This is a genomic window from Dickeya chrysanthemi NCPPB 402, from assembly GCF_000406105.1.
GTDB lineage: Bacteria > Pseudomonadota > Gammaproteobacteria > Enterobacterales > Enterobacteriaceae > Dickeya > Dickeya chrysanthemi.
Genome location: NZ_CM001974.1, coordinates 922,835 through 980,211, shown reverse-complemented (window position 1 = coordinate 980,211; position 57,377 = coordinate 922,835). Strand labels below are relative to the sequence as shown.

General features: G+C 56.9%; 51 protein-coding genes, 2 tRNA genes, 1 rRNA gene and 2 pseudogenes. 27 read left to right on the top strand and 29 right to left on the bottom strand.

What is annotated here, in order from left to right:
* Nucleotides 1-180: 180 nt before the first annotated feature.
* Nucleotides 181-264, top strand: a pseudogene (locus DCH402_RS23350) (transposase); the annotation flags it as partial.
* A 239-nt stretch (nt 265-503) separates the two neighbouring features.
* On the opposite strand, the gene DCH402_RS04400 reads toward DCH402_RS23350, so the two are convergent.
* The 6 genes from DCH402_RS04400 to gpt form a co-directional block, all read right to left on the bottom strand.
* Nucleotides 504-579, bottom strand: a tRNA-Thr gene (locus DCH402_RS04400).
* A gap of 153 nt (nt 580-732) precedes the next feature.
* Complete coding sequence (proA, locus tag DCH402_RS04395; protein ID WP_039999961.1) at nt 733-1,986, bottom strand: glutamate-5-semialdehyde dehydrogenase; 1,254 nt, start codon at nt 1,984-1,986, stop codon at nt 733-735.
* 10 nt (nt 1,987-1,996) lie between these two features.
* A complete protein-coding gene (gene proB / locus DCH402_RS04390; RefSeq protein ID WP_039999959.1) occupies nt 1,997-3,100 on the bottom strand; it encodes a glutamate 5-kinase in 1,104 nt (367 codons plus the stop codon).
* 124 nt (nt 3,101-3,224) lie between these two features.
* Complete coding sequence (gene crl / locus DCH402_RS04385) at nt 3,225-3,584, bottom strand: sigma factor-binding protein Crl (protein WP_039999957.1); 360 nt, start codon at nt 3,582-3,584, stop codon at nt 3,225-3,227.
* 358 nt (nt 3,585-3,942) lie between these two features.
* On the bottom strand, nt 3,943-5,193 hold the full coding sequence (gene frsA, locus DCH402_RS04380) for an esterase FrsA (protein ID WP_039999954.1): 1,251 nt from the start codon (nt 5,191-5,193) through the stop codon (nt 3,943-3,945).
* 163 nt (nt 5,194-5,356) lie between these two features.
* Nucleotides 5,357-5,815 (bottom strand): xanthine phosphoribosyltransferase, encoded by a 459-nt coding sequence (gene gpt, locus DCH402_RS04375; protein WP_019845250.1) that lies wholly within the window; start codon nt 5,813-5,815, stop codon nt 5,357-5,359.
* 231 nt (nt 5,816-6,046) lie between these two features.
* Between gpt and DCH402_RS04370 the strand changes: the two genes are divergently transcribed.
* On the top strand, nt 6,047-6,241 hold the full coding sequence (locus DCH402_RS04370; RefSeq protein ID WP_039999952.1) for a hypothetical protein: 195 nt from the start codon (nt 6,047-6,049) through the stop codon (nt 6,239-6,241).
* A gap of 249 nt (nt 6,242-6,490) precedes the next feature.
* Complete coding sequence (pepD, locus tag DCH402_RS04365) at nt 6,491-7,951, top strand: beta-Ala-His dipeptidase (protein WP_039999951.1); 1,461 nt, start codon at nt 6,491-6,493, stop codon at nt 7,949-7,951.
* A gap of 91 nt (nt 7,952-8,042) precedes the next feature.
* Here the strand turns inward: pepD and dinB are convergent.
* Nucleotides 8,043-9,101: pseudogene (gene dinB, locus DCH402_RS04360) on the bottom strand (DNA polymerase IV).
* Nucleotides 9,102-9,502: 401 nt separating this feature from the next.
* On the opposite strand from dinB, the gene dpaA reads away from it, so the two are divergent.
* Nucleotides 9,503-10,228 (top strand): peptidoglycan meso-diaminopimelic acid protein amidase, encoded by a 726-nt coding sequence (dpaA, locus tag DCH402_RS04355; RefSeq protein ID WP_039999950.1) that lies wholly within the window; start codon nt 9,503-9,505, stop codon nt 10,226-10,228.
* On the opposite strand, the gene DCH402_RS04350 is transcribed toward dpaA, so the two are convergent.
* Both DCH402_RS04350 and lpcA read right to left on the bottom strand, forming a co-directional pair.
* Nucleotides 10,199-10,966 carry a class II glutamine amidotransferase gene (locus tag DCH402_RS04350; RefSeq protein WP_012768650.1) on the bottom strand — a complete coding sequence of 256 codons (768 nt, stop codon included), beginning with the start codon at nt 10,964-10,966 and terminating at the stop codon, nt 10,199-10,201. The two genes, dpaA and DCH402_RS04350, sit on opposite strands and share 30 nt — an antisense overlap.
* A gap of 57 nt (nt 10,967-11,023) precedes the next feature.
* The gene (lpcA, locus tag DCH402_RS04345) at nt 11,024-11,605 is read right to left on the bottom strand and encodes a D-sedoheptulose 7-phosphate isomerase (protein ID WP_022634611.1); all 582 of its coding nucleotides are present in this window, start codon (nt 11,603-11,605) and stop codon (nt 11,024-11,026) included.
* 333 nt (nt 11,606-11,938) lie between these two features.
* Between lpcA and fadE the strand changes: the two genes are divergently transcribed.
* Entirely contained in the window at nt 11,939-14,383 is a 2,445-nt protein-coding gene (fadE, locus tag DCH402_RS04340; RefSeq protein WP_039999947.1) for an acyl-CoA dehydrogenase FadE, read from the top strand.
* Between the two features lie 54 nt (nt 14,384-14,437).
* Here the strand turns inward: fadE and mtnK are convergent, their stop codons facing one another.
* Nucleotides 14,438-15,640: an S-methyl-5-thioribose kinase gene (gene mtnK, locus DCH402_RS04335; RefSeq protein ID WP_039999946.1), complete on the bottom strand. Its 1,203-nt coding sequence runs from the start codon at nt 15,638-15,640 to the stop codon at nt 14,438-14,440.
* Nucleotides 15,641-15,805: 165 nt separating this feature from the next.
* On the opposite strand from mtnK, the gene mtnA reads away from it, so the two are divergent.
* Complete coding sequence (gene mtnA / locus DCH402_RS04330; protein WP_039999944.1) at nt 15,806-16,837, top strand: S-methyl-5-thioribose-1-phosphate isomerase; 1,032 nt, start codon at nt 15,806-15,808, stop codon at nt 16,835-16,837.
* A 77-nt stretch (nt 16,838-16,914) separates the two neighbouring features.
* Here mtnA and DCH402_RS04325 read toward each other — a convergent pair whose 3' ends face one another.
* The 3 genes from DCH402_RS04325 to DCH402_RS04315 are packed head-to-tail and all read right to left on the bottom strand — an operon-like array spanning nt 16,915 to nt 18,775.
* Nucleotides 16,915-17,457, bottom strand: a complete 543-nt coding sequence (locus tag DCH402_RS04325) for a 1,2-dihydroxy-3-keto-5-methylthiopentene dioxygenase (RefSeq protein ID WP_039999942.1) — start codon at nt 17,455-17,457, stop codon at nt 16,915-16,917.
* Nucleotides 17,454-18,164 (bottom strand): acireductone synthase, encoded by a 711-nt coding sequence (gene mtnC / locus DCH402_RS04320; protein WP_039999940.1) that lies wholly within the window; start codon nt 18,162-18,164, stop codon nt 17,454-17,456. Before mtnC ends, DCH402_RS04325 begins: the two co-directional genes overlap by 4 nt.
* Nucleotides 18,161-18,775 carry a methylthioribulose 1-phosphate dehydratase gene (locus DCH402_RS04315; protein WP_039999938.1) on the bottom strand — a complete coding sequence of 205 codons (615 nt, stop codon included), beginning with the start codon at nt 18,773-18,775 and terminating at the stop codon, nt 18,161-18,163. The genes mtnC and DCH402_RS04315 overlap by 4 nt, the downstream gene beginning before the upstream one ends.
* 202 nt (nt 18,776-18,977) lie before the next feature.
* Between DCH402_RS04315 and DCH402_RS04310 the strand changes: the two genes are divergently transcribed.
* Both DCH402_RS04310 and DCH402_RS04305 read left to right on the top strand, forming a co-directional pair.
* A complete protein-coding gene (locus DCH402_RS04310; RefSeq protein WP_039999937.1) occupies nt 18,978-20,135 on the top strand; it encodes a pyridoxal phosphate-dependent aminotransferase in 1,158 nt (385 codons plus the stop codon).
* On the top strand, nt 20,123-20,890 hold the full coding sequence (locus DCH402_RS04305; protein ID WP_039999936.1) for an amidohydrolase: 768 nt from the start codon (nt 20,123-20,125) through the stop codon (nt 20,888-20,890). Before DCH402_RS04310 ends, DCH402_RS04305 begins: the two co-directional genes overlap by 13 nt.
* A gap of 471 nt (nt 20,891-21,361) precedes the next feature.
* Here DCH402_RS04305 and hpxK read toward each other — a convergent pair whose 3' ends face one another.
* From hpxK to DCH402_RS04270, 7 genes are all read right to left on the bottom strand, one after another.
* On the bottom strand, nt 21,362-22,627 hold the full coding sequence (hpxK, locus tag DCH402_RS04300) for an allantoate amidohydrolase (protein WP_039999934.1): 1,266 nt from the start codon (nt 22,625-22,627) through the stop codon (nt 21,362-21,364).
* A complete protein-coding gene (locus DCH402_RS04295) occupies nt 22,624-23,868 on the bottom strand; it encodes a pyridoxal-phosphate-dependent aminotransferase family protein (RefSeq protein ID WP_039999933.1) in 1,245 nt (414 codons plus the stop codon). Before DCH402_RS04295 ends, hpxK begins: the two co-directional genes overlap by 4 nt.
* 61 nt (nt 23,869-23,929) lie before the next feature.
* On the bottom strand, nt 23,930-24,661 hold the full coding sequence (locus DCH402_RS04290; protein WP_039999932.1) for an amino acid ABC transporter ATP-binding protein: 732 nt from the start codon (nt 24,659-24,661) through the stop codon (nt 23,930-23,932).
* On the bottom strand, nt 24,642-25,295 hold the full coding sequence (locus DCH402_RS04285) for an amino acid ABC transporter permease (protein WP_200864877.1): 654 nt from the start codon (nt 25,293-25,295) through the stop codon (nt 24,642-24,644). Before DCH402_RS04285 ends, DCH402_RS04290 begins: the two co-directional genes overlap by 20 nt.
* 2 nt (nt 25,296-25,297) lie before the next feature.
* On the bottom strand, nt 25,298-25,963 hold the full coding sequence (locus DCH402_RS04280; protein ID WP_039999930.1) for an amino acid ABC transporter permease: 666 nt from the start codon (nt 25,961-25,963) through the stop codon (nt 25,298-25,300).
* A 9-nt stretch (nt 25,964-25,972) separates the two neighbouring features.
* A complete protein-coding gene (locus DCH402_RS04275) occupies nt 25,973-26,764 on the bottom strand; it encodes a transporter substrate-binding domain-containing protein (RefSeq protein WP_081642125.1) in 792 nt (263 codons plus the stop codon).
* A gap of 275 nt (nt 26,765-27,039) precedes the next feature.
* A complete protein-coding gene (locus tag DCH402_RS04270; RefSeq protein ID WP_039999929.1) occupies nt 27,040-27,879 on the bottom strand; it encodes a MurR/RpiR family transcriptional regulator in 840 nt (279 codons plus the stop codon).
* Nucleotides 27,880-28,113: 234 nt separating this feature from the next.
* On the opposite strand from DCH402_RS04270, the gene DCH402_RS04265 reads away from it, so the two are divergent.
* The 4 genes from DCH402_RS04265 to hpxZ are packed head-to-tail and all read left to right on the top strand — an operon-like array spanning nt 28,114 to nt 31,726.
* Entirely contained in the window at nt 28,114-29,703 is a 1,590-nt protein-coding gene (locus tag DCH402_RS04265) for a gamma-glutamyltransferase family protein (protein ID WP_039999927.1), read from the top strand.
* A 24-nt stretch (nt 29,704-29,727) separates the two neighbouring features.
* Nucleotides 29,728-29,925 (top strand): oxalurate catabolism protein HpxX, encoded by a 198-nt coding sequence (gene hpxX / locus DCH402_RS04260; RefSeq protein ID WP_039999925.1) that lies wholly within the window; start codon nt 29,728-29,730, stop codon nt 29,923-29,925.
* Entirely contained in the window at nt 29,922-31,334 is a 1,413-nt protein-coding gene (locus DCH402_RS04255) for an AtzE family amidohydrolase (protein ID WP_039999923.1), read from the top strand. Before hpxX ends, DCH402_RS04255 begins: the two co-directional genes overlap by 4 nt.
* A complete protein-coding gene (hpxZ, locus tag DCH402_RS04250; RefSeq protein ID WP_039999921.1) occupies nt 31,331-31,726 on the top strand; it encodes an oxalurate catabolism protein HpxZ in 396 nt (131 codons plus the stop codon). The genes DCH402_RS04255 and hpxZ overlap by 4 nt, the downstream gene beginning before the upstream one ends.
* Nucleotides 31,727-31,779: 53 nt before the next feature.
* On the opposite strand, the gene DCH402_RS04245 is transcribed toward hpxZ, so the two are convergent.
* The 5 genes from DCH402_RS04245 to DCH402_RS04225 form a co-directional block, all read right to left on the bottom strand.
* Nucleotides 31,780-32,292, bottom strand: a complete 513-nt coding sequence (locus tag DCH402_RS04245; protein ID WP_050583257.1) for a helix-turn-helix transcriptional regulator — start codon at nt 32,290-32,292, stop codon at nt 31,780-31,782.
* The gene (locus DCH402_RS04240) at nt 32,289-33,635 is read right to left on the bottom strand and encodes a type II toxin-antitoxin system HipA family toxin (RefSeq protein ID WP_039999919.1); all 1,347 of its coding nucleotides are present in this window, start codon (nt 33,633-33,635) and stop codon (nt 32,289-32,291) included. Before DCH402_RS04240 ends, DCH402_RS04245 begins: the two co-directional genes overlap by 4 nt.
* A gap of 248 nt (nt 33,636-33,883) precedes the next feature.
* Complete coding sequence (gene puuE / locus DCH402_RS04235; RefSeq protein ID WP_039999917.1) at nt 33,884-34,831, bottom strand: allantoinase PuuE; 948 nt, start codon at nt 34,829-34,831, stop codon at nt 33,884-33,886.
* A 43-nt stretch (nt 34,832-34,874) separates the two neighbouring features.
* A complete protein-coding gene (locus tag DCH402_RS04230; protein ID WP_039999915.1) occupies nt 34,875-35,612 on the bottom strand; it encodes an aspartate/glutamate racemase family protein in 738 nt (245 codons plus the stop codon).
* Nucleotides 35,609-36,352 carry a GntR family transcriptional regulator gene (locus DCH402_RS04225; RefSeq protein ID WP_039999913.1) on the bottom strand — a complete coding sequence of 248 codons (744 nt, stop codon included), beginning with the start codon at nt 36,350-36,352 and terminating at the stop codon, nt 35,609-35,611. Before DCH402_RS04225 ends, DCH402_RS04230 begins: the two co-directional genes overlap by 4 nt.
* Before the next feature lie 154 nt (nt 36,353-36,506).
* Here DCH402_RS04225 and DCH402_RS04220 point away from each other — a divergent pair, with 154 nt between their 5' ends.
* The 10 genes from DCH402_RS04220 (at nt 36,507) to emrB (ending at nt 48,276) form a co-directional block, all read left to right on the top strand.
* Nucleotides 36,507-37,991 carry an NCS1 family nucleobase:cation symporter-1 gene (locus tag DCH402_RS04220; RefSeq protein WP_039999912.1) on the top strand — a complete coding sequence of 495 codons (1,485 nt, stop codon included), beginning with the start codon at nt 36,507-36,509 and terminating at the stop codon, nt 37,989-37,991.
* 668 nt (nt 37,992-38,659) lie between these two features.
* Nucleotides 38,660-39,862, top strand: a complete 1,203-nt coding sequence (proV, locus tag DCH402_RS04215) for a glycine betaine/L-proline ABC transporter ATP-binding protein ProV (RefSeq protein WP_039999910.1) — start codon at nt 38,660-38,662, stop codon at nt 39,860-39,862.
* Nucleotides 39,855-41,048, top strand: coding sequence for a glycine betaine/L-proline ABC transporter permease ProW (gene proW / locus DCH402_RS04210; protein ID WP_039999909.1), 1,194 nt, complete (start codon nt 39,855-39,857; stop codon nt 41,046-41,048). Before proV ends, proW begins: the two co-directional genes overlap by 8 nt.
* A gap of 112 nt (nt 41,049-41,160) precedes the next feature.
* Complete coding sequence (gene proX, locus DCH402_RS04205; protein ID WP_039999907.1) at nt 41,161-42,159, top strand: glycine betaine/L-proline ABC transporter substrate-binding protein ProX; 999 nt, start codon at nt 41,161-41,163, stop codon at nt 42,157-42,159.
* Between the two features lie 280 nt (nt 42,160-42,439).
* On the top strand, nt 42,440-43,639 hold the full coding sequence (locus tag DCH402_RS04200; RefSeq protein ID WP_039999905.1) for an MFS transporter: 1,200 nt from the start codon (nt 42,440-42,442) through the stop codon (nt 43,637-43,639).
* A 45-nt stretch (nt 43,640-43,684) separates the two neighbouring features.
* Nucleotides 43,685-44,353, top strand: a complete 669-nt coding sequence (locus tag DCH402_RS04195; RefSeq protein WP_050583352.1) for an AzlC family ABC transporter permease — start codon at nt 43,685-43,687, stop codon at nt 44,351-44,353.
* Nucleotides 44,350-44,691: an L-valine transporter subunit YgaH gene (gene ygaH / locus DCH402_RS04190; RefSeq protein WP_039999901.1), complete on the top strand. Its 342-nt coding sequence runs from the start codon at nt 44,350-44,352 to the stop codon at nt 44,689-44,691. The genes DCH402_RS04195 and ygaH overlap by 4 nt, the downstream gene beginning before the upstream one ends.
* A 175-nt stretch (nt 44,692-44,866) precedes the next feature.
* Nucleotides 44,867-45,379 (top strand): transcriptional repressor MprA, encoded by a 513-nt coding sequence (gene mprA, locus DCH402_RS04185; protein WP_039999900.1) that lies wholly within the window; start codon nt 44,867-44,869, stop codon nt 45,377-45,379.
* A gap of 170 nt (nt 45,380-45,549) precedes the next feature.
* Nucleotides 45,550-46,725 (top strand): multidrug efflux MFS transporter periplasmic adaptor subunit EmrA, encoded by a 1,176-nt coding sequence (emrA, locus tag DCH402_RS04180; RefSeq protein ID WP_039999899.1) that lies wholly within the window; start codon nt 45,550-45,552, stop codon nt 46,723-46,725.
* Nucleotides 46,726-46,743: 18 nt separating this feature from the next.
* Complete coding sequence (gene emrB / locus DCH402_RS04175; RefSeq protein WP_027711082.1) at nt 46,744-48,276, top strand: multidrug efflux MFS transporter permease subunit EmrB; 1,533 nt, start codon at nt 46,744-46,746, stop codon at nt 48,274-48,276.
* A 90-nt stretch (nt 48,277-48,366) separates the two neighbouring features.
* Here emrB and DCH402_RS04170 read toward each other — a convergent pair whose 3' ends face one another.
* A complete protein-coding gene (locus tag DCH402_RS04170; protein WP_039999898.1) occupies nt 48,367-49,485 on the bottom strand; it encodes a tRNA/rRNA methyltransferase in 1,119 nt (372 codons plus the stop codon).
* Between the two features lie 242 nt (nt 49,486-49,727).
* Between DCH402_RS04170 and trxC the strand changes: the two genes are divergently transcribed.
* The 5 genes from trxC to DCH402_RS04145 all read left to right on the top strand — a co-directional run bounded on the left by trxC (nt 49,728) and on the right by DCH402_RS04145 (nt 55,617).
* Nucleotides 49,728-50,153 carry a thioredoxin TrxC gene (gene trxC / locus DCH402_RS04165; protein WP_039999897.1) on the top strand — a complete coding sequence of 142 codons (426 nt, stop codon included), beginning with the start codon at nt 49,728-49,730 and terminating at the stop codon, nt 50,151-50,153.
* Between the two features lie 104 nt (nt 50,154-50,257).
* Nucleotides 50,258-50,974 carry a tRNA-uridine aminocarboxypropyltransferase gene (locus DCH402_RS04160; protein ID WP_039999896.1) on the top strand — a complete coding sequence of 239 codons (717 nt, stop codon included), beginning with the start codon at nt 50,258-50,260 and terminating at the stop codon, nt 50,972-50,974.
* A gap of 33 nt (nt 50,975-51,007) precedes the next feature.
* On the top strand, nt 51,008-53,674 hold the full coding sequence (locus DCH402_RS04155) for a bifunctional acetate--CoA ligase family protein/GNAT family N-acetyltransferase (RefSeq protein WP_039999895.1): 2,667 nt from the start codon (nt 51,008-51,010) through the stop codon (nt 53,672-53,674).
* A gap of 164 nt (nt 53,675-53,838) precedes the next feature.
* Nucleotides 53,839-55,194 (top strand): CDP-diacylglycerol--serine O-phosphatidyltransferase, encoded by a 1,356-nt coding sequence (gene pssA, locus DCH402_RS04150; RefSeq protein WP_039999894.1) that lies wholly within the window; start codon nt 53,839-53,841, stop codon nt 55,192-55,194.
* Nucleotides 55,195-55,293: 99 nt separating this feature from the next.
* Entirely contained in the window at nt 55,294-55,617 is a 324-nt protein-coding gene (locus tag DCH402_RS04145) for a YfiM family lipoprotein (RefSeq protein ID WP_039999893.1), read from the top strand.
* Here the strand turns inward: DCH402_RS04145 and DCH402_RS04140 are convergent.
* The 3 genes from DCH402_RS04140 to DCH402_RS04130 all read right to left on the bottom strand — a co-directional run bounded on the left by DCH402_RS04140 (nt 55,614) and on the right by DCH402_RS04130 (nt 57,369).
* Entirely contained in the window at nt 55,614-56,915 is a 1,302-nt protein-coding gene (locus tag DCH402_RS04140; RefSeq protein ID WP_039999892.1) for an MFS transporter, read from the bottom strand. The two genes, DCH402_RS04145 and DCH402_RS04140, sit on opposite strands and share 4 nt — an antisense overlap.
* 220 nt (nt 56,916-57,135) lie before the next feature.
* Nucleotides 57,136-57,251: ribosomal RNA gene (gene rrf, locus DCH402_RS04135) — 5S ribosomal RNA — on the bottom strand.
* A 42-nt stretch (nt 57,252-57,293) separates the two neighbouring features.
* Nucleotides 57,294-57,369: transfer RNA gene (locus DCH402_RS04130), tRNA-Thr, on the bottom strand.
* Between the last annotated feature and the right edge of the window lie 8 nt (nt 57,370-57,377).

Genomic DNA, 57,377 nt, shown 5'->3' with positions numbered 1-57,377 from the left:
ACTAAAAATTTCTGATATAAGCAGAGGTTCTTCATTACAAATCCCTAACACGCGCTTATAAAGAATTTAAATTTATAGATATTACAAGGAGTTGTAAATATAAAAATTTTGACCTGCTCTCCGTTGATTAATACGCAGTGATGTTAGTAATGTCTTCATCAGCAACTTGATGGCATTCCCATAAAGAAGCGTTTTTCTGACGAACAGATCATCAGTATTCTCCGCGAGGCCAAAGCCGAGGTTTCTGCACGGGAGCTTTGCCGCAACCGATGCGACCTTCTACATCTATGGACTACCTCCGTTTTGCAAGTACTGAATCTGGTTTTAGGTTGTTGCTTACATCTATCCGGCATCAGTAAAACTTGTGCCCAAATGGGTGATGGGAATTTTGTAAAAAAACAACAGAGATAACCTATACATTGTAATTTGTGTACCCGAGAGTGTACCCGAGAGCAAGAAAAGGAGATTTCAGAGAGGGGTAATATCGTAACTTACTGATTTTATGGTGCCGATAATAGGAGTCGAACCTACGACCTTCGCATTACGAATGCGCTGCTCTACCAACTGAGCTATATCGGCCCTGAGAGCGTCCCGCGAGTGCGTGACGATGAACTACGGGGTGACAAACTAGTCAAATCATTACGGTAAGTCAATACTTGTGCGTATCGTCTGATGGTTTTCTAAGCGCCCTGCCCGGCAGGCGATCACTCGCGGCTGCCGGACATGATGGGTTCACGCACGAACCAGATCGTCGCCGTAACCAATCCATTTATAGGTAGTGAGCGCTTCCAGCCCCATTGGGCCGCGGGCGTGCAGCTTCTGGGTGCTGACCGCCACTTCCGCCCCCAGGCCAAACTGGCCGCCGTCGGTAAAGCGGGTGCTGGCGTTGACGTATACTGCCGCGGAATCCACTTCACGCACGAAACGTTCAGCGTTGCTGATGGATCGCGTCAGAATCGCATCGGAATGCTGGGTGCCGTGCTGGCGGATGTGGGCAATCGCCGCCGCCATGTCCTCAACCAGCGTGACGTTGAGATCGTTGGCGAGCCATTCGTCATCGTAATCCTTCTCGTTGACGGCGACGACCGTGGCCGGCCCGTTCGCCAGATACGGCATGGCGCTGTCGCTGGCGTGCAGCGTGACGTTGGCTCGAGCCATTTTTTCACTGAGCAGCGGCAGAAAACGTGCGGCAATCGTCTGATGCACCAACAGGGTTTCCAGGCTGTTGCAAGCGCTGGGGCGCTGTATTTTGGCGCTTTCGATAACAGTCAGCGCTTTTTCAAAATCAATGCTGTCGTCGGCAAACATATGGCACACGCCGATGCCGCCGGTAATCACCGGAATGGTGGACTGCTCGCGGCACAGTTTGTGCAGCCCGGCACCGCCGCGTGGGATCAGCATATCCACGTAGCGATCGAGCTTCAGCAATTGGTTGACCAGCTCACGATCCGGGCTTTCAATCGCCTGAATCGCGGCGGCGGGTAAGCCGCATTCGGTGAGCGCCTGCTGAATCACTTTTACCGTGGCGGCGTTGGTGCGATACGTCTCTTTACCGCCGCGCAATATCACCGCATTACCGGTTTTCAGGCACAGGCTGGCGACATCCACCGTCACGTTCGGCCGGGCTTCATAAATCACCCCCACCACGCCGAGCGGCACACGGCGGCGCTCCAGTTTCAGGCCATTGTCCAGCATCCGGCCATCCATCACTTCGCCGACCGGGTCATTCAGACGGCACACCTGACGCACATCGTCGGCAATCGCTTTCAGGCGCGCCGGAGTCAGTTGCAACCGATCCAACAACGCCTCGCTCATGCCATTTTCTCTGGCCTGCGCCAGATCCTGCTCGTTGGCGGAAAGAATGGCGTCGCGCTGGGCTTCCAGCAGATCCGCTATCGTCATCAACGCCTTATTTTTCTGGCTGGTGCTTAGCGCCGCCAGTTGATAAGAGGCTGCTCTGGCTGCCTGCCCCATTTGCTCAAGCATGATGTGTTCCTCAAATAATAATCATGTCATCGCGATGAACCGCGACCGGGCCGTATTCATACCCCAGGATTTCGGCAATCTCCTGGGAGTGGTGCCCGGCTATCATGCGCAGCGCGTCGCTGTTGTAACGGGTCACGGCATGGGCCAGATCACGCCCGTTCAGGCTGCGGATACGAATGACTTCGCCACGGGAGAAATTGCCCGCCACCTCACGGATGCCTTTCGGCAACAGGGAGCTACCGCGCTCCAGCATGGCGGCCAGCGCGCCGTCATCTACAGTTATCTCACCGGCTGGCGGCGCCCCGAAGATCCAGCGTTTGCGGCTTTCCAGCGGGGTTTCCAGCGCGTGGAAGCGGGTGCCGACCGAGACATCGTTAATCACATCGGCAATCACACCGGCGCGGTTGCCTGCGGCAATCACCACCTCGATACCGGAACGGCACGCCACGTCGGCGGCCTGCAATTTGGTAGACATGCCGCCCGTGCCCAGGCCGGAGACGCTGCCGCCGGCAATCTGACGCAGTTCGTCGGTCACGCCTTGCACTTCACGGATAAGCTCCGCATCGGGATTGGTGCGCGGGTCGGCGGTGAACAGCCCGGTCTGATCGGTCAACAGCAGCAGTTTATCGGCATCCGCCAGCATGGCGGCCAGCGCCGACAGGTTATCGTTATCACCGACTTTGATTTCCGCCGTCGCCACCGCATCGTTCTCGTTAATCACCGGAACAATGTGGTTGTCGAGCAGGGCGCGCATGGTATCGCGGGCATTGAGGAAACGTTCCCGGTCTTCCAGGTCGGCACGGGTCAGCAGCATCTGGCCAATATGGATGCCATAGATGGAGAACAGTTGTTCCCACAGTTGAATCAACCGGCTCTGCCCCACCGCCGCCAGCAACTGCTTGGTAGCGATGGTCGGTGGCAGTTCCGGATATCCCAGATGCTCGCGGCCGGCGGCAATCGCCCCGGAAGTCACAATCACAATGCGATGCCCTGCGGCATGCTGCTGGGCGCACTGGCGCACCAGTTCAACAATATGGGCGCGATTGAGGCGGCGTGAACCGCCGGTCAGCACGCTGGTGCCCAGTTTTACAACCAAAGTCTGGCTGCCACTCATAATATTTCTGCCGTTGCGTTGAACTATAAACAATAAGGATGAAAAAACGTTGTAACAGGAGAGACGCGCTATGCCAACCAGCACAACGCGAAAACCCCAGGCTCCGGCGCGATGCCGGACAGCATCATGGTCGTGCGGAGAGGGAAAAAGGTGGGTCGAGTTGTTCTACCAGCGCCTGCAGGCGGGTATGGAAATCTTCACGGGTAGCCAGCACTTTCTCATGTACCTCAATATCTTTGATGGTTTCTTCGCGCCAGTTGCCGGCCTTATCGAACAGGCCGATGCGATAGGTATAAAACAGGGTTTGCTCCTGCCATTCCAGATTAAGCCACCAGCCCCAAAACTCTCGCTTTTCCGGCGCGGGTTTTACATTGACACAAACCGCCAGGCAATCAAAGAAAAAACGCTTTTCTTCGCACTGATCTTCACGCAAATACGGCCCCAATGAGGCAAATTTCTTGATGAGCCTGCTTTTCACTGCCATGACACCCTCCTTTAAACCAGAAGACTTCCAAGCATTCGCAGCGACGGAAATGTGTCAACCCTGCCGGACTTCCGGCGAGGGTTCAAGTTTTTTTGTCTCCGCCGTTTCAGGGCGCGAGCCATGTCACACGATGCGCAAATTGATAAGAAAAACTACTTATTTACAGTTATTTATTTATCAATCTACAGTTACACACGTCAACACTAAAATCCGTAATATGTGTGTCAGCCTGCAACAGAGCGCTGATGTTCATCTGCCGAAAGATACATGGCGGTAAAAAAAGGCGCGATTCATTCATAAGTAATGGCGTGGTATTGGTTGGCATGCCGGCAGCTACCGCACACCCAACATGCCGGGATTATCGCAACTGCCGGCGCAACCAGTCGGTCATCTGTTGCAACGCCAGATGAAACGTCTGATATACCGGTGAAAAGTTCAGTGCCAGCAATTTCCCCTGCTGTGACGAATTGACGATCAATTGCGATTCTTCCGGCGGGCTAATCAGGTCATCTTTCCAGTAGCCGGAAAGCATCGGCGTGGGGCAGCGCCGCCCCAGCAATCCTTGTGTTTTGAGGGAGTAACGCCCCATCTCCATCAACAATGCCGTATCCGAGGAGTAAGTCATGCCAAGACGGCTGGCCAGCACATCCATGAACATATCCGGCACCTGGCGCTGGCGCTGGGCATCCGAAAGCAGGTGATGCACAATCGGCCCAAGACAGGCCACCGCCCGCAATCGACCGGCTTCCAGATACGCCAGCCGCACTGCGATATTCGCCCCAAAACGGAACCCAAAAGCGCCGACGCGGGTATGATCAATCCAGGGCACATCCGGTAACGCACGGACAACCTGTTGATGCAGAAAACTGGAATCCTGATCCAGTTTCCAGCGTGACGAAAATCCTACCGACGGCATATCTACCGTCAGCATCGCGAACCCCGCCGGAGCCAGATAATCCTGAAACAAACGGTGATAATCGCACTGCAGCATGTCCAGGCTGCCGCAGATCAGTACGGTCGGAAACGGTGCCGTTCCCTGAGCAGGCAGATGCAGGAAAGCGGTCAGTTGCCCTCCGCCTTCTATCGGAAAAGTCAGGGTCTTCAGTTCGTAGGAGAGATAATTAGCGGCCTCTTCATAAGCGCGATTAGCCAGCGTCTGGGCCTGCTCCGCCAGTCCATCCCCCTTGAGATGAGGATAAGCGGCGATACTGTAAAGATTGGCGGCGTTCAACCAGCACTGGCCTGCCTGCTCACTCTGCGAATGGTGCCCGGCCTGCTGCTGCCAGTGCATACCTTGCGATACCCATTCGTAGATCCAGTTGCCGCCCCGATAGCCTATTACCGTATCCAGCCGCTGGTCGTCACTACGTTCCGCCTGACTGGCGGCAATGCGCGACAGCACTTCTTCAATCTCCCACGGGTGTACACCGCGCCAGATCCACAGCAAGCGGTTGATCATCCGATACCAGTTGCGGGTATTTTCGCCCTCCAGAGCCGAGTGCATCACCGCCGCACCGCTCGCATTGCGGGAGCGCTGAATCAGCGTGGAGGTTTCCTGATGGTTTATCGATGGTTTAAACAGCGTTTCGGACAGGTTGGCCTGAATCACAGCAGCCTCCGTGGACGAATCAAAGAGAGAAAGAATGGTGATGATGTAAAGAAACAGCTTACCGGAGCGTGGCGGCGAAAAACACCGATACCGCGTAATTATGCCGACGAAAACAAACGCGCCCGGCATAACCGGGCGCGTTGGCAATCAATGCGGCGATGGATTAACGCCCAACCAAAGGCGGCACAAATACCACGCCCATATCCCACGGCTGCTCAATCCAGGTATCCTGCGGGATATCGACTTCGTAGTCGTCCACCAGCGGTTTACCGGCCGGTTTGGCGAAAATAGTGATAAAGTGGGCTTTCGGGTACATCTCGCGGATCGCTTTGGCGGTGCCGCCGGTATCCACCAAATCATCAATCACGATGTAGCCTTCACCGTCGCCTTCAGCACGTTTCAACACTTTCAGTTCGCGCTGGTTGTCATGATCGTAGCTGGAGATACACACGGTATCGACATTGCGAATACCCAGCTCGCGAGCCAACAAGGCTCCCGGAACCAAGCCGCCACGGCTCACGGCAATAATGCCTTTCCACTGTTCGGCCGGCAGCAGACGCTGAGCCAGTTTACGGGCATGGATTTGCAACATATCCCAGGTGACGATGTACTTTTCACTCATAAAACATATCCCAGCCAACAGTATCGTCGGCTTAATCAGAGTCAGAAGGGGAAAATAAGGTTGCGCGAGATTATAGATAGCTGGTCGGACAAAAACCAGTATTTATGCGCACACGATCAAATAGTAACTCACCGTAATTAATTAACCGTTCGTAATGTGAAAAAGTTATTAGACGCCATGTTACAAATACGTTACAAACAAGGAGAACAAAAAACAGCCAGGAGAACACCCATGACGATTCTTGACAGTTTCCTCCTCGCACAACTGGACGTGCTCGCCCCTTTCTTTGTCATCACCATACTGATGTTGTTCTGCTTTGAACTGATCATCAGCTTACGCCTGCTGCGTCAGCGACAGCCGGCCTTGATCCCGGTGGCAACACGTCATCACGACACCGTTTCCGATACGCGCCGTCGTCACGATTAATCACAAAGCACAGGAAGAGAGTCACCTCTCTTCCCCTGATTCTCGTCTACCGCAGCCACCACCACGCACGACGCCGCCCTATACCGCACGGCTATGCATAATCCTTATGCCGCGGACATTCTCTACGATCGCGAGAAAGTGGTATTCTGTCCTGACATGCCTGCGTCCTCAGGCGATTAATAACGATGTTGTTCCGGCATCACACGCTGTTTATCGCGTGAGTGCTTAACTGGAGAGGTTAATTAAATAGTGTCTGTCTTGTCTCAACTCTCCCCACAGCCGCTGTGGGATATTTTCGCCAAAATCTGTTCTATTCCGCATCCTTCTTACCATGAAGAAGCACTGGCGACCTATATTCTGTCCTGGGCGCAGGAGCGCGGCCTTCATACGGAACGTGATCAGGTAGGCAATATTCTGCTGCGTAAACCGGCGACGCCCGGCATGGAAAACCGTAAATCGGTGGTTCTCCAGGCGCATCTGGACATGGTGCCGCAGAAAAACAACGACACGGTACATGATTTCACGACCGATCCGATCCAGCCCTATATTGATGGCGAGTGGATCAAGGCTCGCGGCACCACGCTGGGTGCAGACAACGGTATCGGTATGGCCTCTGCTCTGGCCGTTCTGGCTGACGACAGCGTAGAACACGGGCCGCTGGAAGTGCTGCTGACCATGACGGAAGAAGCCGGCATGGATGGGGCGTTCGGCCTGCAACCCAACTGGCTACAGGGCGACATCCTGATCAATACCGATTCCGAAGAGGAAGGCGAAATTTACATGGGTTGCGCCGGCGGTATTGATTTTCTGACCCGCCTGGCATTGCAGCGTGAAGCGGTTCCGACCGGTTACCAGACGATGACACTGGTCATCAAAGGGCTGAAAGGCGGCCATTCCGGCTGCGATATCCACCTGGGCCTCGGCAACGTCAACAAACTGCTGGCGCGTTTTCTGGCGCAACACGCCGCAGAACTGGATCTGCGCATTATCGACCTGCACGGCGGTACGCTGCGTAACGCCATTCCGCGCGAAGGGGCGATTACGCTGGCGGTGCCGGCCGACAAGGCGGATGCCCTGAAGGCCGCGTCGCAAGCTTATCTGGCCGTGCTGAAGCACGAACTCGCCGCGGTAGAAAAAAACATCACCCTGTTACTGGAAACGGCAGACAGCACATCAGCCGCGTTGACCACCGCCAGCCGCGACCGTTTTATCGCGCTGCTGAATAGCATGCCGAACGGCGTGATCCGCATGAGTGATGATGTGAAAGGCGTCGTGGAAACGTCGCTGAATGTCGGCGTAGTCAGCATGACCGATGCACAGGCTGAAATTCACTGCCTGATTCGCTCATTGGTCGACAGCGGCAAAGACTATGTCGTCAGTATGCTCACTTCGCTGGGCGAACTGGCGGGTGCCGAGACCCAGGCCAAGGGCGGTTACCCAGGCTGGCAGCCGGATGCACAGTCGCCGGTGATGCACCTGGTACGCGAAACCTACCAGAAGCAGTTCGACAAAACCCCGAACATTATGGTGATTCATGCCGGGCTGGAGTGCGGCTTGTTCAAGAAACCGTATCCGGACATGGATATGGTTTCCATTGGGCCGACCATCACCGGGCCGCACTCGCCGGATGAACAGGTTCATATCGCCAGCGTCGGCCAGTACTGGAAACTACTGACGGCGCTGCTGAAAGCCATTCCGGAACGCGGGTAACCCGCACGAGTGATGCCCCTGGGCGGGCATCACTCGCCTGCCTCATTCACCACAACGCGCCTCTACAACGTGTAACGTTCCGTCGCCGGTTTCAATCCCACGGCAATATCAATTGCCGCTCGAGTTGCGGGTCGATCAACGACACATGCAACCCAACCAGCCGAACCCCCCTCGCGTCGCGTCGCTGCTCCCAGCTCTCCCGCGCCAGCCTCAGCAAATCCGGCTTATTCAACACCGGCCAGACATGTTCCTGCGTCGTCTGGCGAAAATCATCGAATTTGAGTTTGACCCCTTGCCGCGCGATATGCAGATCCGGGCGAACACGCCGCAAGCGCAGTTCAAGCTCGTCATACAGCCGTTCGACCAACGCTTCACAAGCCGCCCAGTCATAAATATCCTGTGCCAGCGTTTTTTCTACCCCGACCGATTTTCGCAGACGATCCGGCGAAACCTGACGTTCATCAATGCCATGGCAACGTTCCCACAACACCCGGCCGAACTTCCCGAATTCCCGCAACAGTTCGCTCAGCGCGTAGCGGCGAACATCGGCACAGGTGTGCAAGCCGCACTCGGCCAGTCTTCTGGCGGTTACACTGCCGACGCCGGGAATTTTTTCCAGCGGCAATGCCAGCAGAAACGCCTCCATTTGCACAGGTGAAATGACATACTGCCCGTTGGGTTTGTTTTGTTCGGAAGCGACTTTGGCGAGAAACTTGATCGGTGCAATACCGGCCGACGCAGTAAGGTGCAATTCATTAAAAATCGCCTAGCGGATTTCCTGCGCCATCAGCGTAGCTGAACCGCCGCAATAGGGGCTGTCGGTCACATCAAGATACGCTTCGTCCAGCGACAGCGGCTCAATCAATGACGTGTAGCGGGAAAAAATCTCACGAATCTGGCCGGAGACCGCTTTGTATTCGTCCATACGGCCGGGCAATAGCGTCAAATGAGGGCAGAGCCGCAACGCGGTCGCCGTTGCCATCGCGCTGCGCACACCATAGCGACGAGCCGGATAGTTGGCGGTGCAAATCACGCCACGACGATCAGCGCTGCCGCCAATCGCCAGCGGAATATCGCGCAGGCGCGGGTTATCCCGCATCTCTATTGCGGCGTAAAAGCAATCCATATCGACATGAATGATTTTGCGCATCGCCCCTCCGAAAACTGTATAAATATACAGTCAACATTAGCCACGAGCAAGCCTTCTGCGACTCGGGGCCGCATCATCAACCGAGCGGCGGTGCTGTCGGCAGGAGGTGCCATCGGCAGGAATAGTCCGATTTTTTATTCTTTTTTCCTTCCTGAATAAAACAGATACGGTGATAATGTGGGTCCGCGACTTGACATCAGACTATCTCCCACTACGGGGCATAGCCTAATGGCAGGACCAAGCCTGACAGATAAAAAACATGCGGGGCGTCATCGCCATTACCGTATTCAGAATCCCCCCATAATTTTGCGTTGCCGGGCAACATACAGGCGTTTGAAGCGCGCCCGGCGACCTGAAATATGACGGGTATAAAATAACAGCGCTAATAATCAGGATTAACAATGCACAAAGTCGCGTTTTCGCTTGCGATGTTGTTTATTTTGCCTTCCGTCGCCATCAACAGCAGCTACGCCAACCCGCTCTCACCGGTGGCGACCGAAACCAAACAGCAGGTTACCGGTTCACCGGTTTATATTCAGATCTTCAAGGAAGAACGGGTTCTGGAGCTTTATGCCATGATTAGCGGCGAATACAAATTGGTACAGAGTTACCCGATTTGTAAATACTCCGGCGGTCTTGGCCCCAAAATGACCGAAGGCGATTTCAAAAGCCCGGAAGGGTTTTATCAGGTTGATTTGAGACAACTTAAGCCCGATAGCCATTATTACCGTGCGATTAACGTCGGTTTCCCGAACGAGTATGACCGCGCGCATGGTTATTCCGGCCGCTACCTGATGATTCACGGCGAGTGCGTGTCTATCGGCTGCTATGCCATGACCAATAAATACATCGAAGAGATTTACACCTACGTGGAGAAAGCGCTGCGCAACGGGCAGCAAAAAGTAGAGCTGGCGATTTACCCGTTCCGCATGACCGAGCAGAACATGAAACGCCACAGCCGCTCCAACTATTACAAATTCTGGAGTCAACTGCAGCCGGGCTATGCCTACTTCAACCGGACCCATCAACCGCCGGCGGTATCGGTGCTTAACGGGCAGTATGTGGTTAACCAGTCCTCGCCCGCGACTCAACCGGCGTCAAATTATACGCTCGCCAAAACAAAATAAGACGAATTCGCCTGGCTGAATCGGATGCCAGGTTTCGTTGCCGGTCAACGGCTGAGTCGCCAGCACAGTGACCACATCGTTCGGTGTGGTCTGCTGCTGGAAGTCTATCTCCACGTCATCATCCAGCAAGGTCGCCTTACCAAACGGTGCTCGTCGGGTAATCCAGTGCAGTTTGGTCGAACAGAACGCCATCACGAACTGCCCGTCCGACAGCAACATGTTGAATACGCCTTTCTTGCGTAGTTGGTCCGCCAGCGTGGCGATATAACGGAACACCGCCGGCCAGTTCGACGGCGTGCGCGGATAGCGTTGCGACAACTGATACAACAACCAGCAAAAAGCATACTCGCTATCGGTTTCCCCGACCGGACGAAAATGACCGGTTTTCAGGCGACGATACCCTTTCAGTTGACCGTTGTGGGCAAAGGTCCAGTTTCGGCCCCACAGCTCGCGGGTAAACGGGTGGGTATTCTCCAGCGCCACTGCGCCGCGGTTAGCCTGGCGAATATGGGAAACCACCGCACGGGATTTGATCGGATAGTTCTGCACCAATTCGGCAATCGGCGAGTTGAAGCTGGGCAGCGGATCCTTGAAGGTACGGCAACCGTTGCCTTCGTAGAACGTAATCCCCCAGCCATCGCGGTGCGGCCCGGTACGGCCGCCCCGCTGCATCAGGCCGGTAAAGCTGAAACAGATATCCGTTGGGACGTTGGCACTCATCCCAAGCAGTTCACACATGTCCGGTTCCTTTAACGACGTAGGGTTCCTTTAACTGTCGCACCTCATGATCGGCGATCAGTTGCCGGCCATTTCCTTTTCAATCAGTTGAATCAGAATGTGGATCGCCTTGATATGCACTTCCTGAATACGGTCGGCATAACCGAAGTGCGGTACACGAATTTCTACATCGGCGGTGCCGGCCATTTTGCCGCCGTCTTTACCGGTCAACGTAATCACTTTCATACGTTTAGCGCGTGCAGCGCTGATTGCCTTGATGATATTGCCGGAATTGCCGGAGGTGGAAATACCCAGCAGCACATCCCCTTCACGCCCGAGCGACTCGACATAACGGGAGAACACGAAGTCATAACCGAAATCGTTGCTGACGCAGGACAGATGACTCGGGTCGGAAATCGCGATGGCCGGGTAGCCGGGGCGGTTCTCACGGTAACGGCCGGTCAGTTCTTCAGCGAAATGCATGGCGTCGCAATGAGAGCCGCCATTGCCGCAGGAGATGACCTTGCCGCCGGCTTTAAAGGCGTCCGCCAGCAAAACCGCCGCATCCTGAATCGCCTGAATATTGGCGTCGTCACTTAAAAATGTATTCAGCGTGGATGCTGCTTCTTTCAGCTCATTACGGATTAAGTCCTGGTACATGGAATCCTCTCATTCAATGACATCATGATATGTAGGCTATGTCCCCTGATGATGCCTGGGTCGCGGCAGGCTCGGTTACCGGCAAGCCCGCGATAAAGAGACATAACCTGTATTGCCGTGCAGTGTAGCGGATCACCCAAACCACGAGAAGCAGACAATTGCCAAACGGCGGCACCGCGCATCAGCGGCCCTCTGCAAATGTGAGTTTGTGAGTCAAGTTGTAATTACGTTGTAAAAAAATTGATAAAAACATTTCACTGAACTAAAAACAGACTATACCAACAGGTCAGACCACAAGGCGTGAACTGATTATACGGACTGGAGAATAAAATCATGGTTGCAGTCAGTATCCTGATCGTTTTAATGCTTATCGGCGCATTGTTCTACCACCGAATCTCACTGTGGCTGAGTAGCGCATTGCTGGTGCTCTGGGTTGTCGCCATGACGGCGCTACAGCTATGGTCGCCCTGGCTGCTGGTGCCGCTCGGGCTGTTGCTGGCGCCATTACTGGTCACGCCGTGGCGGCAACGTATTATCTCCACACCGGCACTGACGGCATTCCGGCGGGTTATGCCGCCGATGTCGAAAACGGAGAAAGAAGCGATTGATGCCGGCACCACCTGGTGGGAAGGCGAACTGTTTCGCGGCACGCCGGACTGGCGTACCCTGCATGCCTATCCGCGCCCGGTGTTAACGCCGGAAGAACAGGCGTTTCTGGACGGGCCGGTGGAAGAAGCCTGCCGTCTGGCGAATGATTTTGAAATCACCCACGAGCGCGCCGATTTACCGCCTGAACTGTGGGCGTTCCTGAAACAACACCGCTTCTTTGCGCTGATCATCAAAAAAGAGTACGGCGGACTGGAATTTTCCGCTTACGCACAGGCGATGGTGCTGCAAAAACTGGCCGGCGTCTCCAGTATTCTGGCGATCACCGTCGGTGTTCCTAACTCACTCGGGCCCGGAGAACTACTCCAACACTACGGCACCGACGAACAGAAGAATCACTACCTGCCGCGGCTGGCGCGCGGCGACGACATTCCCTGCTTCGCGCTGACCAGTCCGGAAGCCGGGTCCGATGCCGGCGCCATCCCCGATCTGGGTGTGGTGTGTTACGGCCATTGGCAGGGCCGGCAGGTGTTGGGAATGCGGCTGACCTGGAATAAACGCTATATTACGCTGGCACCGGTCGCGACTGTGCTCGGTCTGGCATTCCGGCTGTACGACCCGGATCACCTGCTGGGCAACCAGGATGATATCGGTATTACCTGCGCGCTGATCCCCACACACACCGAAGGCGTCAGAATCGGCCGCCGTCACTTCCCGATTAATATTCCGTTCCAGAATGGCCCGACGCAGGGCGAAAACATTTTCGTTCCGCTGGATTACATCATCGGCGGGCCGAGTATGGCGGGTCAGGGCTGGCGGATGCTGATGGAATGCCTGTCCGTCGGGCGCGGCATCACGCTGCCGTCCAACGCGACCGGCGGCCTGAAAAGCGTGGCGCTGGCAACCGGCGCTTATGCGCGTATCCGCCGCCAGTTCAAACTGCCGATCGGCAAAATGGAAGGCATTGAAGAGCCGCTGGCGCGCATGGCCGGCAACGCCTACGTGATGGATGCCGCCGCGACGCTGATCACCAGCGGCATTATGCAAGGCGCACGGCCGTCGGTGCTGTCTGCCATCGTCAAGTATCACTGCACCCACCGCGGCCAGCGCGGCATCATCGATGCGATGGATATCACCGGCGGCAAAGGCATCTGCCTGGGGCCGTCCAACTTTGTCGCACGTCACTATCAGGGTGCGCCGATTGCCATCACCGTCGAAGGCGCCAATATTCTGACCCGCAGTATGATTATTTTCGGGCAGGGTGCCATTCGCTGCCATCCCTACATACTGAAAGAGATGGGTGCCGCGCAGGACAATGACCTGAAGGCGTTTGACCGGGCACTGTTCGGCCATCTTGGGCACATCGGCGGCAACGCGATACGCAGCCTGTGGCTGGGCCTGACCAACGGGCGCACCAGCCGCGCGCCGGTCAACGATGTCACCCGCCGCTACTACCAGCGCCTGAACCGGCTAAGCGCCAATCTGGCGCTGCTGGCAGATGTCTCGATGGGCGTGCTGGGCGGCAGCCTGAAACGCCGCGAACGCCTTTCCGCCCGTCTGGGTGACGTACTGAGCCAGCTGTATCTGGCTTCCGCCACATTGAAGCGCTACGACGAAGAAGGCCGCCAGCAGGCTGACCTGCCGCTGGTGCACTGGGGAGTACAGGATTGCCTGCATCAGGCGGAACAGGCCATCATCGATCTGCTGCACAACTTCCCCAACAAGCTGGTAGCCCGGTTGCTGCGCGGAATGATTTTCCCGTCCGGCCACGCCAGCGAGTCTCCCAGCGACCAGTTGGATCACCAACTGGCCAGGCTGTTGCAGGCGCCGTCGGCAACCCGCAATCGCCTGGGCCGCGGGCTCTACCTGAAAGCCGGCGCGCATCACCCGGCGGCGCAGTTGGAACAGGCATTGCTGGATATTCTGGCAGCCGAGCCGATTTATCAGCGTTTATCGCAATCGGCAGGTTACCCGCTACCCTTTATGCAACTGGATAAATTGGCGGAACACGGGCTGGCGGAAGGGGTGATTACGCCGGAAGAAGCCAGCGTATTGATACAGGCGGAAGCCAGTCGGCTACGTTCCATCAACGTCGATGATTTTGCCCCGGACGCGCTGAGTGCGCACAAGGCGGCGGCAGAGCAACGACTGCCTGCCGATACGGCAGCCTGAAACCAGGTACGGCGCCTTTTATCCGCAAAAGGCGCCGTGTTTTTGCTATCAGGCTCAGGCACCGCTCTGACGCACCCGCGCCAGCAGGGCTTCCGGGCCGTCGATATGCGCCGCGGCCAGAATCAGCGTTTTGCCAAGCTGAATGGCATGGCGCTGGCAGGATTGGCGAGCGGCATCGTCGGCGATGGTATCGAGATCAGCGACATGCGCCAGCCCGATGGTGCGGCGAATCAGTTCGGTGCCGCAATAGCCCACCGCGTCCTGCCACACCTGCTGCAGGAAGCGCTCAACGTACCCCTTCGTCGCCAGCGCCGGGTCACGGCTTTTCTCATGGCTCAGCGCCGCAAAGCGGTTAGCGAAGGTCTGCCACAGCGCCACGATATCCGCCAGACGCCGCTCCCGTGCAGCAGACGCCTCACGCGGCGGCAATAATCCCGGCAACCCGCAATAATTCAACAGCAGGTTGCCGATCGCCGTGCCGAGATCAAACCCGATCGGGCCGTAAAAACCGAATTCGGCGTCGATCACCTTCAGGCGATTTTCCGCCACAAAAATCGATCCGCTGTGAATATCACCGTGCAGCAGCGCTTGCGCTTTACTCAAAAAGGCGTGCTTAAGTGCGGCGACCGCACAACGGAGCGGCGTGTCGTCACGCAAGGCCAGCACATCAGGCAGCAGCGCCGGGTCGAACTGGTTACGCTCATGCTCGATGTACGGATCGGTGAAGAACAGATCTTCCGTTATCTGGCACAACTCCGGGTTGGTAAAACGGCTTACCGCCGCCTTTTTGTCATGAGGAGACTGGTAGAAATCCGAATGATGGAACAGCGCCTGCGCCAGATATTCCCCCAGTTGCGCCGCCGCTTGCGGATAGTCATGCCCTTTCACCAGTTCGCGCCGCCAGATCTCGTGGTCAGACAAGTCTTCCTGCACCATCACCGCCAGTGCCGGATCATGGTGCAACACCGTCACCGTATATTGCGGGCAGTACTGCGCATGTGCCAGCAGCGTTTCCGCTTCGATGCGGGCGCGATCCAGCGTCAGCGGCCAGGACTCGCCGACACAGCGAACATACGGCAACGCCTGCTTGACGATCACCCGGCTGATGCCCTGCGTATCGCGGATCTTGAACACCAGATTCAGGTTACCGTCGCCGATTTCATCGGCTGCCATCAACGACTGCGGATCCGCAACCCCGCCATATTGACGGGCATACTGCACGGCATCGTCCGCGTTAAAAGTACGGTAAAGCGACATGGCCAACCTCGTTTATCTACTTATGTGTTTGACGTATGTGTTTGCTGTTTCTATTTGAAGTATGAAGGGTATAGACATAAAAGCGTTTGGACGTCTATACATCTGTATCGCATATTGGCAGAATAAGAATCCTGATGCAATAACGCAACACGGATTTAACCACCCATGCAGACTGTTAACACCACCAGCCTCAACCTCGTTGATAACCAGCTCTGGATCCTTGACCAACAGGCGTTACCGCAGGAAAAAATCTGGTGCCCCTGCCCGGATGTCGATGCTCTGGTCAGTCATATTCGTACTCTGCGGGTACGCGGCGCACCGCTGATCGGGCTGTCCGCCAGCCTGCTGCTGGCGTTGCTGGCGGAACAGGGTCAATCCCGGCCACAGCTGGCGCAGGCACTGGAGACGCTGCGGGCTTCCCGCCCAACCGCCGTCAACCTGATGAATAATCTGGATCGCATGAAGCAGGCGCTGGTGGCCGATGATTTCGTCAACGCCATGACGCAGGAAGCGCTGCGGTTGATTGAGGAAGATAAAGCGCTGTGCGAACGCATCGCCGATAACGGTGCCGCGCTGGTGAAACCGGGTAGCCGCCTGTTAACCCACTGCAACACCGGCGGGCTGGCGACGGCGGGCGTCGGTACGGCAATCGGCGTCATCCTGCGTGCTCACCGACAGGGTAACGTGGAGAAAGTCTGGGTAGATGAAACCCGTCCGTTGTTGCAGGGCGGGCGGCTGACCGCCTGGGAGCTGGGCGAATTGGCTATCCCTTATCACCTGATCTGCGACTCGATGGCTGCGTCGCTGATGGCGCAAGGCCAGGTCGATGCCATCTGGGTCGGCGCGGATCGCATCGCCGCTAACGGTGACGTCGCCAACAAAATAGGGACTTACAGCCTGGCGGTGCTGGCGCATTACCACGGTATTCCGTTTTATGTCGCCGCGCCCCACACCACCCACGATCCGCACTGCCCGGACGGCAACGCTATTCCGATCGAACAACGTGCGGCCGGCGAAGTCACCGGCGTGGCCGGCAGTTTCGGTCAGTGCCAGTGGGCGCCGCACAACGCCCCGGTGTATAACCCGGCGTTCGATGTCACCCCTGCAGCACTGATTAGCGGCTGGGTGCTGGATAGCGGCGTGATCACCCCGGAACAGGTTAGCGCCGGCATTTTTCAGCACCCGCTGGCCGGATAAGCGCCGGGCAAGAAACGCGGCGTCACCACCGCAGAACAGGCCGTATCCGGTAGATGCCGGCACGGCCTGCAACACGATCACGCCAGTTTCGGGTACGCGTCGGCGATGGTATCGCCGGTGAAGTGCGCAATCCAGCCATCCGGGTTGTTGAACAAACGAATGGCGGTGAAATGCGGTTCAGAACCCATATCGAACCAATGCGGTATACCGGCAGGCACCGACAGCAGATCGTTCTTTTCACACAGGATCTGAAAAATCCGCCCGTCCACATGCAGGCAGAACAAGCCGGCCCCTTCAACGAAGAAACGCACTTCATCTTCAGCGTGGGTATGTTCCGACAGAAACTTGGTACGCAATGCCTCTTTTTGCGGGTTATCGGCACGCATGCTGATGACATCCCAACTTTGATAGCCTTTCTCCGCCACCAGTTTATCGATCTCATGCTGATACGCCGCCAGCACTTCCTCGGCAGAAGGGTTGGCGCTCAGGTCGCGGTCAGCCTGCCAGCGTTCAAAACGCACATTGATAGCGCTCAGTTGCTGAACGATCGCATCGGCATCGTGGCTTTGCCACACCGGCTGACCGGCATCGGTATCACTGAAAATAGTTAAGGCGCTCATGACGGGTTCTCCTGTGAGTTGGCCTGATAGGCGTTCAGGTCTAACTGATCAAAACGGTTTACCTGATGATGCAGGCTGTCGACATCGGCGTCATCACGGATCAACTGGCAGGTGTGCCAGCCCGCCTGTGCGGCGGCATCCAGTTCCTGACGAATATCGGACAAGAACAGCACCTCGCCGGCAGGCAGCCCAATCGCACCGGCGATGTTCCGATAGGATGTCACTTCACGCTTGGCGCCGACGCCGGTATCGAAATAACCGGTAAACAGCGGCCGTAAATCACCCTCGTCGCTGTGACCAAACAGCAGATGCTGCGCTTCCACCGAACCGGACGAGTAGACATACAGCGCGATGCCCTGCTCACGCCAGGCCCGCAACTGCGGCGCGACATCGCTATACACATGGCCGCGAAAATCGCCGTTACGGTAACCGCTGCGCCAGATAATGCCCTGCAACAACTTCAATGCCGGCGATTTGCGGTCTTCATCCATGAACTGATTGAACGCCGCCAGCAGTTGCGCGGGAGAAGCCTCCGGCTGCCCCAGTTCCTGACGCGCTAACGCCAGCGCCGCGGCAATCTCTGCATCCTGCTCCGCCTGCGCCACCGCATCGGCCAGACGCGCGCGGGCATACGGGAATAACACGTTGTGTACAAAGCGAATATCGCTGGTGGTGCCTTCTATGTCGGTGACAATCGCCTTGATCATTTCGCCTCCAGTAAACGTCGTTGCAATTCGCACTGGAACAGGAACTCCAGCCCTTCCAGATGGCGACGAGCTTCTTTTACATCATTTCCCCAGCAGTACAGGCCGTGCCCGCGCACCAGCAAACCGTAATGCAGCGGCGCGACCTCATGATGGGCCGCAACCCGCTGCGCCAGCGCCGGAATATCCTGAGAGTTATCGAAAATCGGGATCGCTACCGCATCAAGGTGGGTACGCTGGCCGCTCAGCGACTTCTGCATTTCGTAGCCCTGCAACACCAGCGCGTCGCTTTTTTCTACCCGCGACAGCACCGTGGCGTTGACCGAATGGGTATGCAGTACCGCACCGACAGCCGGAAGCAAGCGATAAAGCAACGTATGCAAGCCGGTTTCCGCCGACGGCGTGCGACCGCTCGGTACGTGATTCGTCGCGATATCGACCCGCAAAAAATCTTCCGCACTCAGGCTGCCTTTGTCTTTACCGGATTCGGTAATCAGGCATTGCCGTTCATCCAGACGAACGGACATATTACCGCCCGTCGCCGGGCACCAGCCTTTCTCGCCGATCCAGCGGCAGGCAGCCACCAGGGCATCCAGTTGTGGGGTATCACTCATAAATCGTCCTGTACAGGTGAAGGCGTCACGCGGTTGTCTCCCAGGGATGAAACCCGTTAATGAGCCTGCTTATTATGTTTGGTTATAGCTTAGCCAATTACGGAATTTAGCCGTTTAAACGTCCAAGCGTCTTGATTGCCAAATACTAGCATCCTGTATATAGTGGCAGCAATAACAGGCTTGCAGGAGTCCTTTTTCAGCCATGAGCGCCGCACTGATCCCCGACAGCAAACTCCCTTCCCTCGGCACCACTATTTTTACCCAGATGAGCGCTTTGGCGCAGCAGCATCAGGCGATTAACCTGTCGCAAGGGTTTCCTGATTTTGACGGCCCCGACTACCTGAAACAGCGTCTGGCCTATCATGTCAGTCAGGGGGCCAATCAGTACGCGCCGATGACCGGCGTGGCGCCGCTGCGACAGGCGATTGCGGAAAAGACCGCCGCGCTCTATGGCTGGCAACCGGACGCCGATAGCGAAGTCACGGTCACGGCTGGTGCTACCGAAGCGTTGTTTGCCGCCATCAGCGCACTGGTGCGGCCGGGCGATGAAGTTGTCTGCTTTGATCCCAGCTACGACAGTTACGCCCCGGCGGTACAACTGGCGGGCGGCGTGCTGAAGCGAATCGCCCTGCAACCGCCGGCGTTTCGTGTTGATTGGGCGGCGTTCGGCGACTTACTGAACGACCGTACCCGGCTGGTGATCGTCAATACGCCGCACAATCCGTCTGCCACCGTCTGGCAGCAGGAGGACTTCCGCCAGCTCTGGCAGGCCATCGCCAGCCGCCACATCTATGTGCTGAGCGACGAAGTGTACGAACACATCTGCTTTGCCGCAGACGGTCACGCCAGCGTGCTGGCGCATCCGGAATTACGCCAACGGGCCATCGCGGTGTCTTCGTTTGGCAAAACCTACCACATGACCGGCTGGAAGGTGGGTTATTGCATTGCTCCGGCGCTACTCAGCGCGGAAGTGCGTAAGGTACATCAATATCTGACGTTTTCCGTCAACACGCCGGCCCAGTTGGCGCTGGCCGATATGCTGCAACAGCAGCCGCAACACTGGCGTGAACTGCCGGACTTTTATCGCGCCAAACGCGACCGCTTCGTTAACGCGCTGGCGGCCAGTCGGCTGGATATCCTGCCCTGTGAAGGCACCTACTTCCTGCTGGCGGACTATCGCGCCATTTCCAGCCAGGATGATGTCAGTTTCTGCCGCTGGCTGACCGAGCATATCGGCGTGGCGGCGATCCCACTGTCTGTTTTCTGCGCGGCCCCCTTCCCTCATACGCTGATTCGGTTATGCTTTGCTAAACAGGAATCAACCCTGGATGCGGCTGCGGAGCGTTTATGTCAACTTTAAAGGTCACCCTGTTACAACAACCGTTGGTGTGGATGGATGGTCCTGCCAATCTGAGCCATTTTGACGGCCTGTTAAGCGAGATTACCGACCGCGACCTGATCGTGCTGCCGGAAATGTTCACCACCGGTTTTGCCATGGAAGCGGCCAAAAGCAGCCTGGAACAGCCGGTGGTAGAAACCTGGCTGAAACAGTGGGCACAGCGCAACAATGCGCTGGTAGGCGGCAGCGTGGCGGTGCAGAGCGACAAGGGGGCGGTTAACCGCTTTCTGCTGGCCGACCCGCAGGGACGACTGTACCAGTACGATAAGCGTCACCTGTTCCGCATGGCGGGCGAGCATGAGTATTACCAGTCCGGCCAGACGCGGGAAATCGTGGAATGGCGCGGCTGGCGGATTATGCCGCTGATCTGCTACGACTTGCGCTTTCCGGTGTGGTCCCGCAATCGTCAGGATTACGATCTGGCGCTGTACGTCGCCAACTGGCCGGCACCGCGCGCGCAGCACTGGAAAACCCTGCTGGCGGCACGGGCGATTGAAAATCAGGCTTACGTGGCGGGCTGCAACCGCGTCGGCACCGACGGCAACGGCCACAGCTATCAGGGCGACAGCCTGATTATCGACGCACAAGGCGCGATTCTGGCTTCAGCCCCCGAGCATCAGCCTGCGCGCCTTGACGCCGAATTATCGCTGGAAGCGCTGCAAAGCTACCGTGAAGCCTTCCCCGCCTGGCGCGACGCCGATAGATTCAGTGTGTAATATCAAGAGTCAAGAGCGCTTTTGATTCAGACTGCTGACAAACGCATTAAGTACAGGATGAGGCATCTTTCCGGCGTCAAAAACTGCGCTGAGGTGGGCGACTTCGCCGGGTGAGCCGCATGGACGCGGCGAAAGCCCGTGTCGTGTTGGACAAAAACGCCGGGAGCGTTTTTGAACAGCGTTTACGCTGGCCCGAAGGGCGAGCCCCAAGGATGGGGCGAGTAATCGCGTCACGGGCGGCCCGAACCGCGAAGTCGAACGCCGAAGGTAGCGCGTAGCGCCGCAGTTTAGCCACCAGCCAGTGGTCAAGGAGAGGTGGCGCTTGCACCTCTCCTTGTCGTGCGTGCAATGAAGCAGCAAAGAAATTACACCGTTTATCCCGCACGAAATTATTCCCTGCCCCAACAAACTTCACCATTCACAAGACATTCACCATTCACAAGACAATATAGCTGTTTGTCAACAGCCTCATTATCGATATCCCCACACCGTGAGCAGCAGCGCCTGCAATGCCAGCGCGACATCATCGGTCAATACCGATTCGTCAGGGTGATGGCTGATGCCGCCCTTGCAGCGCATAAATAGCATCCCCACCGGCCAGCGTTCGGCGATGGCGATGGCGTCATGGCCGGCGCCGCTGGGTAACGACAGGTTTTCGCCCTGCACCTGCATCACCGCCGCCGACAGCCGCTGTTGCAATGCGTCATCGCAGCGAGTGGCGGCAATGCGGTAATACTCGTCGGCGCTAAAAGCGCAATGGCGTTGCATGGCGATATCCTGCGCCAGCGTCAGCAACCGTTGCAGCAACGCATCCAGCGGTTTATCGTCCGGCCCGCGAATATCCAGCGTCAACCTCACCTCACCGGGAATCACGTTGGCCGCGCCGGGCAGGCACTGCAACGTACCGAAGGTCGCCACCAGATAAGGATCGCTATCGCGCGTCATCTGCTCCGCCTGGGTCATCCAGGCGGCGGCGGCGGCCAGCGCGTCCTGACGTTGCGACATCGGCACCGTGCCGGCATGGCCGGCGTGACCGGTAAAGGTGCAGTTCAGCCGCCGGGCGCCGTTAATGGCCGTCACCACCCCTAACGCCAACCCGGCCTGTTCCAGACACGGGCCTTGTTCGATATGCAATTCCAGATAGGCCAGAATCTCCGCCGCCGGTCGCGCCGCCTGAGCGATAGCCTCCGGGTCCAGCCCGGCCTGTGTCAGTGCCTGCGCCACGGTAACGCCGTTGGCATCCGGGCGTGACAGCCAGCCGTCGGGCCAGGTGCCGGTCAATCCGCGGCTGCCCAGCAACGTGACGTCAAAACGGGTGCCCTCTTCATCGCCAAAACCGACCACTTCCAGCGCTACCGGCAGGCGAATACCGTGCTGATGCAGGAATGACACGGTTTCAATCGCCGCCAACACCCCCAGCATGCCGTCGTAACGTCCGGCGTTACGCACGGTGTCGAGGTGCGAGCCCAGCAGCAGCGCCGGTGCGCCCGGCGTGCTGCCTTCATAGCGCCCGCAAATATTGCCCACGCTGTCCTGCCACACGCGCATTCCGGCTTCGCGCATCCACTCGCCGGTTTGCTGGTTGGTCTGCAAATGCTGCGGCGACAGATAAACGCGCGTCAGTTGACCGTGGGTTTCACTGATGGTCGCCAGTTGATCGCAACGCGTCATCACCCGTCTGGCCGCCGCCTGCGCATTGAAATCCGTCATCACGCTGTCCATCAGCACCTCGCTCATGTCGGCGCCTGCGCGGCGTCGTACACAGTCCAGGCGGCCTGCAACGCCGCCCCTTGCACAGAACGGAAACCAAGACGGTTCAGTACCGCTTCCAGCGCGGTCAACGTTTGCATCACGCAGTCTTTACGTGCGTTATAGCCCATGGTGCCGATACGCCAAATCTTGCCCTGCAACGGCCCGAACGAGGTGCCGATCTCGATGGCGAAATCCTCCAGCAGCAGCTTGCGCACCTGCTCACCGTGAATACCCGACGGGATCACCACGCCCAGCACGTTACTCATTTTGTTGGCGATGTCGCCGTAGGGCTGCAACCCCATGCCTTCAATACCGGCCAACAACGCCTTGCCGTGCAACTGGTGACGGGCGATACAGCTATCCAGCCCTTCTTCCAGAATGATGCGGGCGCACTCGCGGGAAGCGAACAACATGCTGGTGGCTTCAGTATGGTGGTTCAACCGCTCCGGTCCCCAGTAATCCATGATCATGCCGAGGTCGAAGTAGTTGGAGTAAATCATTTCGTCGTCACCGTCCTGATGGTCGGTGGTGCGGATCCCCTGCTCCACGCATTTGCGCTGGCGAATCACCGCTTCCATACGCGAACTGAGCGTCACCGGCGAGCTGCCGGACGGGCCGCCCAGGCATTTCTGCAACCCGGCCGAGACCGCATCCAGCCCCCAGGCATCGGTTTCCAGCGGGTTGCCGCCGAACGAGGCGGTGGCATCGGTATAAAACAGCACGTCATGACGACGGCAGATGTCTCCCAGTTCAGCCAGCGGCTGCAACAGGGTGGTGGAGGTATCGCCCTGCACGGTGAGCAACAGGCGCGGCTTCACCCGCTTGATGGCGTCTTCTATTTGGTCCGGCGTGAACACTTCGCCCCACGGCACCTCGATGGTGTGGACATCGGCGCGGCAGCGGCGAGCTATCTCGCACAGCAGGTGGCCGAAACGGCCAAATACCGGCACCAGCACCCGGTCGCCGGGGCGGATCGCCGAAACCAGAATGGCTTCAATGCCAGCGCGGGAAGTGCCGTCCACCAGCATGGTCCAGCGGTTGTCGGTACGGAACAGTTGGCGGTACAGCGCCATCACCTGATTCATGTACCCGGTCATCGCCGGGTCATACTGCCCGACCAGTTGGCTGGCCATCGCGCGCAGTACGCGCGGGTCGGCATTGATCGGGCCGGGCCCCATGAGCAAACGATGGGGCGGATTGATCTGTGCAAACAGGTCGTTAGGCATGTGATGAACTCCTGATGTCCTTAAAGCATAAAAATCGTAATAGCCGATACCGCTTACGGCGCTACAGCCGTACCGAGGCGATAAACTGTTTCAATTCGGCGGTCTGCGGATTGGCGAACAGCACATCGCCGCTCCCCTGCTCCCACACCTTGCCTTGATGCATAAACACCACCCGGTCGCCCACTTCGCGGGCGAAATTCATCTCGTGGGTGACCAGAATCAGCGTCATGCCTTCCGCCGCCAGTTGTTCCAGCACCTTCAGCACTTCACCGACCAGCTCCGGGTCCAGCGCCGAGGTGATCTCATCGCACAGCAGTACTTTCGGGCTCATCGCCAGCGCGCGGGCGATCGCCACCCGTTGTTGCTGGCCGCCGGACAGGCTGGACGGGTAGTAATCGATGCGTTCGCCCAGCCCGACCTTCTCCAGCATCTTCACGCCCAGCTCACGGCACTCGGCGGCGCTTTTCCCCAGCACCAGTTTGGGTGCCAGCATCACGTTTTCCAGCGCGGTCATATGCGGGAACAGGTTGAAATTCTGGAAGATCATGCCGACGGAACGGCTGATTTCCCGCGCCTGCGAATCACGGTCGGTCACGGTCATGCCACCCAGCTTGATGCTGCCGTCCTGATAGCCTTCCAGCCCGTTGATACAGCGCAACAGGGTGCTTTTGCCGGAACCGCTGCGACCGATGATGGAGATAACCTCACCCGCATCAATATCCAGATCCACCCCTTTCAGCACGTGGTTCTGGCCGTAATATTTATGGACCTGATTAATGGTGATGAGCGGCATTGAATTTCTTCTCCAGATAACGGCTGTAGTACGACAACGGGTAACACAACAGGAAATAGCCCAGCGCCACCAGCCCGAACACCTTGAATGGCTGGTATGTCACGTTATTGAGCATGGTGCCGGCCTTGGTCAGCTCGACAAAACCGATGATTGACGCCAGCGCGGTGCCTTTGATCACCTGCACCGAAAACCCTACCGTCGGCGCAATGGCAATGCGCATCGCCTGAGGCGCAATCACCCGGGTCAACGTCTGTGTGAAAGTCAGCCCCAGACAACGACAGGCTTCCCATTGCCCTTTCGGCAAGGCCTGCACGCTGCCGTGCCAGATATCCACCAGAAATGCGCTGGTAAACAGCGTCAGCGCTAGGGCGGCGGCCGTCCACGGGCTAACGTCGATACCGAACAGCCCCAGCCCGAAAAACGCCAGAAACAGCTGCATCAGCAGCGGCGTGCCCTGAAATACATTGGCGTATAGCCGGGTCAGACGCATCGGCCAGCGACGTTTGGTTAGTCGCAGCAGCAACAACGGCAACGTCACCACACCGCCGCCGAAAAACGCCACCAGCGACAACAGCACCGTCCAGCGCCCGGCCAGCAGCAGGTTGCGCACAATATCCCAGTCAGTAAATGTCATCATCAGCGCGGTGTCCCCAGAAAACGTCGCCCGACCAGCAACAGCAGCTGACGCATCAGCATCGACAGCACCAGATAGCAGAGTGTGGTCACCAGATACACCTCAAAACTGAGGAAAGTCCGTGACTGAATTAAGTTGGCGGCAAAGGTCAGCTCTTCAAACGACACCTGCGACACCACGGATGAACCGAGCATCACGATGATGCACTGACTGACCAGCGCCGGATAAATCCGTTGCAGCGCGGGCGGCAAAATCACCCGCGTAAAGGTCTGAGCACGCGACAACCCCAGCACTCGCGCGGCCTCCCACTGGCCTTTCGGCGTCACCTGGATGCCGGCACGAATAATCTCCGTGCTGTAAGCACCCAGGTTCACCAACATCGCCAGCAGGGCGGCCTGCCCGGCGGTGAGTTTGAGCCCCAACCCCGGCAGACCGAACACGATGAAAAACAGTTGCACCACAAACGGCGTATTGCGGATAAGCTCGACGTACAAGCCCCACAAGCGGCTGACGAGGGTCGGCTTACCGCTGCGTAATGCCGCACCGCCAATGCCGATGGCAATCCCGCCGAGTGTCGCCATCGTCGTCAGTTGTACGGTGACCCACAAGCCGGCCAGTAACTCCGGCCAGTATGGCCACAGCGCCGCGAAATGAAGCTGATAAGTCATGGCGTATCCTTAGGCGCCCAGATTGGCCGGCAGCGGCGCTTTCAGCCATTTTTCGGACAGGCCGTTGAGCGTGTTGTCCTTAAGCGCTTTTTCAATCAGCTCGTTGACTTTCGCTTTCAGCGCAGGCTCGTCCTTTTTCAGGCCGATGTAGCAGGGCGAGTCTTTCAGCATGAATTTGGCGACAGGCGCTTTCGCCGGGTTCTTCTCGGCAATCGCCGCCACCACCAGGTTGCCGGTGGCGATATACTGCACCTGACCGGACATATAAGCCGACAGCGTGGTGTTGTTGTCTTCATAGCGCTTGATGTCGGCGGTTTTGGGCGCAGTCTCGGTCAGCACCATGTCTTCCACCGCACCGCGGGTCACGCCGACGGTTTTACCTTGCAACGCCGCCGGCGCGCCGACATCCGTCTCTTTCGGGCCGAACACGCCCAGGAAGAACGGCGCATAAGCGCTACTGAAGTCGATCACTTTTTCACGTTCCGCATTTTTACCCAGGCTGGAAATCACCAGATCGACCTTGTCGGTCTGCAAATACGGCACACGGTTGGCGCTGGTCACCGGCACCAGCTGCAACTTTAGTTTCATCTCATCGGCCAGGTAGCGGGCCATGTCGATGTCGTAGCCCTGCGGCTGCAAATCGGTGCCGACCGAACCAAACGGCGGGAAGTCCTGCGGCACCGCAACACGCAGTACGCCGCGCTTCTGGATATCCTGCCATTGATCCGCCATCGCTTGTCCTGCCTGAGCCATCAACAGCGCTGCGCCAACTACTGCCAAAACACGTTTTCCGATCTTCATTGCTGTGCCCCCGGTTAAATTAATTTGAAACCAAAGATTCTTCAATAAAAATATTGAAACCTTTGTTGCAGATTAAAAAGCAAAATGTATGCCAGATAATCAGCCGATGTTTTGTAGCGACAGGCAAAGGGTAACAGCGGCGGATTCAGGGAATCACAGGGAGATGGAGGGTATAGCAAGGCGCCCGACGTTCAGTCCGCAGCGCACAATGACAGGGCATTAAAACGGGAATCGATTGCACCAAAAAAGGACATTTGCACCAGTAAGACGCGTGGTTAGCGCTGCTCCAGCTCGTCCAGTTGCAGATAAAGATCGGCGATATCGTGGATACGCTGACGCCCTTCCGCCAGCATCTGGTGCAGCAGCGCGTTGCTGATCAGATTGACCAGACTCATGGCGCCGGCGTAGCTGTCAAACGCTGATACGCTGTCCAGCGGTGCGGTCAGCGACCAGGAGGCCAGCGTCGGCAGCGTATGCACCTGCGGCTCGCACAGCAGCAACACCGGAATCCGGCGGGCGTGCAGTTGCTGCAACACTGGCAGAATCAGGCGCGGGCGGCGGCGAAACGCCACCACCACCACGACATCCCGCTCGTCGAGATCCGTCAGTTCTTCCGCCAGCGTCTGGCCGGGCTGCGCCAGCAACGGCACCTGCGGGCGGATTTGCAACAGTTGCTGGCGCAGGTGCAATGCCACCGGGTAGCTGTTGCGCAGCCCGAGAATACACACGCGCCGGGCCTGCTGTAGCGCGGCGATCACCGCGCCGAACTGCTGCGGATCGATCTGGTTGACCCACTGCGTCAGGTTGGCCATCTCCTGCTTGTAATGACGCGCCAGCAGCGTGTTGCCCTGCACCGCGTCCCGATTATCGGTCAACGGCATCCCGCTCTGGCGCAGGGTGCGCAGCTCATCACGCATTTCGCGGTAGCTGGGGTAGCCGAGGCGGCGGAACAGACGGCTGACCGTAGCCTTGGAAACGCCGCTCAGCCGCGCCAGCTCGGCGCTGTTGTAGCTGATAAGGTCGTCCAGATGGTCGAAGATAAACTCCGCCACCCGCTGCTCTTGCGGCGACAGTTCGCTGTACCGGCTGCGCAACCGTTCGTCAATCTGCTTCATGCCTGCCCTTGTCATTGTTTGAAAACGATAAGTTTGAAAACGATATGTTTGAAGACGATAAGTGTGAAGACGGTAAGTTTGAACGTTGTCAGTTTGAACACTGTAACTTTTGTTTCATCTTTTCGACGTTATGATGAACATAGCATACAACCGTTGGTCGGCAGCAAGCAGAAAAGATGGAACGGCTTTTGCTTAGCATCGACCACCCTACAGTCTACTAAGAGCCTTATCCTCATGATGCAAAGTCATATCGCCCCGTCGGGCATGGCGGTCACACCGCATCATCTTGCCAGCGCCAGCGCGCAGCGTGTTTTGCGTGCCGGAGGCAATGCCATTGAAGCGATGGTGGCCGCTGCCGCAGCGATAGCCGTGGTTTACCCGCATATGAACGGTCTGGGCGGCGATGGTTTTTGGTTGATCGTACCGCCGCAGGGCGCTCCGATCGCCATTGACGCCAGCGGTGCCGCCGGTTCGCTGGCGACCCGCGCTCGCTACGCCGGTGAAAGCCGTATTCCTCACCGTGGCCCCAACGCCGCACTGACCGTCGCCGGGACGGTAGGCGGATGGCAGGCAGCGCTGGATTACGCCGCTGAACTGGATCTCGGTACGCCCTTACCGCTGGCGCAGCTAGTGGAAGACGCTATCCACTACGCCCGCCACGGCATACCGGTCACCCAGTCGCAAGAAGACGCGCTGACCAGCCGCCAGCACGAACTGCGCGATTTCCCCGAATTCCGCCGCGTATTCATGCCGCAAGGCACCATTCCACGTACCGGCAGCCGTTTTACCCAGCCGGATCTGGCCGATACCCTGCAACAACTGGCGCAAGACGGGCTGGACAGCTTTTATCGCGGCGCGCTGGCGGCACGCATGGCGAAACAGATGGCCGCGCTGGGCCTGCCGGTCACCGCCGGCGACCTGGCGGATTACCGTGCCCGCCGCACCACGCCGCTGGTGCTGAAACACAGCAAAGGCGAAGTGTTTAACCTGGCGCCGCCGACGCAAGGGCTGGTATCGCTGGCGATTCTGGGGATTACCGACAGGCTGGGGATGGCGGACTTGAGCGACAGCCAGACCATTCACCGCATAGTAGAAGCCACCAAACTGGCGTTTGGGCTACGCGACAAATACATCACCGACCCGAAACTGATCACGCAGGATATTCAGGCGCTGCTGTCTGATACCCCTTTGCAGACGCTCGCCGCCCGTGTAGACACCCGCATAGCCGCCCCCTGGGGGCAAGGCAAAGGGCCGGGCGATACCGTCTGGATGGGCGTGTGCGATCGCCACGGGGTGTCGGTTTCGTTCATTCAGAGTATTTATCACGAATTCGGTAGCGGCATGGTGCTGCCGGGCACCGGCGTGCTGTGGCAAAACCGCGGCGCTTCTTTCAGCCTGGACCCAGCCCACTTGCTGGCGCTGGAGCCGGGCAAACAACCCTTTCACACGCTCAACCCGGCGGCGGCGCGCTTGTCTGACGGGCGCACGATGGTCTACGGCTCAATGGGCGGCGACGGTCAGCCACAGACGCAGGCCGCGCTGTTCATTCGTCATGTGATGCAAGGCGTGCCGTTACAACAGGCGATTACGGCGCCGCGCTGGTTGCTGGGGCGAACCTGGGGGCAGTCGTCCGATACGCTCAAACTGGAGGAGCGTTTCACGCCGGCCACCGTCGATGCGTTGCGTACTCTCGGCCACGATGTGGAACTGCTTACCGGATTTAGCGAAACCGTCGGTCACGCCGGTGCCATTGTTCGCCACGTCAACGGCATGCTGGAAGGCGCCAGCGATCCGCGCAGCAACGGCAGCGCGGTCGGCTATTAATTTTTCAACCCTAAGGTGCTAATTATGAAAAACAGGGATATCGATCAGGACACGCTGGCCGCGTACCTGCAACAAATGGAAGTCCTGATGGGGCTGGAATTGAATAACGCCCGTCGTCAGGAATTGCACGTCCAGTTCAGCCGCATCGCCGCGATGGCGCAGCCGCTGATGGCGTTCCCGTTGGATGAGCGTCAGGAAGTGGCGGGGGTCTACCGGCCATGAATCCCGCGCAACTGTCTATCCGCTCGTTGCAGGCTGAGCTGGCGGCCGGTCACCTTTCCGCCATCGACATCGCCCGCGACACGCTCGCGCGCATCGAACAGCACAACCCGGCTGTCAATGCTTATACCGCCGTCACGGCACAACGTATGCTGACGGAAGCCAACGGCGTGGACCTCAAGCGCCGGTTAGGTGAGCCGCTGCCCGCGCTGGCTGGCGTACCCTATGCGGTAAAAAACCTGTTCGATGTCGCCGGCGAAACCACCCTGGCCGGCGCCAGGCTGTTCAGCCAGCGCCCAGCGGCCGCTCAGGATGCATTCGCCGTACGCCAGCTACAAGCACAGGGGGCGTTGCTCTCCGGCCTGCTGAATATGGATGCCTACGCCTACGGTTTTACCACCGAGAACAGCCACTACGGCGCCACCCGCAACCCGCACGATTTGACACGCATCGCCGGCGGCTCATCCGGCGGCTCGGCGGCGGCGGTAGCGGCCGGTTTGGTGAATTTTGCGCTGGGCAGCGACACCAATGGGTCGATCCGCGTTCCCGCTTCGTTGTGCGGTATCTTCGGGCTGAAGCCGACGTTTGGCCGGTTATCACGTCAGGGAACCCAGCCGTTTGTCGGCAGCCTCGATCACATCGGCCCGCTGGCGCGTAGCATAGACGATCTGGCGCTGGTGTATGACGTACTGCAAGGCCGTGATCCGGCCGATCGGTTTCAGGCGGATCAACCACTGCGATCCACGGTGCCTTCACTGGCGGACGCCGCGCCGCTGCGCAGCCGGGTACTGGGCGGTTACTTCGCGCAATGGTGCGATGAACAGGCCACCACCGCTGTGCAGCAAGTCGCCGACGCCTTAAATGCCGACAGCGAGGTGACACTGGATAATGCTGCGCTGGCGCGTACCGCGGCGTTTATTCTTTCCGCCAGCGAAGGCGGTAATCAGTACCTGCCGGCGCTGCGCGACGCACCGGATCAATTTGAGCCGCTTTCGCGTGAACGACTGTTGGCCGGTGCGATGATCCCCGCCGCCTGGTATGTGCAGGCCCAGCGTTTCCGTGATCATTTCCGCCGCGAAGTGCTGGCGCTGTTCAACGATACCGATCTGCTGATTGCCCCGGCGACGCCCTGCCCGGCAACGCCGATCGGCCAGGAAACCATGCGTATCAACCATACCGATTTACCGATCCGCGCCAGCATGGGCATGTTGACCCAGCCGATTTCGTTCGTTGGTCTGCCGGTGGTCACCGTGCCGCTGGCAACCGCCGGTGGATTGCCGATCGGCGTGCAGTTAATCGCCGCGCCGTGGCGGGAGGACGTCGCGCTGCACGCCGCCTGGCATCTTGAACAGCAGGGCATCGCGCAGGCGCTGCCGCCCATGACGTTTCACCCACAAGGACTTTCCGCATGACACCCGAGAGCACTACGTCCGACATTAATCTGCCCGAGGTACTGGCCGAGGTCACCGACGCCTTTTACCGCTATGAACAGGCGCTGACCGGCAACGATGTTGAGGTACTAGACCAGTTGTTCTGGCACGATGAACGCACCGTGCGTTACGGCGCGTCTGAAAACCTGTACGGCATTGAGCAGATCCGCGAATTTCGCGCCGCCCGCCCGTCAGCCGGGCTGGACAGGCAGTTGCACAACACCGTGATCACCACCTACGGCCGCGACATGGCGGTCGCCAGTACCGAGTTTCGTCGTGAAGGCAGCGAGAAAATCGGCCGCCAGATGCAAACCTGGCGGCGTACTGAGCAAGGCTGGCGGATCGTAGCGGCCCATGTGAGCCTGATGGTGTAACGGTTGCGATATCCATGTCGGATAGCCACTGGCATGTCGGATAGCCGCTAGATTTACCGGCTATCCGATTGCCCGCCAGAGGTGGGAGCGGTCGAGAGGATCTCGGCAAGTAATGACGGCGATACCGGCATAAGCCCCATCTTCAGCCCAAAAGGCTTAAACACTTTGTTGATAATATCCGCCGTATAATTGCCCTTGCCGTTCTCTATTTCGGACAAGGTTTTGCGTGATACCCCCACCAAACTGGCGTAAGCCTCCTGCCGAAGGCCCAACACGTTAAGACGCAATTCTTTAAGTGCGTTTCCCTGCGATATCTCGCCGAACATCATCCTGCGGATAATGTTTTGCATGGCAAGCCGCCGCTCGCTGGTATTGAGTGGCCGGGAGTTTTTTGATGCCCTCACTTTTGCGATATCCGCTATCTCGGTTACCACGGCGACGGATGACGGCTGAAAATACGTCTGCGCTACACTGCGCTCCTGCATACGCTGACGTAGCTTGCGTATGGTTGCCTGAACATCCTGTGCATCGGCGTAGTTATCGTTATTATTGCGGTCCTGACTCATAACACCCCCCAGCGCTGTAACTTTTCAGGAAGGTAATCAAACCCAATGGAGGGCAAAGTGATGATCGATTCGGGTACACCGCGCCGCTGAAGCCGCGCTTTCAGACCAACCAATTGCGTGGCTGTCTGCTGTAATTTTGCCATCAACAATTCTGGTGGAAGAATGTCGGAAAACAACTGCGCGATCCGCTCAAACTGATAATCACCGCCTACCTCCAGCGGCTCTGGCCATTTGGTCGTTCTGGCAATGCCTGCCGGGTCCGCTTTCATCGGCGCAAAATCATAAATCGGCGCCAGCCGAATCCCTCGCTCGTCCCTGAGGAAAGCGGTATTGCGGCCGTGGTTATCACTGTTGCCAAACGCAATGTTCAACAGATCACGTCGTATCCACTCGATCACGAACGCCGCAGGGTCAAACGCTTTTCCGTCTACGCTCACCGTATGGCTGGACACGATTTTGGCTATCAGCGTGCGAATCGTTCGATCATGGCGCAGCGCACTGCCCGGCCCGACTCGCAGCAGGGAATACACCGACTCCATGCCGTACCTCTTAACCAGCCCATTACCAGGGAATTCAATATCAAAGCGCGGTAACCAGAGCGACGGGTAATGCAGCCCTTCTTCCAGACGCATACCCGCCACAGGAATGGTGTCGAACCCCATCTCGGCCAGTTCATGGTAATAATGAAACTCGGCTCGCAGGATGTCGCAGTCAATCTCGCTACGCTGACCGCGTGGAAACTTCACCAGATAGGCGGCATCGCAACAATCGAGGTCATCCTGCCAGGTATCGATCCATACCTCATCCTCCGCATTGCAACGCAATAGCAGTTTGGGCGCCTCGCCGCCTGCACCTGTAGCACCGCCAGCCGCAGCACCACGCTGCTGTGCATAATCCAGAAAATCGCTGGCCCGATTCTTTACGTCCTCCACGCTGAAAAATCGGGTGGTGCCGTTATGCTGTGCAGGAATTGACTCTTTGATACGCAAGTGACCAACCGGAGCAATGGTGGCGTGACGCAGCAAGACATAATTTTGCAACTGTGTCGGTAACCCGGAGAGATCAAGATGCTCAATCCAATACTGTCGGCTAGCTCCGGCCGGGATGATGTCATCCAGAAAGCGCATCCATCCAGGCTCGCCACCATCGTCAAAGAAGATCCGCACCGGATAATTGACGGAAACCGCGTGGTGGTCATCGCAATCCATATAGTCAATGCCATAATCGGACGCATAATCCAGCCGGGTTAGCAGGTAATTATCCCGATCGCTCTCGGGAAAACCGATCTCGGCAATATCCTGCCACGCATTGTCGATAAACGCCTGTACGGTCAGTCTCTCCATAGCCCCTCCGATCTCATTACGCGTAATATATCACACGTAAAACACCAAAAAGACCATTAACATCACCAAAAGGTTACATTAACTTGCCGCCACGCTTTTAACGTTACCTTTATGTATCAAAAACTCCTTTTATTGATAATGAAACCTATACGTTTCACAAAATACAAAAAAGCCAGACAATGAAACCCATAGGTAACATTGCCTGGCTAATACCTGTAATCCGGCGGCGCAATGAGTGCCTTATTGCGTCAGGCTCGATACGGATGTGTACGATACCAGTGCTCGGCGATATCCTGACGACGACATACCCACACTCGCTCGTGCTGCTGGATATAATCCAAGAACCGCTGTAACGCCCGAAAACGTCCCGGCCGCCCCAGCAGACGGCAATGCATACCAATCGACATCATTTTCGGTGCTTCTTCCCCTTCGGCGTACAGCACGTCAAAGCTGTCCTTCAGATAACTGAAAAACTGCTCGCCGCTGTTGAAACCCTGCGGTGAAGCGAAACGCATATCGTTGGCATCCAGCGTGTAGGGAACGATTAGATGCGGTTTCAGCTCGCCGCTTGCCCGTCTTACCGGCAACCAGAACGGCAGATCGTCGCCGTAGTAGTCGCTGTCGTACAGAAAACCGCCCTGCTCCAGCACCAGTTGCCGGGTGTGCGGGCTGTCGCGCCCGGTGTACCAGCCCAGCGGTGGCTGACCGAATAAATCGGTGTGCACTGCGATAGCCTGTTGCAAATGCGCCCGTTCGGTGTCGATATCCATATTCTGGTAGTGAATCCAGCGCCAGCCGTGGCTGACCACATCGTAATCCGCCGTTCTGATGGCTTCGACCACCGCCGGGTTACGCGCCAACGCCATCGCCACGCCAAACACCGTCAGCGGCAGGCCACGGCGCTGAAATTCCTGATGAATACGCCAGAAACCGGCACGAGAACCGTATTCATAGAGCGAGTCCATCGACATATGCCGCGCCGGGTAACTGGCAGCGCCGATGATATCGGACAGAAACTGCTCGGAACCGGCGTCGCCGTGCAGCACATGGTTTTCCGCCCCTTCTTCGTAATTCAGCACAAACTGAACCGCAATGCGCGCCTGTCCAGGCCAGCGAGCGTGCGGCGGTTGACCGGCATAACCGATCAGATCGCGCGGGTAGTCAGGATCTGAACTCCACTGCTGAGAGAGTGTCATGGTGTCTTTCCTTATTATGAGAGCCGCAACGGCACGGCGTCGATTAACGCAACGTCCCGAACGCGCCGGTTAACGGCTTGTCCAGTGGATAATCCAGATCGCCGTGTTTGCTGGTGGCGAGCCCCAGTCCAACCAGCGACTCCACCATCTTCACCGCCGCACCGACGCCGTCGATCACCGGGATCCCCAACTCCTGCGTCAGCGCCTGCGCCAGATCGGCCATACCGCCGCAGCCCAGCACAATGGCGCCGGATCCATCCTGCCGCTTCGCTTGTATACACATTTCCCGCACCTTATGCTGCGCCAGCCCTTGCCCATCTTCCAACGCCAGTACCGGCAGGTCGATGGCGTGCAGCGCGGCGCAGTGGTGCTCGAAGCCGTAGCGTTGCACCAGATGACGGGCGATGATCAGCGTGCGCGGCAGCGTGGTGACGATGGAAAAGCGCGTCGCCACCAGCGTCGCCAGATGCATCGCCGCTTCGGCGATCCCCAACACCGGCGCACTCGCCAGTTCCCGCGCCGCCAGCAGACCGGGATCGCCAAAGCAGGCGATGACATGACCGTTGACCCCCTGCTCGCGCCCCAGCCGAACCTGCTCCAGCACGCCGAGGGTCGCCACCGCTTCATCAAAATGCCCTTCGATCGACGGCACCCCTTGCGATGGGCATACCGCCAGAATCGCAGTACCGGGTGCCGCCGCTCGCCGCGCCGCTTCACCGATGGTTTCCGTCATCGTCAGGCTGGTATTGGGGTTGATTACCTGAATCACGCATCCGCTCATGCGCCCTGCTCCTTTTTGGGGTTATCGAACGACTTCAGATGGCTGAACAGCCGCGAGAAATCCGGCGTGGTCGCGCTATCACCGCCGAAACGCAGGCTGGCGACGATATCGTCGAAATGCTGTTGCATGGCGGTCGTCAGCGCCGCCAAATCACGGTTACGCAGCAGTGTCAGCAGATCATGGTGATCATGACAACGGCAGCCTTGCTGCCAGGGGGCACCATAAGCCGCGATCACCAGAGATGACCGCAGCGTCAATTGCGACACCATACTGGTCAGCACGCTGTTGCCGGAAATCGCCTGCAACTGAATATGAAAGGCGGCCGACAGGCGGATCGCCTCCGGCCCGTTGCGATCCTGATGGGCTTTTTCCTCCGCCTTCATCAGTTTTTCCAGCGCCGCCAGGTGCGGCGGCTGGCAGTGGGCCAGCACCGCAGGCAGGTTGGCGCACTCCATCAGGCTACGGGTTTGAAAGATCTCACGTGCTTCTTCTACCGTCGGCGTCGCCACCTGTGCACCACGTTTGGGCAACAGCGTGATCATTTGCACCGTTGCCAGACGCTGTAACACCTTGCGGATCCCGGTACGACTCACGCCAAATACGTCCGCCAGCGCCTCTTCCGGCAGACGAGCACCGGGCAGCAATTGATGTTCAACAATCGCGTTTAACAGCGCCTGATAGATAACGTCATCTTTTTGCTCGAAAATTGTCTCTTGCCCGAGACCATAAATATCGTTCATTGGTTTCTTCCGTCATCACGCCACCACCAGATCGTACACAAAAAATAAATTTATTGTATACAAAATTCACCAATCTGGCCCAAATCCTGCAACACCTCACAGGACAGGTTATTCACCTCTATTTTTCATCGTCATCAAAAAAGGAGCAGATTCCATGCCAGAAAACATGACGCCCGCCGGAAGCGCTCCGGCACACTACAGCCCGAGACTGTGCAACGAAGACCTGGCGCCGACACGCGAGCAAAACTGGTCCTGGTACAACATCTTTTCCTTCTGGATGTCGGATGTTCACAGTATGGGCGGCTACGTGGTGGCGGCCAGCTTCTTTACGCTGGGTCTGGCCAGTTGGCAGGTACTGCTGTGCTTGCTGGCGGGCATTTGCATCGTGCAACTGTGCGCCAATCTGGTGGCCAAACCCAGCCAGCTCAGCGGCGTACCCTATGCGGTGATTTGTCGTCAGTCGTTTGGGGTGTTCGGCGCCAATATTCCGGCGGTGATTCGTGGGTTGATCGCATTCGCCTGGTACGGTATCCAGACCTATCTGGCCGCCAATGCGTTGATGCTGGTGCTGCTGAAATTCGTTCCGTCGCTCACCGCGTTGACCACCAGCCACTGGCTGGGCCTGTCGACGCTGGGCTGGCTGTGCTTTGGTGTGATGTGGCTGCTGCAGGCGATGGTGTTCTGGCACGGGATGAGCGCCATCAAGCGCTTTATCGATATCGCCGGTCCGGCGGTTTACGTGGTGATGCTGGCGCTGGCCGGATGGATTGTATACAAAACCGGGCTGGACAATATTTCCTTCACACTGAGCAGCAAAGCCCTCAGCGGCGGCGAGCAGATCTGGCAGATGATCACCGCGACCGCGCTGGTGGTGTCCTATTTCTCCGGCCCGTTGCTCAACTTCGGCGATTTCTCCCGCTACGCTAAAAGTATGCAGGAAATCCACCGCGGTAACCGCTGGGGGCTGCCTTTCAACTTCCTGCTATTCTCCATCGTCACGGTGGTGATTGTCTCCGGCACGCAATCCCTGTTCGGCCAGATGATCACCGACCCGATCGAAACCGTCAGCCGCGTCGGCAATAGCGTGGCGGTGGCGTTGGGCCTGCTGACCATGATCGTCGCCACCATCGGCATCAACATTGTCGCCAACTTCGTCTCCCCGGCGTTCGATTTCTCCAACTGCTCGCCGCAGCGCATCAGTTTCCGCACCGGCGGGATGATCGCCGCAGTCGGCTCCGTATTGCTGACTCCCTGGAATCTGTTCAACTCACCGGAGTTGATACATTACACGCTCGACGTGCTGGGCGCGTTTATCGGCCCGCTGTTCGGCATCCTGCTGGCGGATTTTTACCTGATCAAAGGCGGCAAGGTCGATGTCGATGCGCTGTTCAACGATACGCCGAATGGCCGCTACTGGTATCGCAACGGCATTAACCCGAATGCCGTGCTGGCGCTGCTGCCGTCGGTGGCTATCGGGCTGGTGATAAGCTTCGTGCCGGCCTGGCATGAAGTCGCCAATTTCAGTTGGTTTATCGGCGTGGCGTTGGGCGCGGGCAGCTATCGCTATCTGGCGCGTCGGGAAAAAGCCCATACGCCGACTACCGCCAGCCTGCCGGGTTTAGTGCTGGGTAAAGAATAACCCCCATTTCCGGATCGCGACACGGCATCGCGATCCGGCTATTTATTCCGCCGCCTGGCTCTTATTCCGCCGCCTGGCTGCAAATCGAATTATTTTGGGTATATTTACCGCTCCCGCTTTATTTTCCTCACATATTCCGGTGACGAATAAATTCAGAATCCTCTGATTATTCCCAGGCTTGATCAGGCTATTTCCCACGAAATAACTCCGAACAACATCGCCCCCCAAATCCTGACATCACCATCTTATAAGTCGACTCATACCATGAATAGAGTCACGAAAAAAAACCATTTTCCAAACAGGAATACGCATAAAAAACAAATGAATTTCAAAAAAACCATATATTTACCATCCAAATCCGCAAAAAATTTATTATTGTCGCCATGAGGAAACACACGTATCACGCTGATAAAACCCACAACAAAAAACTCGACAATACATTGAAAAATAAAAATAAATTAATATTTTTACCTACAGGATAATTCTGTTTCATTTTTTAAAACTCCAACACCCCCGCTTACAAAAATATCGTTCATCCGTTAATGCAATACATAAACCAGGACAAACTCAAGGGTTGTCACATGGATTAATTCTGGTTAGGGTATAAACAGTCTTACCCACAACGAGGTCAAAATAAAAATCACACCGCACAGGAAACCTTTAATTACATGGCAATTAAAATTGAAGTAAAACATCTGTATAAGATATTCGGCGAGCATCCAAACCGGGCTTTCAGGCTTCTGGAACAAGGGCTCAATAAAGATCAAATATTTGAGAAAACCGGTCTGACTGTCGGCGTGAAAGACGCCAATCTGACCATTGAAGAAGGCGAAGTTTTTGTGATCATGGGATTATCCGGTTCCGGTAAATCCACTCTGGTACGCCTTCTCAATCGCCTGATAGAACCGACACGCGGCCAGGTGCTGATCGACGGCGAGGATATTTCCCGCCTGCCGGACGGTGCATTGCGTGCCCTGCGTCGTAAGAAGATCAGCATGGTGTTTCAGTCTTTCGCGCTGATGCCTCACCTGAATGTGCTCGACAATACCGCATTCGGCATGGATTTAGCCGGCGTGCCCCGCGAAAAACGCGAGCAAAAAGCGCTGCATGCCTTGCAGCAGGTCGGGCTCGAAACATACGCCGGCACCTACCCGGACGAGCTCTCCGGTGGCATGCGCCAGCGTGTCGGCCTGGCCCGTGCGCTGGCCAACGATCCGGACATTTTGCTGATGGACGAAGCCTTTTCCGCGCTTGACCCGTTGATCCGTACCGAGATGCAGGATGAGCTGATCAAGCTACAGGCGCGTCAGCAACGTACCATCGTTTTCATCTCGCACGATCTGGATGAAGCTATGCGCATCGGCGATCGCATCGCCATCATGCATAGCGGCGAGGTGGTCCAGGTCGGCACGCCGGATGAGATCCTCAATAATCCGGCCAACGACTATGTACGCACGTTCTTCCGCGGCGTGGACATCAGCCATGTGTTCAGCGCCAAAGACATCGCTCGCCGCCGTCCGGTCACGATCATCCGCAAAACGCCGGGCGTCGGCCCGCGATCCGCGCTGAAGATCCTGCAAGAAGAGGATCGCGAGTACGGCTATGTGCTGGAACGGGGCCGTAAATTCATCGGCGTAGTCTCCATTGATTCACTCAAACAGGCGCTGCGTGATCAGCAGCCGCTGGAGCAGGCGCTGCTGCCCGCACCGTTGCCGGTTCCTGGGGATATGTCGCTCAACGAGCTGATATCTCAGGTGGCTCAGGCACCCTGCGCCGTACCTGTTGTGGGGGAACACCATGAATACCTCGGCATTATCTCCAAGGGGATGCTGCTGCAGGCACTGGATAAGGAGAGTACGCTGCATGACTGATACCACGCAAAATCCCTGGGAAGAAAGCCAACTACCGGATCCCACCGCCAACGCCGCCAACCACCACCCGGCCGCGGTGAGTTCATCCGGCGGCCACCCGGCGCAAACCGATCCCTGGGTGGCCTCATCCGCGCCGGCGGGAAACGCTCAGACGCAAGATAACCCTGACGATGCCTGGAATACGTCGCCCCCACCCGCCGCCAATGACGTACATCAGGATGGCAGCGACTGGCTGAACACGCCGACGCCGGCACCTGAGCACATCAACCTGATGGATCCGTTCCGGCATACGCTGGTGCCGCTCGACCGTTGGGTGACGGAAGGCATCGACTGGCTGGTATTGCATTTTCGCCCGCTGTTTCAGGGTATCCGCGTGCCGGTCGATGTCATTCTCACCGGTTTTCAACAACTGCTGACCAGCCTGCCTGCCCCCGTCGCTATTCTGGCGTTTTCTCTGCTGGCCTGGCAGGTCTCCAGTTTCGGCATGGGCGTCGCGACATTGCTGTCGCTGGTCATCATCGGCGCTATCGGCGCCTGGTCTCAGGCGATGGTGACACTGGCGCTGGTGCTGACGGCACTGTTTTTCTGCATCATTCTCGGCTTGCCGCTGGGTATCTGGCTGGCGCATAGCGACCGCGCCGCCCGCGTTGTGCGTCCGCTGCTGGATGCCATGCAAACCACCCCGGCCTTCGTTTACCTGGTGCCGATAGTGATGCTATTCGGTATCGGCAACGTGCCGGGCGTCGTCGTGACGATTATTTTCGCTCTGCCGCCGATTGTTCGTCTGACCATACTCGGCATTCGCCAGGTGCCGGCCGATCTGGTGGAAGCGGCGCAATCCTTTGGCGCCAGCCCGCGCCAGATGCTGTTCAAGGTCCAGTTGCCGCTGGCGATGCCTACCATCATGGCCGGTATCAACCAAACACTGATGCTGACGCTGTCGATGGTCGTCATCGCCTCGATGATCGCCGTCGGCGGGCTTGGGCAGATGGTGTTGCGCGGCATCGGCCGCCTCGACATGGGGCTGGCTTCCATCGGCGGAGTCAGCATCGTCATTCTGGCCATCATTCTGGACCGTTTGACCCAATCGCTGGGGCGCGATGCCCGCAGCCGCAGTCATCGCCACTGGTTCCAGCGTGGGCCGCTGGGGTGGTTGATTCGCCCTTTCCTCACATCCCAGGGATGACCCATCCGGTCGGCACCGTCTGAACTTGCGGCCGATAACGCCCGGCTGCGCCTTTTGATACGACAGCCAGTCGCTGGCGACCACGTATTGAATCAACATGAGGACTATCCGTATGCGTAATATCAGCATGGCAACGCTTGCCCTGACTACCGTACTGAGTACCGGCTTGTTTGCCGCCGACGACCTTCCCGGCAAAGGCATCACCGTCAAGCCGGTGCAAAGCACTCTTTCTGAAGAAACCTTCCAGACGCTGCTGGTCAGCAAGGCGTTGGAGAAACTGGGTTATACCGTCGATACCCCCAGCGAAGTCGACTACAACGTCGGTTACACCTCGATCGCCAACGGCGACGCCACATTCAGTGCAGTCAACTGGCAACCGTTGCATGACGACATGTATCAGGCGGCCGGCGGCGACGCCGCCTTCTATCGTCAGGGCGTCTATGTTTCCGGTGCGGCACAAGGGTATCTGATCGACAAGAAAACCGCCGATAAATACCACATTACTCGTTTGGATCAGCTCAAGGATCCCAAGCTGGCCGCCTTGTTCGACACCAACGGCGACGGCAAAGCGGATCTGACCGGCTGTAACCCCGGTTGGGGATGTGATGGCGTGATTAATCATCAGATTCAGGCTTACGGGCTGAATAATACCGTCAACCACAATCAGGGGAACTACGCGGCGTTAATCGCCGACACGATCACGCGTTACAAACAAGGGAAATCGATTCTTTATTTCACCTGGACGCCGTACTGGGTAAGCGATGTGCTGGTGCCGGGACGGGACGTGGTGTGGCTGCAGGTACCATTCTCCTCGCTGCCCGGCAAACAGAAAAATACCGACACCCAATTACCCAATGGCGCCAATTACGGTTTTCCGGTCAACAAGATGCGCATCATCGCCAACAAAGCCTGGGCTGAAAAGAACCCTGCGGCGGCCAAACTGTTCGCCATCATGAAACTGCCGCTGGCAGACATTAATGCCCAGAACCTGCGTATGCATCAGGGCGAAGCGTCTCAGGAGGATATCGAACGCCACGTCAACGGCTGGGTTAACGCGCACCAGGCGCAATTTAATCGTTGGATTGATTCCGCCCGCGCCGCCGCCAAATAGCACATTCGCCAAACAGTACATTCACCAAACAGTACATTCGCCAAACAGCACAGCGATCGCAACGACATCATCTGGAGGATACCGGAGTGGGTATCCTCACGCTTTTTTCCCTCGCGTCACGACAGCTAAACCGCCTCCGATAGCCCATTCTTTCTGGCCTGTCTGATAAAACGCCTGATTATTCTCATGAGAATTTATAAGACAAATTGCTGGATTCTCCAGCGTGACTGTTCAATACTAAATCAATTATTCAAGCGCAACATCAAGTTAACCATTCCACATGTCCGTATCTTCCTCCTCCGTCGGCTTAACTCCGGCACTGACGTTGTTAATGTCCGCCGCCACCGGGTTGGCGGTTGCCAGCAACTATTATGCTCAACCCTTGTTGGACGCTATCGCTCAAGCCTTCAGCCTGTCGGTCAATCAGGCCGGTTTTATCGTCACCGCAGCCCAACTGGGCTATGCCTGCGGCCTGATGTTTCTGGTGCCGTTGGGCGACCGGTTTGAGCGCCGCCGCTTAATTGTCGGTATGACACTGCTGGCGGCGGGCGGCATGTTGATTACCGCCTCCGCACCATCGTTATGGCTGATGGTGACCGGCACCGCCATAACCGGTTTGTTCTCGGTGGTAGCACAGATTCTGGTACCGCTGGCAGCGACGCTGGCTTCACCGGCACATCGAGGCAAAGTCGTTGGGACCATTATGAGCGGCCTGTTGCTCGGCATCCTGCTGGCCAGAACGCTGGCCGGCGCGCTGGCCTCGTTGGGGGACTGGCGCACGGTCTATTGGGTAGCCAGTCTATTGATGACGGCAATGGCGCTGTTGATGTGGCGCGCGCTGCCGCAGTATCGTCCATCCACTGATCTGAATTACCTGCAGTTACTCATTTCCATCTTCCGGCTCTTCGGCAACTCCCGCGTGTTGCGCACCCGTGCGCTCATGGGCGCGATTTCATTCTCCAATTTCAGCATCATGTGGACATCAATGGCGTTTCTGCTTTCCGCCGCGCCTTACCACTACAGCGAAGGCGTGATCGGACTATTCGGGCTGGCCGGAGCGGCGGGCGCGCTGGCCGCCGGCCGTGCAGGCCGACTGGTGGACCAGGGTAAAGCCAGGCTCTCCACTACGGTAGGCTGGTTGTTGCTGATTTTGTCGTGGCTGCCGATCGCCGCCGGCGTCAATGCCATAGTGCCGCTGCTGATCGGCATCGTCGTGCTGGACATGGCGGTTCAGGGGATGCATGTCACCAATCAAAGCGTGACGTACCGCATACAGCCGGAGGCGCGTAATCGCCTCACTGCCGGTTACATGACCAGCTATTTCATCGGCGGCGCCCTCGGCTCGGTGATCTCCGCTTACGCTTACCAGCATTTCGGCTGGCTCGGCGTCTCAGGCGCCGGGTGTCTTCTGAGCCTGTTGGGTCTGCTGGTGTGGTGGCGGGGCTATCATGACGAGTCATCGCTACCGGAGATGCGCTAAGTGACGACGCCTCACGCTTCGTTTGCCAGAGGCTTGCTGGATAGCATGCCCATCGTCATCGGCTACGTTCCGGTCGCGTTTGCATTTGGTCTGAACGCCGTCAAACTGGGTTTCACGCCGCTCGAAGCGATTTTTTTGTCCTGCGTTATCTACGCCGGCGCCAGCCAGTTTGTCATCACCGCATTACTGAGCGCCGGCGCCTCGATTTGGGTGGCCGCCTTAACCGTCATGGCAATGGATGTCCGCCACGTCTTGTACGGCCCGTCACTGCGTCACCGCATCAGGCAACGCCTGCCGACCGCCAGAACCGCCTGGTGGGCTTTCGGTCTGACCGACGAGGTGTTTGCCGCCGCCACCGTACGGTTATCAAGGGATAACCGACGCTGGAGTGAAGCCTGGATGCTGGGCGTGGCACTAAACGCCTGGTTGTCGTGGGTCGCCGGTACGGTAATCGGCGCACTGTTCGGCAACGGCCCGTTGGACGGCTATCCCGCGGTCGAAGCCGCACTCTCGTTTATGCTGCCGGCCCTGTTTTTGAGCTTCCTGCTGGCGTCATTCAGGCGTCGTCAGAGTCTGGTGGTGGCAACCGCGCTGAGCGGCGCCTGTGTGGGGTTGCTGATCTCGTCTATTCCCGCCGCCATCCTGGTCGGGATTGCCGGCGGATGTCTGTCGTCACTGTATCAACCCACATCATTAAAAGAAGATACGCGATGAATAGTTCAGTATTATTGATCGGTTTACTGGTGGGAACGGTTAATTTCCTGTTCCGATACCTGCCGTTGAGGCTAGGTGGCAGCAGAGCGTCCGGCAATCTGCAACGGGGCAAAACCGCCCTGCTGCTCGACAGTATCGGTATCGCTTCCATTTGCGCGCTACTGGTGGTGTCTACTCTGCCGGACCTGCTGCAACACGTGGAAAGACGCTTGCCGACGTTGGTGGGCTTTACCCTGCTAACGCTTTGTTTTTACAAAACCCGCAGCATCGTCTTATCGACGTTGCTGGGCGCATTGTGCTACGGCCTTGCCTTTAAATGGGCTCAGACGATGGCCTGACTGAGTGGGCGCTTACCGACGTCGCGTCTGGCCAACGTATTAAACGGCGACAGACCGTATCACCTGCACACATTTCGATCAGTGGCAAAATAAGCACTAATCGACAAGTTTCTCGCATTTACCTAATTAGTAACATTAGTTACTATGCAGGTCGTGATTAATGAGGTTGACATCTATGGAAAGTTCATTCGCCCCAATTGAAGACATGCTGCGTATGCGCGCTTCGCGCCGCCCGGATTTCCCTTACCGTGAAGTCCTGCTGCTGCGTTTGTTCCTGCACATGCAGACCAAAATACTGGAACACCGCAACCGGATGCTGAAAGAACAGGACATCAACGAAACCCTGTTCATGGCGCTGATTACGCTGGAATCGCAGGAAAATTACTGCATTCAACCTTCCGAATTGAGCGCAGCGCTTGGCTCTTCACGCACGAATGCCACCCGCATCGCCGATGAGCTGGAAAAACGCGGCTGGATCGAACGGCGCGAGAGCGACAGCGATCGCCGTTGCCTGTACCTGTATATGACCGAGAAAGGTAAAGCCTTTCTGGATGAACTGCTGCCGCCTCAGCACCGCAGCCTGCATATTCTTTGCTCTGCCCTTGAAGACAGTGAAAGAGATCAGTTGGAAGTGCTGATGCGCAAGCTGTTACTCCGTCTTGACGAAATGGACCAGGACGGTTTGTAACCCCCGTCGCCATTCCTGACAGAGACCATCGTCGTCGTTGCCATGCAAACCTTTACGGTTTGCAGGTGGTGCTGTTTTTTCAAAAAACCATCACTGTAATGATACCGCCATGAAAGGCAATCAAAGGCCATGAAAGGCCGAGAAAAAAGCAATTTAACTAGGAGAGAATTATGAGTGCCAACGTGGAAACGCAGACTCCACCTACCCAGCCGTCCAAGCCCAAAAAAACACGTAAAGGAATTCTCACGCTATTGATGATTCTGTTTTTCTTTATTGGCTGTGTGTGGTTCGCCTACTGGTATCTGGTATTACGACACCATCAGGAAACCGATGACGCTTATGTCGCCGGCAACCAGGTTCAAATCATGTCGCAGGTCAACGGCAGCGTCGTCCGGGTCAATGTCGATAATACCGACTTCGTTAAAAAAGGCGATGTGCTGGTAGAGCTTGATCCAGCCGACGCCGAGCAGGCGTTTGAACGCTCAAAGACAACGTTGGCGAACAGCGTGCGTCAGGTTCATCAGCAGATGATCAACGTCCGTCAATATAAAGCGAATATTGACCTGCAACAGATTACGCTGGACCAAGCCATCAGCGACCTGAATCGCCGTGAAGCGCTGGGACGCGCCAACGTCATCGGGCGGGAAGAGTTGCAACACGCGCGTGATCAAGTTGCCAGCTCCAGAGCATCGCTGGAAGCGGCCAAACAGCAATATGCCGCCACCCAGGCGCTGGTACTCAACACACCGCTGGAACAACAGCCGGCCATTGCACAGGCGGCAACCGACCTGCGTAATGCCTGGCTGGCGCTCAAACGTACTCATATCGTCAGCCCGGTGGATGGCTACGTCTCTCGCCGCAGTGTACAACTGGGTGCCCGCGTCACGCCGTCCTCTGCCTTGATGGCAGTCGTGCCGGCGGCTCCGCTGTGGGTCGATGCCAACTTTAAAGAAACCCAGTTAGCCAATATGCGTATCGGCCAGTCGGCGACCATCACCAGCGACCTGTATGGCGACAACGTGGTATATAAAGGCAAAGTGGTCGGCCTGGATATGGGTACGGGCAGCGCGTTTTCGCTGCTGCCGGCGCAAAATGCCACCGGCAACTGGATCAAGGTGGTACAGCGTTTGCCGGTCCGAGTCGAGTTGGATCCCAAACAGCTGGCGGATTACCCGCTGCGTATCGGTTTGTCGATGCTGGTCAATGTGGATACCGCCAATACCGACGGCAAGGTGTTGTCCGATGCGCCCCGCTCGACATCGGCCTACCAGAGTGATGCGCTGGATCTGGATCTGACGCCGGTCAACCAGATGATTGACCAGATCATCAACGCTAACGCTGGCTAACCTTAGAAGGAGAGCAGCGTGACAAAAAAACCGCTTGAAGGCATGTCGCTGGCTCTGATGACGATCGCGCTGTCGCTGGCGACGTTCATGCAAGTGCTGGACTCAACCATTGCCAACGTCGCCATTCCGACTATCGCCGGGAATCTTGGCGCCTCTAACTCACAAGGTACCTGGGTCATCACGTCTTTTGGGGTGGCGAACGCCATCTCCATCCCCATCACCGGCTGGCTGGCAAAACGCTTCGGTGAGGTGCGCCTGTTTATCTGGGCCACTATCCTGTTTACCCTAACGTCGTGGCTGTGCGGCATGTCCACCAGTCTGGAGATGCTGATCGTCTCCCGTATGTTGCAGGGATTGGTTGCCGGCCCGATCATTCCACTGTCTCAAAGCCTGCTGCTGAACAACTACCCGCCGGCTAAACGGGGCATTGCGCTGGCGTTGTGGTCAATGACGGTGGTGGTTGCCCCGATCTTCGGCCCGATCCTCGGCGGCTGGATCAGCGACAACTATCACTGGGGATGGATCTTCTTCATCAACGTCCCGCTCGGTATCGTGGTGGTGCTGATTACGTTGCAAACCCTGCGTGGACGAGAAACCAAAACCGAGATCCGACCTATCGATACGATCGGGCTGGTTTTGCTGGCAGCCGGCATCGGCAGCCTGCAAATGATGCTGGATCGGGGCAAAGAGCTGGATTGGTTTAACTCGACGGAAATCGTGGTGTTGACGGTGGTTGCCGTCGTATCGCTGACGATACTGGTGGTCTGGGAACTGACCGACGATCATCCGGTAGTCGACCTGTCGTTGTTTAAAATGCGTAACTTTACCATCGGCTGCCTGTGTACCAGTCTGGCGTTCATGCTCTACTTTGGCGCCATTGTGCTGTTACCGCAGTTATTACAGGTGGTATTCGGCTATACCGCCACCTGGGCCGGGCTGGCTTCCGCACCGGTGGGCCTGATGCCGGTAATCCTTTCGCCGCTCATCGGTAAATTCATGCATAAGCTGGATATGCGTCGTCTGGTCACGTTCAGCTTCATCATGTATGCGATCTGTTTCTACTGGCGTGCCTATACTTTCGAACCTGCAATGGATTTCGGCGCTTCCGCCTGGCCGCAGTTCGTCCAAGGTTTTGCCGTAGCGTGCTTCTTTATGCCGTTAACCACCATCACGCTCTCCGGTCTACCGCCGGAACGTATGGCGGCCGCCTCCAGCCTGTCGAACTTCGCCCGTACGTTGGCCGGCTCTATCGGCACGTCGATCACCACAACCTTGTGGGAACGCCGGGAAGCGCTGCATCACGAACAGCTTACCGAGGCGATCACCCCCTATAATCCGATCGCGCAACAGACTTATCAGCAACTGGAAGCGATGGGAATGAGTCAACAGCAGGTATCCAGCTATCTGGCTCAGCAGATTACCGCTCAGGGGCTGATTATTGGTGCGAATGAAATCTTCTGGCTGTCGGCCGGGGTTTTCGTCGTGCTGATTGTCCTGGTATGGTTCGCCAAACCGCCGTTCGGCAGTCACTCCGCAGGCGGCGCACACTGATTGCTACGCCGAACATCCGTAATAAAAAAGGTGGCGCCGCCACCTTTTTTATTCACTCATTTTTATTCACTCATTGCCAACCGCACAGGTTTAGCCGTGATGCTGCCGCCACCATTCCGCCAGCAGGATCCCGGTCGCAACCGAGATATTCAGGCTTTCTACATTGCCGGTGCCGTCAATCGACACTTTGACGTCGCCCTGCTGCCAGGCGCTGTCGGATAATCCATCCCCTTCTTGCCCCAGCACGATCACCGATTTGGCCGGCAACGCGACTTTCGACAAGGTTGTCCCTTTATGACTGGAGGTGGTAACGATGGTGTAACCCGCGGCACGGAACTGCGCCAGCGCATCAACCAGACCTTCAGCGCTGATGGCTTTCACATGCTCGGCGCCACCTTCCGCCGTACGCACTGCAGCGCCGGACTCCAGTTGCGAGGCATCATTCACCAGTACGCCTTTCACGCCAAAGTGGGCGCAGCTACGCATAATGCCGCCAAGGTTATGAGGGTTGCCGACATCTTCCAACGCCAGCACACAGTCGGTTTCCCCGGCTTCACGCAGGTAAGCCGCCACATCCAGGCCACGGCGTTTCTTGATCAAAAAACACACGCCACCGTGATGCTCAGTACCGGAGGCGCGAACCAGCTCGTCGTCTTCCACCACGTGGTAGGCTTTGCGGTTAGCGGCCATCCAGCGTAATGCATCACGAAAACGCGGGGTCACTTCCTGCAAAAACCAGCCGCGCACAATCGCTTCCGGGCGGCTCAGGAACAGTGCCTGACAAGCGTTCTCTCCGTAAACACGGGTTTCTTCTGCACGCTGGCGGCGAATCTGTTCCGGGTCAACCTGGCTTTTACCGCTAATACCACCGTGATCCGGCGTCTCGCCAGGCGCACGCGATACTGTTTTCCAGGGCGAATCGGTATACTCCGGCGATTCACTGCGAGCCGGGCGCTCGCGCCCAGCCGACTCATTGCGCCACTTACCACGTCCGGCGTTCTCTTTATTATCTCTCTCACGGCCGCCTCGCGGCGCTCCCTCGCGCCCTTTACGGCCGCCGCCACGGTTGCTGTCACCACGATGACTATCACTGTCACCACGACGCTTATCCGATGTCCGCTTTGGCTTACTGCCTTTTTCGTCGCCATCCTCGCTGCGGACGTACATCACACGGACTTTGCCGCCCTTTCCATTCAATGTATCGCTCATGCTCTTCTCCACCTACGCGCTGGGCGCGAAGATTACCCTATGTCCACCGGGTTAGCCACCAGCCCGATCATAAAAGTCACTAACTATTGTAACTATTGGGTAAAACGCCTTGTTGGTGTTCAACGTGCTATTCATACTTATCCTACTTTTACATCATCGTTGTTGCTCTCTTTGCGCACGATGGACGCATCTTCATCAACAATACACTTGATTACAGCACTTTTTCTATCAGAGGCCCGTTTATGAATACGGTATGTGCATCCTGTAACGCCACCAACCGACTTCCGGAAGACCGCATTAATGAGAACCAGAATGTCAAATGCGGCCGCTGCGGCCACCCGCTCTTCAGTGGCGAGGTGATAAACGCAACGGAAAAGACGCTGGATAAACTGTTGCAGGACGATCTGCCGGTGGTCGTCGATTTCTGGGCACCCTGGTGCGGGCCGTGCGTCAACTTTGCCCCGGTGTTTGAAAGCGTCGCGGATGAAAATGCCGACAAGATCCGCTTCATCAAGGTAAACACCGAAGCGGAACCCGGCCTGAGCGCGCGTTTCCGTATCCGCAGCATTCCGACCATTATGCTGTTCAAGCAAGGTAAGATGGTCGACATGCTTAACGGTGCGATGCCCAAAGCGCCGTTTGAAAGCTGGCTTAACGAATCGCTATAAGCGATTTTCCATGCCATATCCACCAACAAGTGATGCCCTGCCGACACGCGGGGCTTTAGGTCAACAGCCCGGTCGTTTAGAATAGCGCTTTTTAATGGGAAATCATGACCGGTAACGCTGTACTGCGTCTGCGCCAGCAACGCCTCGCCTTTTCTACACGCCCGTTTCGCGCCCGCGGCTGCCGAGTCATCCGCTGCCAGCGCTGTTTGCTGCCGGAAATTCACTGCCTGTGCGATACCCTTTCGCCAGGCACCGCCCGTAGTCGCTTCTGTCTGGTCATGTTCGATACCGAACCGTTGAAACCCAGCAATACCGGTCGTTTAATTGCCGATATCCTGCCGCAGACGGAGGCATTTCTATGGTCCCGTACCGAACCGGACCCGGCATTGCTCGCCACGCTGCAAACCGCAGACTATCAACCCTGGCTGGTGTTTCTCGCAGACGGCGATGAGGAAGGCCGCCAGGTGTCCCATCAGTTGCCCGCCGGTGACAAACCACCGCTGTTTGTCATGCTCGACGGCACCTGGCCGGAAGCGCGCAAAATGTTCCGCAAAAGCCCGTACCTCGATAAATTACCGATCCTGTCGCTCAGTGTGGATGCCTTATCCCGCTATCAGTTGCGGGAAGCCAGCAGCGCCGGGCAGCATTGCACGGCGGAAATCGCCATTGCGTTGCTGCGTCAGGCCGGCGATAACGACGCCGCCGATGCGCTGGCAGCGCATTTCGATCGTTTTCGCCGCCATTATCTGGCAGGCAAAGCACATCACGCGAACAAGAAAATTTCCTCTACGGTCACAGCAAAAACGGCAACGGACGTTTAAGATCAATCAGGTGTATTCCTACAGGAGTAACTGATGAGCCAGCGCGGATTAGAAGCACTGTTACGTCCCCGTTCTATTGCGGTACTCGGCGCGTCGGAAAAACCGGGACGAGCCGGTTTTCTGATGATGCGTAATCTGCTTGATGGCGGATTCAACGGGCCGGTGCTGCCGGTCACGCCGAAATATAAAGCGGTGTGCGGCGTACTGGCGTACCGCGATGTCGCCAGCCTGCCGCTGACGCCCGACCTTGCCGTTATCTGCACGCGCGCCGATCGCAATCTCTCGCTGCTGGAAGCATTAGGGCAACGCGGCTGTAAAACCGTCATCGTGCTTTCCGCTCCGCCATCGCAATTCGCCGAGTTGAAAAGTTGTGCCGCCCGCTATGCGATGCGCCTGTTAGGCCCGAATAGCCTCGGGCTGTTAGCCCCCTGGCAGGGGCTTAACGCCAGCTTTTCACCGGTGCCGATTCTAAAAGGCAAACTGGCGTTTATTTCGCAGTCGGCCGCCGTTTCCAACACCATTCTGGACTGGGCGCAACAACGCGGCATCGGCTTCTCTTACTTTATCGCGTTGGGCGACAGCCTGGACATTGACGTTGACGACCTGTTGGATTTTCTGGCGCGGGACGGTAAAACCAGCGCCATTCTGTTGCATCTGGAACACATCAGCGACGCCCGACGCTTTCTTTCGGCCGCGCGCAGCGCATCACGCAATAAACCGATTCTGGTGATCAAAAGCGGTCGCAGCCGCCAGGCGCAACAACTGCTGCATGACGGCCAGCATGGGCTGGATGCCGCCTACGACGCCGCCATCCAGCGTGCCGGGCTGCTACGCGTGCAAGATACCCACGAGCTATTCTCGGCGGTGGAAACCCTCAGTCATTTCCGCCCGCTGCGCGGCGAGCGCTTGTTGATTGTCAGCAACGGTGCCTCGCCTGCGGCGCAGGCGCTGGATCAACTGATTGCCCGCCAAGGCAAGCTGGCGACGTTGAGCGAGACGACGCAACAGGCGTTGCGCGTCGTGTTGCCCGACACCGTCGCCATCGGCAACCCGCTCGATTTGCGCGACGACGCCACCCCACAACGTTATCAGGCGACACTGTCAGCGCTGCTGGACAGCGACGATTATGATGCGCTGTTGATTATCCATGCCCCAAGCGCCGCCGCCCCCGGTACGGAAAGCGCAGAAAGTCTCATTCAATTATTACAGCAACACCCGCGCGGCAAACGTATTACGCTGCTGACTAACTGGTGCGGTGAGTTTTCCTCACAAGAAGCGCGCCGACTGTTCAACGAGGCGGGGATCCCGACCTACCGCACGCCGGAAGGCACGGTAACGGCCTTCATGCATATCGTCGAATATCGCCGTAACCAAAAACAACTGAAAGAAACTCCGGCGTTGCCCTCGGACCTCACCGCCAACACCGCGCACGCGCACGCGCTGATCAACCAGGCGCTACAGGAGGGAGCCACCCGGCTCGATACCCATGAAGTCCAGCCGATTCTGCAAGCTTATGGCCTGAATACGCTGCCGACCTGGATTGCCGGCGACAGCACCGAAGCGGTGTATATCGCGGAAAAAATTGGCTATCCGGTTGCGCTTAAGCTGCGCTCCCCCGATATTCCCCACAAATCGGAAATTCAGGGCGTCATGCTGTACCTTCAAAATGCCCAGGAAGTACAACTGGCGGCGGAGGCAATGCTGGAGCGGGTCAGGCACACCAATCCGCAGGCCCGGGTTCACGGTTTGTTGGTACAAGGTATGGCTAATCGTACCGGCGCGCTGGAGTTACGTATCGCCGTTGAACAGGATGCGATTTTCGGCCCACTCATTATGCTGGGTGAAGGCGGAACGGAATGGAACCGGGAAACACAGGCCGCCGTAGCATTGCCGCCGCTGAATATGGCGCTGGCTCGCTATCTGATCGTCCAGGCGTTGAAAAGCGGTAAAATTCGCAGCCCAAATGCCCTCAAACCGCTGGATATTCCAGCTTTAAGCCGATTGCTGGTGCAGGTTTCCAACCTGATTCTGGATTGCCCGGAGATCGAACGTCTGGATATTCACCCGCTGTTGGCTTCCGGCGAGGAATTTACCCTGCTCGATGTGACGTTGCATTTGGCGCCTTTCAGCGGAGATCCGCAATCCCGGCTATCTGTGCGCCCTTATCCGCAGGAACTGGAAGAAACGGTACATCTCAAGGATGGATCACCCTGCCTGTTTCGCCCTATCCTGCCCGAAGACGAACCGCTGCTGGCCCGTTTTATCGGCAAAGTGACGCGAGAAGACCTGTACTACCGTTACTTCAGTGAAATCAACGAATTTACTCATGAAGATTTGGCCAACATGACTCAAATTGACTACGATCGTGAAATGGCTTTCATTGCCGTCCGCTCAGATATGAACGGCGAGTCGGAGATTATCGGCGTGACACGCGCCATCGCCGATCCCGACAACATCAGTGCAGAATTTGCGGTACTGGTACGCTCAGACCTGAAAGGATTGGGATTAGGCAGGAAGTTGCTGGAAAAGTTGATCCACTACGCCAGACTTCACGGATTGAATCGCCTTAACGGTATTACCATGCCGACGAATCAGGGAATGGTCACACTGGCGAAAAAACTGGGCTTTAACGTTGATGTGCAACTGGAAGACGGCATTGTCACGCTGGAGCTGCCGTTGAGCGCGCCTGTGCAGTTATAATCAAGTTATAACCAGATGCGCAGATGTGGTTGAGATCTCGCTACCGGCAGCAAAACTTGCTCACAACGCCCGCCAAGTAGTGGTATCATCGCCCGATTCGGCTATGCCTTAACGTATTTCATGACCATGCGGTCACCCCACGATGAGAGAAGAATCGCACTGTGATGTTGTCAAAACTAAAGCGTACGAAATATCAACAACACCTTGCACAACTGCCTAAAATTCCTCAGCCTGCCGACGACGTCCAGACGCTCCACAGCCCGGCGCTTTTCCGTACCACACTGACAGAACAGATTCTGCAGGCCAGGAAGCGCATCTATCTGGTAGCCCTGTATCTGGAACACGATGATGGCGGTGAAGGGATTCTGTCTGCGCTCTATCAGGCGAAACGCCAGTGTCCGGAGTTAGAGATTTGCGTACTGGTAGACTGGCATCGTGCTCAGCGCGGTCGCATCGGCGTCACCGCCGACAGCACCAACGCCGACTGGTACTATGCCATGGCGCAACAGCACAATGACGTATCCTTCCCGATTTACGGCATCCCGGTTAATACCCGCGAAGCATTAGGCGTCCTGCACCTGAAAGGGTTTATTGTTGATGACACGGTGCTCTATAGCGGCGCCAGTCTGAATGACGTCTATCTGCATCAGCATGAAAAATACCGCTACGATCGCTACCAGCTCATTCATAATTCCGTGCTGGCTGACGTCATGGCGCGTTACGTGCAGGACCTGCTGGCGTCGTCCGCGGTACAGCGGCTGGACACCCCTTCCCGCCCGAAAACCATCGACATTAAGAATGATATTCGTCAATTCCGCCAGTCTCTTCGCTCAGCGACCTACCTGTTGCCTGGCGTCGGTGACAATAACCATCAACTGACGGTCACACCGCTGGTCGGGCTGGGTAAACAGAGCCCGCTGAACCAAACGATACATCACCTTATGTATTGCACTGATCAGCAGTTGGTGATGTGTACTCCCTATTTCAATTTACCGGCGCTATTGGTGCGCAATATTATTCGCCTGCTGCGTAATGGTAAGCAGATAGAAATTATTATCGGCGATAAGACGGCAAACGACTTTTTTATTCCTGAAGATCAACCGTTCCGAATTATTGGTGCATTGCCTTATCTGTATGAAATCAACCTGCGCCGCTTTTTGAGCCGTCTGCAAAAATATATCGACAGCAACCAACTGGTGGTACGCCTGTGGAAAGACGGTGACAACAGCTTTCACCTGAAGGGAATGTGGGTGGATGATACCTGGCAATTACTGACGGGCAATAACCTCAATCCCCGCGCCTGGCGGCTGGATTTGGAAAACGCCATCCTGATTCATGACCCGGAGCAAGTGCTGCAAACTCAGCGCCAGCAGGAGCTGGAATGCATTCGCGCCCATACCCAGGTCATCACGCACTATCAGCAGTTGCAAAGCATTGCGCAATACCCGGTAAAAGTACGCAAGCTTATTCGTCGCCTGCGCCGCATCCGCATCGACCGTCTGATAAGCCGAATTTTGTAACCACCTGTGGAATTCCCGGCATAGGGTGTTAATACCCGCCGGGAATGCTGCCTCATGTCGTAAACTCTGCAGAATACCCCCAAAACACGAGGCATGATGATGCGAAGCGCCTTGTTACTCCTGCTTTTCGCCTGCTCAGGATGCACGCATATGGCACAAGATCGGTGGACCGGCCCCGATAAAGCCGAGCATTTCCTGGCATCGGCGTTAATCAGCGCCGCAAGTAGCGAGGCTGCTGAACGCCAGCATCAAAGTCGTGACCATAGCGCTGCATTCGGATTGATGTTTTCCGTCAGTATCGGCGCCGCTAAAGAAACATACGACAGTCGGCCGCAAGGCAGTGGATGGAGCGTGAAAGATTTCACCTGGGACATAGCCGGCGCAACGGCCGGCTACTGCTTATGGCAGGCAGCACACCCTTAGAGCTTTTCGCCTTTCCCTTTATGGTGCAACCCAAGTGAAACCAGAAATGCCAGCGCCCCCATCAGTGAAACATACCAAAAGAAGGACTCTTCCATCCCCAGCGATTTCAGCGACAAAGCGACATACTCGGCGGAACCGCCAAACAAGGCATTTGCTACCGCATAAGACAACCCGACCCCCAACGCTCTGACTTCCGGTGGAAACATTTCCGCCTTCAAAATACCGCTGATAGAGGTATAAAAACTCACGATCACCAACGCCAGCATCACCAGCGAGAAAGCGATAACCGGGTTAGTCATTCCTTGCAACGTCGATAAAATCGGCACCGTCAACAACGCCGATAGCGACCCGAAAAACAGCATGGAACTGCGTCGGCCAATTTTGTCGGATAACGCGCCGAATAAAGGCTGCAACAGCATAAAAATAAATAATGCCAGTGTCATCAAACCGCTGGCAGACTTGGCGCTCATCCCTGCGGTATTCACCAGATATTTCTGCATATAGGTGGTGTAGGTATAGAAACTGAGCGAACCGCCGGCGGTAAAACCCAACACCATGATAAAAGTATTACGATTGCGCCACAGCCCGCGTAACGAGCCGGCATCCTTACGTGCGCGTGTTTCGCTGTCTGATGTCTCATTAAGCGAACGACGCAGAAACAGGGCAACAACTGCCAAAGCCGCCCCCAACGCAAAAGGAATACGCCATCCCCATGAACGTAATTCCGCATCGGAAAGCACGTGTTGCAGGATAACCACGACCAGTAACGCCAGTAATTGCCCCCCTATCAACGTGACATATTGAAACGACGCATAAAATCCTTTACGCCCTTCCAACGCCACTTCGCTCATATAGGTAGCGCTGGTACCGTATTCGCCACCCACCGACAATCCCTGAAATAAACGGGCCATCAGCAGCAATAATGGCGCCCAAACGCCGATAGTTGCATAACCGGGTAAGCAGGCGATGACCAGCGACCCCAGACACATCATGCATACAGAAATCAGCATAGATCGTTTACGGCCATATTTATCAGCAATATAGCCAAACAACCACCCACCGATAGGGCGCATCAGAAATCCGGCGGCAAAAACACCGGCTGTCTGTAGTAGTTGTGTCGTCGCATTTCCGTCAGGAAAAAAGATGTGGGCAAAATAAAGAGAACAAAACGAATAGACGTAAAAATCAAACCATTCGACTAAATTACCCGATGATGCACCAACGATTGCCCAGATTCGCTGACGCGAGCCCACGTTACTGATCGTTGTTCCATCCTGTGACTTTATTGTATTCACCATGCACGCTTTACCCTTTTGTTGTCTGTTATCTAATTGTTATCTTATAGCAGACAAAGTAAAGCAGGCGCAGTGATTCAGGCAAAGACTCACACCGCCTGAGGCCATTATTTAAGCCGGCAACATGGCGTGGATAGCGCTGTCCACTACAAAAATTCAACCAGAGCGTTCGAATGATGAAAAAGAAAAGGCCACCTAAAAGGTGGCCTTCTTGCTATTGAGTGTCTGGCAGTTCCCTACTCTCGCATGGGGAGACCCCACACTACCATCGGCGCTACGGCGTTTCACTTCTGAGTTCGGCATGGGGTCAGGTGGGACCACCGCGCTCTCGCCGCCAGACAAATTCTTTTATTCATTTTGCCGAACATTATTTAAAACAACTGGTGCTGATACCCAGAGTCGAACTGGGGACCTCACCCTTACCAAGGGTGCGCTCTACCAACTGAGCCATATCAGCACGCAAAA

Excerpts from the sequence above, each read along its gene's own strand:
- proA (WP_039999961.1), bottom strand. The coding sequence starts at position 1,986 with ATGCTTGAGCAAATGGGGCAGGCAGCCAGAGCAGCCTCTTATCAACTG.
- proB (WP_039999959.1), bottom strand. The coding sequence starts at position 3,100 with ATGAGTGGCAGCCAGACTTTGGTTGTAAAACTGGGCACCAGCGTGCTG.
- crl (WP_039999957.1), bottom strand. The coding sequence starts at position 3,584 with ATGGCAGTGAAAAGCAGGCTCATCAAGAAATTTGCCTCATTGGGGCCG.
- gpt (WP_019845250.1), bottom strand. The coding sequence starts at position 5,815 with ATGAGTGAAAAGTACATCGTCACCTGGGATATGTTGCAAATCCATGCC.
- DCH402_RS04370 (WP_039999952.1), top strand. The coding sequence starts at position 6,047 with ATGACGATTCTTGACAGTTTCCTCCTCGCACAACTGGACGTGCTCGCC.
- dpaA (WP_039999950.1), top strand. The coding sequence starts at position 9,503 with ATGCACAAAGTCGCGTTTTCGCTTGCGATGTTGTTTATTTTGCCTTCC.
- DCH402_RS04350 (WP_012768650.1), bottom strand. The coding sequence starts at position 10,966 with ATGTGTGAACTGCTTGGGATGAGTGCCAACGTCCCAACGGATATCTGT.
- lpcA (WP_022634611.1), bottom strand. The coding sequence starts at position 11,605 with ATGTACCAGGACTTAATCCGTAATGAGCTGAAAGAAGCAGCATCCACG.
- fadE (WP_039999947.1), top strand. The coding sequence starts at position 11,939 with ATGGTTGCAGTCAGTATCCTGATCGTTTTAATGCTTATCGGCGCATTG.
- mtnK (WP_039999946.1), bottom strand. The coding sequence starts at position 15,640 with ATGTCGCTTTACCGTACTTTTAACGCGGACGATGCCGTGCAGTATGCC.
- mtnA (WP_039999944.1), top strand. The coding sequence starts at position 15,806 with ATGCAGACTGTTAACACCACCAGCCTCAACCTCGTTGATAACCAGCTC.
- DCH402_RS04325 (WP_039999942.1), bottom strand. The coding sequence starts at position 17,457 with ATGAGCGCCTTAACTATTTTCAGTGATACCGATGCCGGTCAGCCGGTG.
- mtnC (WP_039999940.1), bottom strand. The coding sequence starts at position 18,164 with ATGATCAAGGCGATTGTCACCGACATAGAAGGCACCACCAGCGATATT.
- DCH402_RS04315 (WP_039999938.1), bottom strand. The coding sequence starts at position 18,775 with ATGAGTGATACCCCACAACTGGATGCCCTGGTGGCTGCCTGCCGCTGG.
- DCH402_RS04310 (WP_039999937.1), top strand. The coding sequence starts at position 18,978 with ATGAGCGCCGCACTGATCCCCGACAGCAAACTCCCTTCCCTCGGCACC.
- DCH402_RS04305 (WP_039999936.1), top strand. The coding sequence starts at position 20,123 with ATGTCAACTTTAAAGGTCACCCTGTTACAACAACCGTTGGTGTGGATG.
- hpxK (WP_039999934.1), bottom strand. The coding sequence starts at position 22,627 with ATGAGCGAGGTGCTGATGGACAGCGTGATGACGGATTTCAATGCGCAG.
- DCH402_RS04295 (WP_039999933.1), bottom strand. The coding sequence starts at position 23,868 with ATGCCTAACGACCTGTTTGCACAGATCAATCCGCCCCATCGTTTGCTC.
- DCH402_RS04290 (WP_039999932.1), bottom strand. The coding sequence starts at position 24,661 with ATGCCGCTCATCACCATTAATCAGGTCCATAAATATTACGGCCAGAAC.
- DCH402_RS04285 (WP_200864877.1), bottom strand. The coding sequence starts at position 25,295 with ATGACATTTACTGACTGGGATATTGTGCGCAACCTGCTGCTGGCCGGG.
- DCH402_RS04280 (WP_039999930.1), bottom strand. The coding sequence starts at position 25,963 with ATGACTTATCAGCTTCATTTCGCGGCGCTGTGGCCATACTGGCCGGAG.
- DCH402_RS04275 (WP_081642125.1), bottom strand. The coding sequence starts at position 26,764 with ATGAAGATCGGAAAACGTGTTTTGGCAGTAGTTGGCGCAGCGCTGTTG.
- DCH402_RS04270 (WP_039999929.1), bottom strand. The coding sequence starts at position 27,879 with ATGAAGCAGATTGACGAACGGTTGCGCAGCCGGTACAGCGAACTGTCG.
- DCH402_RS04265 (WP_039999927.1), top strand. The coding sequence starts at position 28,114 with ATGATGCAAAGTCATATCGCCCCGTCGGGCATGGCGGTCACACCGCAT.
- hpxX (WP_039999925.1), top strand. The coding sequence starts at position 29,728 with ATGAAAAACAGGGATATCGATCAGGACACGCTGGCCGCGTACCTGCAA.
- DCH402_RS04255 (WP_039999923.1), top strand. The coding sequence starts at position 29,922 with ATGAATCCCGCGCAACTGTCTATCCGCTCGTTGCAGGCTGAGCTGGCG.
- hpxZ (WP_039999921.1), top strand. The coding sequence starts at position 31,331 with ATGACACCCGAGAGCACTACGTCCGACATTAATCTGCCCGAGGTACTG.
- DCH402_RS04245 (WP_050583257.1), bottom strand. The coding sequence starts at position 32,292 with ATGAGTCAGGACCGCAATAATAACGATAACTACGCCGATGCACAGGAT.
- DCH402_RS04240 (WP_039999919.1), bottom strand. The coding sequence starts at position 33,635 with ATGGAGAGACTGACCGTACAGGCGTTTATCGACAATGCGTGGCAGGAT.
- puuE (WP_039999917.1), bottom strand. The coding sequence starts at position 34,831 with ATGACACTCTCTCAGCAGTGGAGTTCAGATCCTGACTACCCGCGCGAT.
- DCH402_RS04230 (WP_039999915.1), bottom strand. The coding sequence starts at position 35,612 with ATGAGCGGATGCGTGATTCAGGTAATCAACCCCAATACCAGCCTGACG.
- DCH402_RS04225 (WP_039999913.1), bottom strand. The coding sequence starts at position 36,352 with ATGAACGATATTTATGGTCTCGGGCAAGAGACAATTTTCGAGCAAAAA.
- DCH402_RS04220 (WP_039999912.1), top strand. The coding sequence starts at position 36,507 with ATGCCAGAAAACATGACGCCCGCCGGAAGCGCTCCGGCACACTACAGC.
- proV (WP_039999910.1), top strand. The coding sequence starts at position 38,660 with ATGGCAATTAAAATTGAAGTAAAACATCTGTATAAGATATTCGGCGAG.
- proW (WP_039999909.1), top strand. The coding sequence starts at position 39,855 with ATGACTGATACCACGCAAAATCCCTGGGAAGAAAGCCAACTACCGGAT.
- proX (WP_039999907.1), top strand. The coding sequence starts at position 41,161 with ATGCGTAATATCAGCATGGCAACGCTTGCCCTGACTACCGTACTGAGT.
- DCH402_RS04200 (WP_039999905.1), top strand. The coding sequence starts at position 42,440 with ATGTCCGTATCTTCCTCCTCCGTCGGCTTAACTCCGGCACTGACGTTG.
- DCH402_RS04195 (WP_050583352.1), top strand. The coding sequence starts at position 43,685 with ATGCCCATCGTCATCGGCTACGTTCCGGTCGCGTTTGCATTTGGTCTG.
- ygaH (WP_039999901.1), top strand. The coding sequence starts at position 44,350 with ATGAATAGTTCAGTATTATTGATCGGTTTACTGGTGGGAACGGTTAAT.
- mprA (WP_039999900.1), top strand. The coding sequence starts at position 44,867 with ATGGAAAGTTCATTCGCCCCAATTGAAGACATGCTGCGTATGCGCGCT.
- emrA (WP_039999899.1), top strand. The coding sequence starts at position 45,550 with ATGAGTGCCAACGTGGAAACGCAGACTCCACCTACCCAGCCGTCCAAG.
- DCH402_RS04170 (WP_039999898.1), bottom strand. The coding sequence starts at position 49,485 with ATGAGCGATACATTGAATGGAAAGGGCGGCAAAGTCCGTGTGATGTAC.
- trxC (WP_039999897.1), top strand. The coding sequence starts at position 49,728 with ATGAATACGGTATGTGCATCCTGTAACGCCACCAACCGACTTCCGGAA.
- DCH402_RS04160 (WP_039999896.1), top strand. The coding sequence starts at position 50,258 with ATGACCGGTAACGCTGTACTGCGTCTGCGCCAGCAACGCCTCGCCTTT.
- DCH402_RS04155 (WP_039999895.1), top strand. The coding sequence starts at position 51,008 with ATGAGCCAGCGCGGATTAGAAGCACTGTTACGTCCCCGTTCTATTGCG.
- pssA (WP_039999894.1), top strand. The coding sequence starts at position 53,839 with ATGTTGTCAAAACTAAAGCGTACGAAATATCAACAACACCTTGCACAA.
- DCH402_RS04145 (WP_039999893.1), top strand. The coding sequence starts at position 55,294 with ATGCGAAGCGCCTTGTTACTCCTGCTTTTCGCCTGCTCAGGATGCACG.
- DCH402_RS04140 (WP_039999892.1), bottom strand. The coding sequence starts at position 56,915 with ATGGTGAATACAATAAAGTCACAGGATGGAACAACGATCAGTAACGTG.